This window comes from Lishizhenia tianjinensis, assembly GCF_900116425.1.
In the GTDB taxonomy this organism is placed as follows: Bacteria; Bacteroidota; Bacteroidia; order Flavobacteriales_D; family Crocinitomicaceae; genus Lishizhenia; species Lishizhenia tianjinensis.
The window spans coordinates 599,579-657,249 of the sequence record NZ_FPAS01000002.1 but is presented as its reverse complement, the minus strand read 5'-3'; the positions used below and the strand labels follow the sequence as shown (position 1 = coordinate 657,249).

The 57,671-nt window shown below is 37.7% G+C and carries 46 protein-coding genes (1 of these 46 cut by a window edge); 25 read left to right on the top strand and 21 right to left on the bottom strand.

All coding sequences use genetic code 11. The annotated features are described in order from the left end of the window. Nucleotides 1–75 precede the first annotated feature (75 nt). Genes BM327_RS09475 through BM327_RS09465 form a run of 3 tightly spaced genes read left to right on the top strand, consistent with a single transcriptional unit; the run spans nucleotide 76 to nucleotide 4,234 of the window. Nucleotides 76–507 (top strand): protein-disulfide reductase DsbD N-terminal domain-containing protein, encoded by a 432-nt coding sequence (locus tag BM327_RS09475; RefSeq protein WP_090248785.1) that lies wholly within the window; start codon nucleotides 76–78, stop codon nucleotides 505–507. Nucleotides 508–538: 31 nt separating this feature from the next. Further along, nucleotides 539–2,923 (top strand): protein-disulfide reductase DsbD family protein, encoded by a 2,385-nt coding sequence (locus BM327_RS09470; RefSeq protein WP_170853727.1) that lies wholly within the window; start codon nucleotides 539–541, stop codon nucleotides 2,921–2,923. A gap of 51 nt (nucleotides 2,924–2,974) precedes the next feature. Next, on the top strand, nucleotides 2,975–4,234 hold the full coding sequence (locus BM327_RS09465; protein ID WP_139230322.1) for a hypothetical protein: 1,260 nt from the start codon (nucleotides 2,975–2,977) through the stop codon (nucleotides 4,232–4,234). On the opposite strand, the gene BM327_RS09460 is transcribed toward BM327_RS09465, so the two are convergent. Further along, the gene (locus tag BM327_RS09460; RefSeq protein WP_090248781.1) at nucleotides 4,231–6,339 is read right to left on the bottom strand and encodes a Tex family protein; all 2,109 of its coding nucleotides are present in this window, start codon (nucleotides 6,337–6,339) and stop codon (nucleotides 4,231–4,233) included. The two genes, BM327_RS09465 and BM327_RS09460, sit on opposite strands and share 4 nt — an antisense overlap. 116 nt (nucleotides 6,340–6,455) lie before the next feature. Between BM327_RS09460 and BM327_RS09455 the strand changes: the two genes are divergently transcribed. Then, a complete protein-coding gene (locus tag BM327_RS09455; RefSeq protein WP_090248780.1) occupies nucleotides 6,456–7,529 on the top strand; it encodes a CaiB/BaiF CoA transferase family protein in 1,074 nt (357 codons plus the stop codon). Here BM327_RS09455 and BM327_RS09450 read toward each other — a convergent pair. The 9 genes from BM327_RS09450 to BM327_RS09410 form a co-directional block, all read right to left on the bottom strand. Beyond that, nucleotides 7,526–8,092, bottom strand: coding sequence for a hypothetical protein (locus tag BM327_RS09450; RefSeq protein WP_090248778.1), 567 nt, complete (start codon nucleotides 8,090–8,092; stop codon nucleotides 7,526–7,528). The genes BM327_RS09455 and BM327_RS09450 overlap by 4 nt on opposite strands. 86 nt (nucleotides 8,093–8,178) lie before the next feature. Next, nucleotides 8,179–11,847, bottom strand: coding sequence for a PKD domain-containing protein (locus BM327_RS09445; RefSeq protein WP_090248776.1), 3,669 nt, complete (start codon nucleotides 11,845–11,847; stop codon nucleotides 8,179–8,181). Between the two features lie 341 nt (nucleotides 11,848–12,188). Continuing rightward, nucleotides 12,189–15,278, bottom strand: coding sequence for a T9SS type B sorting domain-containing protein (locus tag BM327_RS09440; RefSeq protein ID WP_090248774.1), 3,090 nt, complete (start codon nucleotides 15,276–15,278; stop codon nucleotides 12,189–12,191). Between the two features lie 15 nt (nucleotides 15,279–15,293). Next, a complete protein-coding gene (locus BM327_RS09435) occupies nucleotides 15,294–15,761 on the bottom strand; it encodes a hypothetical protein (RefSeq protein ID WP_090248772.1) in 468 nt (155 codons plus the stop codon). Between the two features lie 217 nt (nucleotides 15,762–15,978). Further along, entirely contained in the window at nucleotides 15,979–16,884 is a 906-nt protein-coding gene (gene hemF, locus BM327_RS09430; protein ID WP_090248770.1) for an oxygen-dependent coproporphyrinogen oxidase, read from the bottom strand. Next, entirely contained in the window at nucleotides 16,853–18,706 is a 1,854-nt protein-coding gene (locus BM327_RS09425) for an amino acid ABC transporter substrate-binding protein (protein ID WP_090248768.1), read from the bottom strand. Before BM327_RS09425 ends, hemF begins: the two co-directional genes overlap by 32 nt. A gap of 4 nt (nucleotides 18,707–18,710) precedes the next feature. Continuing rightward, nucleotides 18,711–20,243 carry a glutamine-hydrolyzing GMP synthase gene (gene guaA, locus BM327_RS09420; protein ID WP_090248766.1) on the bottom strand — a complete coding sequence of 511 codons (1,533 nt, stop codon included), beginning with the start codon at nucleotides 20,241–20,243 and terminating at the stop codon, nucleotides 18,711–18,713. A 179-nt stretch (nucleotides 20,244–20,422) separates the two neighbouring features. Then, a complete protein-coding gene (locus BM327_RS09415) occupies nucleotides 20,423–21,379 on the bottom strand; it encodes a phosphoribosylaminoimidazolesuccinocarboxamide synthase (protein ID WP_090248764.1) in 957 nt (318 codons plus the stop codon). Then, entirely contained in the window at nucleotides 21,372–22,319 is a 948-nt protein-coding gene (locus tag BM327_RS09410; RefSeq protein WP_090248762.1) for a PhoH family protein, read from the bottom strand. Before BM327_RS09410 ends, BM327_RS09415 begins: the two co-directional genes overlap by 8 nt. Before the next feature lie 100 nt (nucleotides 22,320–22,419). On the opposite strand from BM327_RS09410, the gene BM327_RS09405 reads away from it, so the two are divergent. The 13 genes from BM327_RS09405 to BM327_RS09345 all read left to right on the top strand — a co-directional run bounded on the left by BM327_RS09405 (nucleotide 22,420) and on the right by BM327_RS09345 (nucleotide 34,212). Continuing rightward, the gene (locus tag BM327_RS09405; RefSeq protein ID WP_090248760.1) at nucleotides 22,420–23,280 is read left to right on the top strand and encodes an SAM hydrolase/SAM-dependent halogenase family protein; all 861 of its coding nucleotides are present in this window, start codon (nucleotides 22,420–22,422) and stop codon (nucleotides 23,278–23,280) included. 1 nt (nucleotide 23,281) lies between these two features. Further along, on the top strand, nucleotides 23,282–23,584 hold the full coding sequence (locus BM327_RS09400; RefSeq protein WP_090248756.1) for a putative quinol monooxygenase: 303 nt from the start codon (nucleotides 23,282–23,284) through the stop codon (nucleotides 23,582–23,584). A 127-nt stretch (nucleotides 23,585–23,711) separates the two neighbouring features. Next, complete coding sequence (gldF, locus tag BM327_RS09395) at nucleotides 23,712–24,443, top strand: gliding motility-associated ABC transporter permease subunit GldF (RefSeq protein WP_090248754.1); 732 nt, start codon at nucleotides 23,712–23,714, stop codon at nucleotides 24,441–24,443. 8 nt (nucleotides 24,444–24,451) lie between these two features. Continuing rightward, entirely contained in the window at nucleotides 24,452–26,218 is a 1,767-nt protein-coding gene (gldG, locus tag BM327_RS09390) for a gliding motility-associated ABC transporter substrate-binding protein GldG (RefSeq protein WP_090248751.1), read from the top strand. Beyond that, the gene (locus BM327_RS09385) at nucleotides 26,218–27,246 is read left to right on the top strand and encodes a hypothetical protein (RefSeq protein ID WP_090248749.1); all 1,029 of its coding nucleotides are present in this window, start codon (nucleotides 26,218–26,220) and stop codon (nucleotides 27,244–27,246) included. Before gldG ends, BM327_RS09385 begins: the two co-directional genes overlap by 1 nt. Before the next feature lie 105 nt (nucleotides 27,247–27,351). After that, nucleotides 27,352–28,470, top strand: coding sequence for a DNA polymerase III subunit beta (dnaN, locus tag BM327_RS09380; RefSeq protein WP_090248747.1), 1,119 nt, complete (start codon nucleotides 27,352–27,354; stop codon nucleotides 28,468–28,470). Nucleotides 28,471–28,647: 177 nt separating this feature from the next. Continuing rightward, nucleotides 28,648–29,379 (top strand): energy transducer TonB, encoded by a 732-nt coding sequence (locus BM327_RS09375; RefSeq protein ID WP_090248745.1) that lies wholly within the window; start codon nucleotides 28,648–28,650, stop codon nucleotides 29,377–29,379. Between the two features lie 396 nt (nucleotides 29,380–29,775). Further along, nucleotides 29,776–30,381 carry a hypothetical protein gene (locus BM327_RS09370; RefSeq protein WP_139230321.1) on the top strand — a complete coding sequence of 202 codons (606 nt, stop codon included), beginning with the start codon at nucleotides 29,776–29,778 and terminating at the stop codon, nucleotides 30,379–30,381. Nucleotides 30,382–30,531: 150 nt separating this feature from the next. Next, nucleotides 30,532–31,737 carry a hypothetical protein gene (locus BM327_RS09365; RefSeq protein ID WP_090248741.1) on the top strand — a complete coding sequence of 402 codons (1,206 nt, stop codon included), beginning with the start codon at nucleotides 30,532–30,534 and terminating at the stop codon, nucleotides 31,735–31,737. A gap of 81 nt (nucleotides 31,738–31,818) precedes the next feature. Beyond that, nucleotides 31,819–32,181, top strand: coding sequence for a DUF2200 domain-containing protein (locus BM327_RS09360; RefSeq protein WP_090248739.1), 363 nt, complete (start codon nucleotides 31,819–31,821; stop codon nucleotides 32,179–32,181). A gap of 57 nt (nucleotides 32,182–32,238) precedes the next feature. After that, entirely contained in the window at nucleotides 32,239–33,192 is a 954-nt protein-coding gene (locus BM327_RS09355) for a hypothetical protein (protein WP_139230320.1), read from the top strand. A gap of 9 nt (nucleotides 33,193–33,201) precedes the next feature. Next, nucleotides 33,202–33,624 carry an RDD family protein gene (locus BM327_RS09350; RefSeq protein WP_090248735.1) on the top strand — a complete coding sequence of 141 codons (423 nt, stop codon included), beginning with the start codon at nucleotides 33,202–33,204 and terminating at the stop codon, nucleotides 33,622–33,624. A 9-nt stretch (nucleotides 33,625–33,633) separates the two neighbouring features. Continuing rightward, nucleotides 33,634–34,212, top strand: a complete 579-nt coding sequence (locus BM327_RS09345; protein ID WP_090248733.1) for a hypothetical protein — start codon at nucleotides 33,634–33,636, stop codon at nucleotides 34,210–34,212. Here the strand turns inward: BM327_RS09345 and BM327_RS09340 are convergent. Then, nucleotides 34,209–34,565 carry a winged helix-turn-helix transcriptional regulator gene (locus BM327_RS09340; protein WP_090248731.1) on the bottom strand — a complete coding sequence of 119 codons (357 nt, stop codon included), beginning with the start codon at nucleotides 34,563–34,565 and terminating at the stop codon, nucleotides 34,209–34,211. The two genes, BM327_RS09345 and BM327_RS09340, sit on opposite strands and share 4 nt — an antisense overlap. A gap of 222 nt (nucleotides 34,566–34,787) precedes the next feature. Here BM327_RS09340 and BM327_RS09335 point away from each other — a divergent pair, with 222 nt between their 5' ends. After that, a complete protein-coding gene (locus tag BM327_RS09335; protein WP_090248932.1) occupies nucleotides 34,788–35,708 on the top strand; it encodes a DsbA family protein in 921 nt (306 codons plus the stop codon). 24 nt (nucleotides 35,709–35,732) lie between these two features. Here BM327_RS09335 and BM327_RS09330 read toward each other — a convergent pair whose 3' ends face one another. After that, on the bottom strand, nucleotides 35,733–38,135 hold the full coding sequence (locus BM327_RS09330; RefSeq protein WP_090248729.1) for a DUF5916 domain-containing protein: 2,403 nt from the start codon (nucleotides 38,133–38,135) through the stop codon (nucleotides 35,733–35,735). A gap of 72 nt (nucleotides 38,136–38,207) precedes the next feature. Between BM327_RS09330 and BM327_RS09325 the strand changes: the two genes are divergently transcribed. Continuing rightward, nucleotides 38,208–39,104, top strand: a complete 897-nt coding sequence (locus BM327_RS09325; protein WP_139230319.1) for a hypothetical protein — start codon at nucleotides 38,208–38,210, stop codon at nucleotides 39,102–39,104. On the opposite strand, the gene BM327_RS09320 is transcribed toward BM327_RS09325, so the two are convergent. Then, nucleotides 39,084–40,997: a ComEC/Rec2 family competence protein gene (locus BM327_RS09320; protein ID WP_090248723.1), complete on the bottom strand. Its 1,914-nt coding sequence runs from the start codon at nucleotides 40,995–40,997 to the stop codon at nucleotides 39,084–39,086. The two genes, BM327_RS09325 and BM327_RS09320, sit on opposite strands and share 21 nt — an antisense overlap. Before the next feature lie 182 nt (nucleotides 40,998–41,179). Here BM327_RS09320 and thrS point away from each other — a divergent pair, with 182 nt between their 5' ends. The 5 genes from thrS to BM327_RS09295 all read left to right on the top strand — a co-directional run bounded on the left by thrS (nucleotide 41,180) and on the right by BM327_RS09295 (nucleotide 46,120). Beyond that, entirely contained in the window at nucleotides 41,180–43,123 is a 1,944-nt protein-coding gene (gene thrS / locus BM327_RS09315) for a threonine--tRNA ligase (protein WP_090248930.1), read from the top strand. 35 nt (nucleotides 43,124–43,158) lie between these two features. Beyond that, nucleotides 43,159–43,707: a translation initiation factor IF-3 gene (gene infC / locus BM327_RS09310; protein ID WP_090248721.1), complete on the top strand. Its 549-nt coding sequence runs from the start codon at nucleotides 43,159–43,161 to the stop codon at nucleotides 43,705–43,707. 58 nt (nucleotides 43,708–43,765) lie between these two features. Further along, nucleotides 43,766–43,963, top strand: a complete 198-nt coding sequence (gene rpmI, locus BM327_RS09305) for a 50S ribosomal protein L35 (protein ID WP_090248719.1) — start codon at nucleotides 43,766–43,768, stop codon at nucleotides 43,961–43,963. A 108-nt stretch (nucleotides 43,964–44,071) separates the two neighbouring features. After that, nucleotides 44,072–44,419 carry a 50S ribosomal protein L20 gene (rplT, locus tag BM327_RS09300; protein WP_090248717.1) on the top strand — a complete coding sequence of 116 codons (348 nt, stop codon included), beginning with the start codon at nucleotides 44,072–44,074 and terminating at the stop codon, nucleotides 44,417–44,419. A 78-nt stretch (nucleotides 44,420–44,497) separates the two neighbouring features. Beyond that, nucleotides 44,498–46,120, top strand: a complete 1,623-nt coding sequence (locus BM327_RS09295; RefSeq protein WP_170853726.1) for a T9SS type A sorting domain-containing protein — start codon at nucleotides 44,498–44,500, stop codon at nucleotides 46,118–46,120. Nucleotides 46,121–46,170: 50 nt separating this feature from the next. On the opposite strand, the gene BM327_RS09290 is transcribed toward BM327_RS09295, so the two are convergent. The 7 genes from BM327_RS09290 to rfaD all read right to left on the bottom strand — a co-directional run bounded on the left by BM327_RS09290 (nucleotide 46,171) and on the right by rfaD (nucleotide 54,815). Next, the gene (locus tag BM327_RS09290; protein ID WP_090248713.1) at nucleotides 46,171–47,991 is read right to left on the bottom strand and encodes a cytochrome-c peroxidase; all 1,821 of its coding nucleotides are present in this window, start codon (nucleotides 47,989–47,991) and stop codon (nucleotides 46,171–46,173) included. Between the two features lie 6 nt (nucleotides 47,992–47,997). Then, nucleotides 47,998–48,885 carry a leucine-rich repeat domain-containing protein gene (locus tag BM327_RS09285; protein ID WP_090248711.1) on the bottom strand — a complete coding sequence of 296 codons (888 nt, stop codon included), beginning with the start codon at nucleotides 48,883–48,885 and terminating at the stop codon, nucleotides 47,998–48,000. Between the two features lie 51 nt (nucleotides 48,886–48,936). Next, a complete protein-coding gene (locus BM327_RS09280) occupies nucleotides 48,937–51,132 on the bottom strand; it encodes an alkaline phosphatase PhoX (protein WP_090248710.1) in 2,196 nt (731 codons plus the stop codon). 332 nt (nucleotides 51,133–51,464) lie between these two features. Next, nucleotides 51,465–52,046 (bottom strand): tetratricopeptide repeat protein, encoded by a 582-nt coding sequence (locus BM327_RS09275; protein WP_090248708.1) that lies wholly within the window; start codon nucleotides 52,044–52,046, stop codon nucleotides 51,465–51,467. 1 nt (nucleotide 52,047) lies between these two features. Further along, nucleotides 52,048–52,482, bottom strand: a complete 435-nt coding sequence (locus BM327_RS09270) for a RidA family protein (RefSeq protein WP_090248705.1) — start codon at nucleotides 52,480–52,482, stop codon at nucleotides 52,048–52,050. A gap of 11 nt (nucleotides 52,483–52,493) precedes the next feature. Continuing rightward, the gene (serS, locus tag BM327_RS09265) at nucleotides 52,494–53,765 is read right to left on the bottom strand and encodes a serine--tRNA ligase (RefSeq protein ID WP_090248703.1); all 1,272 of its coding nucleotides are present in this window, start codon (nucleotides 53,763–53,765) and stop codon (nucleotides 52,494–52,496) included. Between the two features lie 84 nt (nucleotides 53,766–53,849). Then, nucleotides 53,850–54,815, bottom strand: a complete 966-nt coding sequence (rfaD, locus tag BM327_RS09260; RefSeq protein WP_090248701.1) for an ADP-glyceromanno-heptose 6-epimerase — start codon at nucleotides 54,813–54,815, stop codon at nucleotides 53,850–53,852. A 233-nt stretch (nucleotides 54,816–55,048) separates the two neighbouring features. On the opposite strand from rfaD, the gene BM327_RS09255 reads away from it, so the two are divergent. Next, nucleotides 55,049–55,429: a DUF5684 domain-containing protein gene (locus BM327_RS09255; protein WP_090248699.1), complete on the top strand. Its 381-nt coding sequence runs from the start codon at nucleotides 55,049–55,051 to the stop codon at nucleotides 55,427–55,429. Between the two features lie 528 nt (nucleotides 55,430–55,957). On the opposite strand, the gene BM327_RS09250 is transcribed toward BM327_RS09255, so the two are convergent. After that, nucleotides 55,958–57,671, bottom strand: partial view of a T9SS type A sorting domain-containing protein gene (locus BM327_RS09250; protein WP_090248697.1) — the 3' portion only. It continues 200 nt past the right edge of the window; the window shows 1,714 of its 1,914 coding nt (coding positions 201–1,914); its start codon lies beyond the right edge, outside the window; the stop codon is at nucleotides 55,958–55,960.

The window sequence follows — 57,671 nt, the reverse complement described above, 5'->3', positions numbered from 1 at the left end:
TACTAAGACTATCACCCCCGGGAAACCGCCTTAAATAACTAACTTTGTTTGCCCAGACTAGAATACTATAAAATTATGATAAAACTACTTTCTATTTGCGCTCTAATCTTGAGCAGTATTACAGCCTTTGGACAGGATAAAGTTACCTGGACGGCGAATTACAATGCAGAGGATTCTACCCTTGTTTTACATGCAGACATCGCAGAAGGTTGGCACTTATACAGCCAGAACTTAAACAATGATATGGGACCTATCCCAACTGAAATTACATTTGAAGAAAATGACCTTGTTCAATTCTCAGAAGTAACTGTAGAGCCGCAACCGAAAGAAAGTTTCGACGAAAACTTTGGTGCCAACATGAGTTATTTTGAAAAAAGTGTTGACTTCACCAACAAGGTAGTTGTTACAGGTGAAACCACAGTAAGTATAACTGTGATGTACATGATTTGTAACGATGAAATGTGTCTTCCTCCTACAGAAAAAACACTCACAGTAACAGTAAAATAAACCCTTAAACTATAATTAACAAACGCTAGAAATGAAGAAATTACTTTCTTTACTTACCCTCCTCTTTATGATAGGTGGTCTTTTCGCTCAAGGAGCCAATGACTATACCAAATGGAGGTTCACTGTAGAACAAAAACCGGGATCTAACGAAGCCATACTCGTTACCAAAGCCATTACAGACGAAGGTTGGCATGGATACTCTTCTGTTCCAGCCTCTGAATTTTCAGGCCCCCTACCTACAGAGTTTAGTTACGATGATGCTTCTAAATTTGAATTAGTAGGAGCGATAGAAGAAATAGGATTTCACACACACTACGACGAAATTCAAGAAGTAGATGTTACTGAGTTCGATCATGAAGGAATTTTTAAACAAAAAATAAAAATCAATTCTTCAGAAGACTTTGTAATTACAGGTAGTATCAGTTACATGGTTTGTGAATCTGGTGGTATGTGTATACCTGGAGACAAGACATTTGCTTTTTCTGTTAAAGGAGTAAAAGCTACTGCGTCAGTAGAGACTACAAAAGCTGACACTCCTAAAGAAGAGCCTAGCATAGAAGAACCGATACAAGAGGCTACAGAAGAAGCTACAGTTTCTATTCAAGACTTGGTATTCTGGGAATATAAAATTTTCGAAACGGTTGAGGATAAAGAATATGAAATCATCTTAACACCTGACTTTGAAGACAGTGTTAGTATAGTTGATCCTTCTAAAGTTAGTATTGCAAAATCAGGAGATAGTCCTTTAGAGTTCTCTGAATTCAAGGCTACGGATAAAGGATATGTGAGTATAATAAAATTCGAAGGAAAAGAAGAGCCTGGAGCATTATTAAATATCAAATTTGATGTGAACCACAAGGGAGCTCAAAGCACGGTGGAACAAGAATTACCTATCGCTTTAGCATCTACTGTTCGTTTAACAAAAGGAAACTGTGAACCAAAAACTTACGAAGGAATTGGGGCAAGTAATGAAGTTAAAAAATCTTACATTGAACTATTCGTTGGAGCTTTCTTAGCAGGATTAATTGCTTTACTTACACCTTGTGTATTCCCCATGATCCCAATGACAGTTACTTTCTTTATGAAGGGAGCTGAAACAACTTCAAAAGCAGCTGGTATTAGAAAAGCCCTTTTATTCGGTTTCTCTATTATTGGAATTTACACGATTATTGGAACAATAGTAGCGGTATTATTTGGAGCTGCCTTTGCAAACTGGCTAGCAACTCACTGGGTTCCTAACATTTTATTCTTCTTAATCTTTATGGTTTTCGCGGCATCTTTCTTAGGTCTTTTCGAAATCAGACTTCCATCTTCTATGGTAAACAAAGCTGATGCTCAAGCAGACAAAGGAGGATTGACAGGAATCTTCTTTATGGCCTTAACATTAGTATTGGTTTCTTTCTCTTGTACAGGACCAATCGTAGGTTCTATCTTGATTTCTGCCGCACAAGGAGGTGTTATTGAGCCTATGTTAGGAATGTTTGCCTTCTCATTTGCCATTGCATTACCTTTTACATTGTTTGCAATCTTCCCAAACTGGTTAAGTAAATTGCCGCAATCAGGTGGATGGTTAAACTCTGTAAAAGTTGTTTTAGGTTTCGTTGAAATTGCTTTAGGATTGAAATTTTTAAGTGTTGCCGATCAAACTTACCACTGGGGTATCTTAGACCGTGAAGTTTACATTGCACTTTGGATAGTAGTGTTTACTTTAATGGGATTCTATTTGATAGGAAAAATCAAATTCTCTCATGATTCTGATATGCCTTACGTTAAGGTTCCAAGATTATTTATGGGTATAGCCGTATTCTCTTTTGTGGTTTACTTAACGCCTGGATTAATTGGTCACCCACTAAAAGCATTATCAGGATATTTACCCCCTATGTCTACCCACGACTTTGATTTAATGGGTGCGATAAATGGAACCGATGAATACCAATGTGAAGGTGATGTGTTGTACAGTGATTTCTTACACTTACCGCACGGAATTGCAGGTTACTTTGATTTAGATCAAGCAAAAGCCTGTGCTGCAGCTCAAGACAAACCCGTATTTATTGACTTTACAGGTCACGGATGTGTGAACTGTAGAGAAATGGAGGCAAAAGTTTGGAGTGATCCAGAAGTCTTGAAATTATTGAAGGAAGAATTTGTTGTAGTTGCCTTATACTGTGATGACAAAACAGTTTTACCAGAAGACAAATGGTACGAGTCTAAAGTAGATGGAAAAATGAAAAAGACGATTGGAGATCAAAACTTAGACTTCCAAATCTGTAATTTTGACAACAATGCGCAACCTCTATATGTAACGTTAGACCAGGATGGAGACTTATTGGCAAGTCCTGTTGCTTACGATACAGACGTAGAAAACTTTAAAACATTCTTGAAATTAGCCATCTCTAATTACAAGATGAACAAATAAATTTTGTTACGAAACTCAAAAATCCCGTTATTGTTGTAACGGGATTTTTTTATGCTCAAACTTTACACTACTATACTGCTTATCTTCCTGAGTTTGTCCACCACTTATGGACAGGTGAATTCTATTGTTGTTCAGCGAGTAAAAGTATGTATAGAGCCTGCCTATGATTTTATTAACAACTGTGTAGAACAACGCTTAACTTACAGAGGGAGAGCCTATGTAAGGCTCTATTATTTGGGACATCTCAAATATTATGATCTGCGTAAAGTTCATAAATTATATTACGCCCGTTTCAATGCAGACTCCACCTTAAGTCAACGCCCTGTGCTTTGGAGAAGAGCCTCAAGTAGGGATTCTATACCCGGTAAATATTACACACAAATTTTAGCAAAGGATTACGACAATTACAAATTGTTTTACAAAACAAAATCAAAAGCTTGTGATCTTTGTGCTGACGAGGAAAAAATACTCTACTTGGACCTAAGGATAAACGAAAAGGTAATTTATGACCCCATCATATACAAAAGTGGTTACTATAAATTTCCCTTACTCAGACCCAATAAAGTTAGAGTTAAGATCTATAAAGGATACATCACCAATCCTGATGAATATTTCGAGGATAGTTTGAAACTTGAACGTGTTGTCTGGAAAGAACCCAAATGGAGAAAAAAGGGCTACTACCATGCACTCCTTCCTGTTACTAGAAATGAATTCGGAAGAAAAATAGGACCTGTTGTATACAGAAGTCTAATCCATTGTCCTTACGAGACACCCCCAACACCTCCTGCTATCTTTGTAGATCCAAATTCCGAAATAGGCAACTACTTCTCAGGGTTTAAAGCTGATTATGGATTTCATTTGAATCAGCAAAAGCAGTTCTACTCCTTAGGATATCACAAACGATTCAAAAGGCAGAGTATAAACCTTTCACTTCAATACACCTCTGAAAACAATTTCTTTCCTAGAATACAATATCAATTTTACTTGCTCAATTTCAGACATTACAAGCATTTATTCTATTATGAACCTAGCCATATCAGAAGTCAAAGACTTATTAGAAAAAGCTACCTTCAAACCTACACGCAATTGTACATAGGCACAGAATACTTTACAGGAAAAGTTAACGAAGAATGGATTAGTTTTCAACGCATCTACCTTGGGGTCAATAAACAACTGGGCTATCTTAACCTTTACGCAAACACAGGGTTCTCTGGTATATTTAATCAGCTTCCTAGAACCTCAACTTATTTGGAAATTGGAATTAAATTAAACATTCCTCCGATTCGAAGCCCCAGACCTATGGCTATTTAAATACGCTTTAAACCTATCCTTTTGCGTTCCACATCCAAACTTACTACTTCTACATTTACGTGCTCATTTAAACGTATGTAATCGCTTGGATCTTCCACAAAAGTATCTGCCAATTGAGATTTATGAATGAGTCCGTTTTCTTTTATACCTATATTGACAAAAGCACCAAAGTTGGTTACGTTGGTTACGATTCCTCTCAGCTTTCTACCCAAAGATAAGTCTGCAATAGATTTAATGGATTGATCAAACTCCAGTACCTTTACTTTATTTCTAGGATCGCGACCTGGTTTTTGAAGTTCGTGAATCACATCTTTAAAAGTATAGGCACCCACAAAATTAAAGTCTTCGTGATTCAATTGAGACAACATTTCTTTATCTCCTAAAACATCTTCCACCTTCACCTTTTTGCGCTTTGCAATCTCTTCTACTAACGGATACTGTTCTGGGTGTAGCGCTGTATTGTCCAGAGGGTTTTCACCTCCACGTATACGCAAGAAACCAGCCGCTTGTTCATAAGCTTTGGCACCAAGTCTTTTCACTTTCAACAAGTCTTTTCTGTTTTCAAAGCGACCCTCTTCATCTCTGTAGGCTACTATATTTTCGGCCAATCCTAAACCTAGTCCAGAAACATGCTGTAATAAATACGGAGAGGCTGTGTTTAAATCTATCCCTACACTATTCACACATGAAACAACCACATCATCTAAAGCCACCTTTAATTTCGTTTGGTTTACATCGTGTTGATACTGTCCAACCCCCAAAGATTTCGGATCTATTTTCACCAATTCAGATAAGGGATCCATTAAACGGCGACCTATGGAAACGGCCCCACGAACTGTGACATCAAACTCTGGAAATTCTTTTCTTGCGATAGGACTTGCGGAGTAAATCGAAGCGCCATCCTCGTTTACAGAAAATACCTGAACATCACGATCAAAGAGTATTCTCTTCACCATGTATTCCGTTTCTCTTCCAGCTGTTCCATCACCTATTGCTATAGCTTCTATTTTGTAAGCTTGCACCAACTGCGCAATTTTACTTTTGGCTTTCGCCTGATCATTTTGGGGAGGGTGAGGATAAATGGTCGTATTGGTGAGCAATTTCCCATTTTCATCTAAACAAACCACCTTACACCCTGTTCTAAAACCTGGATCTATGGCCAATATTCTTTTCTCTCCCAAAGGAGGAGCAAGTAGTAGCTGGCGCAAATTTTTCGTAAAAACTTTAATTGCCCCCTCATCCGCTTCTTCCTTCTTACGGGCTAAAAACTCATTTTCTATACTGGGCGCCAACAAACGTGTGAAAGCATCCTCAGCTGCATCTAAAACCAACTCACTTGATGCATTGTTTCCTTTCACAAAGAAACGACGTAACAAATGCTGTACATCCTCTTTGTCTATTTGTAACTTCACACGCAAAAAGCCTTCATTTTGTCCACGGGTTATCGCCATAAAACGATGGGATGCACAACGCTTTAAACTTTCCTCAAAAGTGAAGTAGTCTTTGTACTTTGCAGCCTCTTCCATTTTGGACTTCACTACTTTACTCACTAAAACACCTTTTGAAGCATACATCTTACGCAAGGTATTTCTCAAGCCTATGTTTTCATTCATCCATTCTGCAATAATCTGCTTGGCTCCAGTAAGTGCCGCGTCTACAGAATCCACTTCACCTTTAACATATTTTTGAGCTATCCCCTCTGGGTTCGCCGCGTTTTGACTCATTACTATTTTCGCCAAAGGCTCCAAGCCATTTTTTCGAGCTTTTTCAGCAAGAGTCACACGTTTTTGCTTGTAGGGTAAATAAATATCCTCCAAACTACCCATATCAAAAGTAGAGGCTACTTTATCTTGTAACTCCTCGTTGAGTTTACCGAGCTCTTTGATACGTTTAAGTATGCTACTTTGTCGGGCAATAATTTCATCATATTTCGCTGATTCATCTCGAATTTCAGTAATCTGAACTTCGTCTAAACCTTGAGTCATCTCCTTTCGGTAACGCGCAATAAACGGCACGGTTGCACCCTCTTCAAACAACAGTAAGGTTTGTTCAATTTGTTTGCTTTTCAACCCTAGTTTATCAACTATAAAATCAACTTTTAACATATACTCTGAATTATGCCGATAAAAATAAGATAAGTGATGAAAGTAGGAGCAAATTGAAGTTAGGACATCCTTTCATCCCTGTAATAATTTTAATTTTACTTCAAGAAATAGATAGCATGAAAAACTTTATTGAACAACTCAGAGTAATTGATCTTTCGAGCGTATTGGCAGGACCTTCTGTGGGAATGTTTTTTGCAGAATTGGGAGCGGATGTTACAAAAATTGAACACCCCATTTATAAAGACGTTACCCGATCATGGAAACTTGCCAGTGAAGATAAAAACAGTAGTTTTTCCGCCTATTTTTCTGCTATCAATTACAAAAAGAAATACACTTCTTTGAATCTGAAATTGTCAGAGGATGTACTCCGCCTAAAAGAACTTATAAAACATGCAGATGTCTTGTTGATGAATTTCAAAAAAGGAGATCAAGAAAAGTTCAACATTAGTGATGATACTTTACTTTCTATTAACCCACAACTCATCATTGGTAAGATTAATGGTTATGGCAATGAAAGTGATAGAGTAGCATATGACTTAATTCTTCAGGCAGAAAGTGGTTTTATGTCTATGAATGGAAAACCCGATAGTGGCCCTATTAAAATGCCTGTTGCCTTGATAGATGTTTTGGCAGGCCACCAATTGAAGGAAGGAATACTGAATGCGCTTTTGAACAGAACACAAACCCAGAAAGGAAGCGTTGTAACGGTGAGTTTGTATGAAACGGCGGTGGCTTCTTTAATGAATCAAGCGTCGAATTATTTAATGAACAACCACATTCCTCAACGCATAGGTTCACTCCACCCAAATATTGCTCCCTATGGTGAGATATTCAGCAGTAAGGATGATAAGCTTTTAACTTTTGCTATAGGTAATGACAAGCAATTCGCCAAACTTTGCAACTTTCTAGAATTAGATGAAATTCCGCTTGATGATCAATTCTCAAGCAACGTTGCCCGCATCTCAAATCGCACTGAACTAGAAAAAATATTGGCCGCCAAAATAATGCAACATGATGCCCAAGAAATTATGAACTATTGCTTAAAGGAAAATATTCCAGCGGGTATAATTCAAAATTTAAAAGAGGTGTTTGAAACTCCTTTGGCCAAGGCTATGATACGTGAAGAAGAAATTGATGGAAAATTGACGCGACGCGTTAGCAGTGTCTCCTTTAAAACCAAAGAAGCTTAAGCTTTATTGGCTTGTCTTACATTTTTGGTAATACGCTTGGTGATGTAATTGTAAATTAACCTTCTATCACTTGGGTTTAATTTTCTTCCAAAGCTATAAGTTTTACCAAGGTATTCAAATTCAATACGTGGTGTACCGGCCACCCATGGAGAGTTTTCAAATATACTTTGAAAGCTATTGTCTTTCAATTCTACCTCACGCATTTTTGTAATATTCTCTAGAAAAAGTCTGTTCGACTTACCATAAGAACCCGTTGCTTTCTTTAAAATCAATTCATGGTCATTAATCTTGATCAACTCCTTTCCGAAGTATTGATATAAGGTTGTTTTTCCAACGCGAACTGCAAAATACATCCAAAATGCCATGAAAATGAAGAGGACTATCTGCTGGTTTTCTTCATAACCTCTAAACAATTCTGAAGTTACATAGGCTCCAATAGCCAACCAGAGTAGAAACCAAAACCCTATAAGGTGCTTTTTCCAACCTATGGGTTCAGGATAAATAACAAAAGAAAGAGTATCCTTTTGATCTACCACACTGGTTCTTTTGCCTATCCATTTCATAAGTTTCTTTTTTGCAAAAATAATAGAGCATAGTCATAAAACAAAAAAAGGCATCCGAAGATGCCCTTACATTGTTGTTATTTTATTTATTTGATTACCGTGACACTACCTGTCCACGTATAAACATTATCATCAATTCTATCTTTTGTTCTAATCTTCCAAGCGTATGCACCGTCTTGTACAACTTTCCCTTGGTAAGTACCATCCCAACCTTTATCCGGGTCATTAGATACAAAAATCAATTCTCCCCAACGATTGTATATTTCTAGGGTGAAATCATAAGGATCTATCCCCATAATTCTCACTCTGAAATTCTGGTTATACTCATCACCATCCGGTGTAAATGCATTTGGTGCGTAAATTACAACATCACTTACCACACTTACAGTTGTATAGGCAGTATCCTGACATCCGAAGTCGTTTTCTACCACTAACATTACTTGGTATTCTCCAATTTCTAAATCTGGGTAGCTTACCTGAGGCTCCCATTGTGTAGAAGATCCATTGATTGCTCCGTTAAAAGTCCACCATAAATTCGTAGCATCTACAGAACCATTGGCAGTAAAGTTAAAGTTAGGATCAAACATAGATGCCTCTGATGGAGATACCGAAATATTTGCAAGTGGATAATCAAAGACCTCTATCATATCCGTAAACACTTCTGTATATACACAACCGTAGATAGAAGTAGTTGTAACAGTTACTGTGTAAACACCAGGATTTTCAAATACATTACTCACAGGTAATAAGTCATCTTGTGTAATGGTGTTTCCATCCCCAAAATCATAAGTAACAGACGCTACATCAGATGAAGCTGTGTTGTTTGAGAACACTACTGGCACAGGGTAACATCCACTGTTAACATCCGGTACAATATCTGCCACTATATCTTCAGGGAATTCTACCGTAAAACATTCTGTAACTGTTGGAGAACCACATGTCTCACTCAACTCTACACAATATTGTGTTGGTGAGGTAATCGGCGTTAAACCAACATTCTGCCCTACTTGATCCTGCGTTCCATTCGCAAACCACGTGTAAACCAACTGTGAACTTCCTCCATTTCCTTGAGCAGATACAGGCAAAGTAAAGCCTTCACAAATAATAGTATCACTCGGCCAACTTGTTAATTGTAATGGAGCTGGTTCTGTTAAGGCAAAGAGTGTATCTTTTGTACAACCGTTTAAGCTTTCTACAATAACATTGTAAGTTCCTGGCGCTAAATTATTGAATTGTCCTGTTGTGTTGATTTGAGCACCACCAGGTCCGTTTATGGTATAAGTTACACCATTTGGATCGGTAATTACAACTTGACCATCATTGGCTGAGTTACAGGTAATATCTGTTGGTGTAATTTGTATATCAAAATCAACAACTGTTACATCAATAAAGGCTGTATCTGTACACGAACTTCCCACAACGTGAGCATAGGTACCCGATGGCATAACAGAAGGATCAAATGGCATTTGAATCACGTTTAATGCTGTATCTAACCATTGCTCATTCACTTGTTCTGCATTTGGACCTAAATACCCAAATAAATCTTCGGGTGCATCATAGGTACAGAACATAATACTTGTATCATTCCCAGGGTTCGATGTAGATTCAATGAAGATGGTCATAGAATCTGAAGTACTACATAAAGGGTGTCCTGTTGGATACATCTCTAAATACATAGTTACTTGCTGACTTACGGTTGCAATAGGATCACTTAACGTAGCATCATTTAAAATGGCAGAAGGAGTCCATGCAAAATCTAAATTCCCTAAACAATCTCCAACAAAAGAGAAAGTCTGTGAAGTAGGCGTTTGACCATTTTGTCCGTACTGAATTACCACAGCTCCTGTTGGATCATAAAGAATAATCTCACATTCATTAGCGAAAGTACCGGTTGCCAAGAATGACAAACTGTAAGGTGCACCATGCGGAATTGTTAATGTATACTCTACCCAGTCTCCTCCATTCTGAGCATTTGTTAACGTATAATTTGAAGTAGTTCCATTTATATTCACATTAATGGAATTTCCTGACCATCCATCACCCCAAGAGTCTTCCAGTCTAAGCACGTAATCACAAGTAGACACACCAGCAATACCACCTTCTAGCTGAACTTGGTTATTGGCAGTTAAACAAATCGTTGTATCCAATCCTGCATCGGCTTGTGGGTTTGCAGTTACAGTTACCACAACGGTTGAATCATTTGTACATCCGAAATCATCGGTTACGTAATAATCGTAAGTATAAGATCCAGGTTGAGTAATTGCCGTCGTCAAAGAGTTTCCATCTGGCGTTATAGAACCTATCATTGGTGATGTAGGATCCCAGTATGAAGAATCTGAGTTATTCCCTATCCCCGGTTCAAAAGTGGTAATGTTTGGGTACAAACTCGGATCGAAATTTACTGAGAAAGTAGTAATCATACCATCATCTATCCCCCAGTTATCAATCACGTTGATGGCCCAAGTTCCATTTAATGGACAACCAATTAATCCTGCCAAAGAGTTCACAGAAGCATAATTACCAGCTGGCAATGCTCCTCCCACAGGTGCTGCAGCCACCCACGTTTGTGTAGCCGTTGGCGTAAAACAATAGGTCCAAGGAGTACCTTGAGTTGCTGGGTCATTACAATCTATATTCGTAGCTGCCACCGGAACACCAAGGTTAGTACCTCCTCCACCTTGTTGGTGCAAGGTTACAGATTGACCATTTGGACACTCAATAGAAATCACTAAATCTCCCATAAATGAGTGTTCAATATCCAAACAAATACTTTGAAGATCTGCAAGACTGTTCATTGTTGCACCAGCAGTAAATCCGGTTTGCACCAGGTTAATTGTTTGTGGCTGACCCAACATATTATCGTACAAACAACCATCCGTTACCGAGTTAGAACCTGGGAAACCAGACCATTGTACAGGGTAGGATTGTGGTGTAGCCACCAAACTTATTTGTTCACCTAAACACAAAGTAGTATCCGCTGGGAATCCCGTAAAAACAGGTTCAGTTGCTACGTATACTTTAAGGTCAATTAAATTTGGATTCGTACATCCATTGTTATCTGTTACATATAATTGTACTCTATATTCTCCAGGGTTATCAAATGCATGACCAACGTTTAAACCATTAGCATTTGTTCCATCCATAAAATCCCATTCATAGTCCACCAAAGAAAAACCCGGTTGCGCGTAAGACCCGTTATCTGCAAAAGTAACGACCTCCCCTACACAGGCAGCTATACTGTCAACGGCATCACCATTCGAAATAATTCCTGCTGCGTAAGGATCCGCACAAGGTGGTGTACAAGTAACTGCTGCCGTATACATTCCGTTTGGACCTACCGCATTTGAAATAAATTGAATAGTAATACATCCAGATGCATTCGTAGCACTGGCTTGAAAAACAGTATTCGAAGAAATGCTATTTCCCGTGTAAGAACCAATAACTGGTGAACTTGTGCTGTTCCCATCGTAAATAATCATAGAATCTACAGCGCCTGTTGCATCTGGAGTTAAATCCAAATCGAAAAGGTTGAACTGTAAATAAATGGTATCGTTCAGTGTTGAAGGACAAAATGTCACCGTAACATTTTCATTATTACCATAACCTGCACCTCCTTGTCCCCCAGAATCTATAATAAATTCATCACAAGTACTCACAGTGGTATTGTTTACCGCCGCACTCATAGTTGTTGTAGACTGTTGTCCGAATACAACTAGGCCGGTAAACAAAAAAAGAATTGAAACTAGTTTTTTCATTTTGTCTATAGTTTTCTATTATATGGTTCTCACTTTGGTTTAATTTAAGTCAACCCTAAGATTAGCAGCTATTTAATAAAATATTTAAAATTTTAACAACTGCCCTTGCTTGGGGTTCAATTTTAAAACGAACTCCTGCTACTGGAGTTGCCAATTAAACATTAATTTTTGAAAATAATTTGTCTGGGACATGCCCAAAGGACATTTATAGTTGACACAAGCGCTACTGTTTAATATTTAACCTGACAAACATCAAAAGATGGTAAATATAACACTATTGCATTGAAACAAAAAAGGGAAGAACTTAATTGTCCTTCCCTTGTCTGAAAAATATTTTCTACCTATCTGATGACAGTCACATTTCCGGTAATTACTGTACGTTCATCATTACCTAGAGACTTGTATTCTATTCTCCAAGTATAGATGCCATCTTCAACCAATTTACCTTTGTAAGTTCCATCCCAATATCCTTTAGCGTCGTTAGAGATGAAAATTTGCTCACCCCATCTGTTGTAGATCACCATTTGGAAATCATACGGATCAAAACCACTTGTAAATACCGGTTGGAACACATTGTTGAATGGGTCACCATTCGGTGTAAATGTATTCGGGATGTAGTAAATCGTTTGTCCAGATAAGATAACTGGGTGAATGATTTTATCTATACATCCGTATTGTGACACTGCAGTTAACTCAACATTAAAGCTTGCACTTGTAATTCCATCAAACTCATAAATCGGATTTTCATCTGTAATAGAATCTGTTCCATCACCAAAGTTCCAGTAGTAACTTGTAGCACCAGTAGACTCATTGTAGAATTCAACCGTACTTTCAATATTATCTATTAAGAAAGTAGAAGCATCAAAGGCTGCGTCTGGTAGAGGATATACCTCTATGTAAGCCGCCTCTAATAAAGAGTTTGTACATCCATTTGTACTTGTAACGATTAATTCAATATCATAAGTACCTGAATTTTCAAAAGTGTAGACAACATCCTGACCTGTATTTGTAATCACCTCACCATTGATAAACCACTCACATGTAGCGATATTACCTGCCGTTGTATTGGAGAAAGTAACCGTTAGAGGCATACAACCATTCACTACATCAGAAGTAAAAGATACATCAGGTAAAGCCTCAACAGTGATTTCTACAGAATCTGTATTCACACAACCATTGGCATCTGTACCTGTTACTGTGTACATGACCACCCCAACTCCAGGCACAAAAGGCGTTGCATCTTGTACGTTGTTATCCCAAGCATAGGTTTGTGCACCTTGCCCTGAAAGTGTAATACTTTCGTTTTCACAAATCAATTGATCGGTACCTGCAAAAACATTTGGTAGTGGGTTAACGATAATTTCAAAGGTATCATTCACCACATAGTAACAAGTAGCATCAAATAAAGTATCAATTACATATAAACCTTCAGCATTACCTAAATTGAAATTCGTTGTTGTTGAAGTAGCAATTGTTGGCGTTCCATTAAAGGTATAATGCACTTCAAACGGACCTGTACCTGTAACATCAAATACTACATCATCCACGGGGTCACCCGCACAATACGTTCCCGTACCCGTACCTCCTAGATATACTGGAGCTATAGGCGAGGTAAAATATAAAGTATCTGAACAAGTATCTTCATCTACGAAGAAGACCATAACTTCCAATGGCGTTCCATCTGAAGGAATACCTGTAATTAAGTACGTGTAAGTAGAGTCTTCAGTAAACGGTCCTGTTTGAACATCTGTATAAACTCCCGATCCATTTGATGCTTGGAAAACTAAGTCACCTGTTGCAGGGTTATCTAAGAATAGAACACCTCCCTCAACATTAAAGGTTCCGTTTCCTTGACAAGTATCTATTGCCGCTGTGAAATTTGTAATCTCACAACCACAGTTTTTAATGTATACACGTGTAGTGTCTGTTGCAGAACATCCAGAAATAGTATTGGTTAAAGTACCAATAAAGTTTTGAGAGGTATCTGCCATACACGCTAATGGGTTAGCTAATGTATTATCGTTCATCTGTCCTGCAGGCTCCCATACATAAGTAAATGTAGGTGGAGCACAAGTCATAGAGATATGATCTAAACTCCAGTTATCAGCTGTAAGAGAAGCCGTGTGTGTAGGCTGCGCCCATTTAAATTGTACGGCGTTTCCTTGAGCATTTGCTGGAAGGTTAACGTTGTAACATTTCCAACTCGGTGATAAATCCCAAATACTCTCATCGTAGACCGCTATAGTTGTCCAAGGACCACCAGAAGTACTGTATTGTAAAACTATATCCTCACCAGGACCCGCATTACCACAAGTAGAGGAACTGTATTGACTTCCCATATACAAACAGAAAGATAGTACAGAACAAGACTGCGTATTCACAGGGTTGGTTACTGCTTCTCTAGTACCGGTTCCATTAAAGAACATGGAGTTTTGATAATAACTCGAACATCCGGCACCGATGGCACCACCTGTTATATGATCCCAAACTGTAGCACTTGTTGTTGGATCAAAGTATTCTGAAAAACCTTGAGGAGCTACATTAGCAGGAACAATATCCAACGTTGTACAATCAAAACAACCCACACTATCTGGATCTGCACTTGCCGTAGCTGTCATTTGAATAACATCCACAAAAATTGTTTGTGAACATGTATCTACACCATCTGTGTAGTATAAAGTATAAGACTCGTCATCTGGAGGTGAAACGGCCAACGTGTTTGTATCTGAAAGGTTCGTGTTACCACTTCCGTCATACCAATCATAAGTGTATGAACAGTTACCTGCATTAATAGAAACATTATCTATCCCCCAGTGATCAAACTGTGTTCCTGAGGTAACATCTTGGTACCATTTAAACACCACATTCGTATTGGCTGGGTTGATAGGGAAATCAAAACAATAATTACCCCAGCTGTACCATGGTTGTGCACTCGTCGGACTCGGAGCAAAATAGAAAACATCCGTAAAGGTTGCTCCACCATCCGTTGAAATCATAAAATGCACACCTTCTCCTGGTGCATCTGGCTGCTCACAATCTTGACAACCACCACAAGGATCATGATCTGCAAAATCTAAATCAAAACATACTTGAGCACCACAACTGATGTCATAACTAATCGTTACTAACTCTCTTGGATCCGTACCGTTTCCAAACCACGCTGAAGGTGTACCATCTAAAGAAGGACCACAAGGGTTTGAGAAAAGAGGAATTTGAGAAGAAGCCCAACCAACATCTAACTGGCTCCCGTTAAAATCTGAATTAAACAAAGGTGTTCCTAAACCTGAACCGACAACTCGTAAAGAATCACCACAAAAAATAGAAACTGTATCTGAAGGCGTTATTGTTAACTGACATGGAATTGTACTTTGAGCCCCCACGAAAGAAACAAACGACACTAAAATTAATAATGATGCAAAAAACTTTTTCATAACTACAATTTCAAATTATTTAACTTCTACATCAAGGAATTCTACATTCGTAAGTTGAGAATCATCCATTCCCGGAACCAACTTTGTAAATCTATTGAAGACGTATAATTCATTCTTAAAATTAGAACTACTTCCTTCTACAGATCCGTTTGCTGGAACCTCTACTGTAAAAGTGTGCTCACCTGTATTAATTTTGCTACAATTTCTGCACTCACCATCCATGTAATAAGACCTTTTAAAGGTCATGCTTAAATCTGAACTTGTTGTATTCGTATACTTAAACAACACCACAATAATCGACCAATGCTTTCTTTGAATTTCTGCTTCTTTATACTCCACAGTAATTCCATCATAGGTTCCAAATACCTGCCAATCGTTTGTTGGATTAAATTCGGTTTGATTTTCAGTCGGCTGTGTTGTTGTAGACTCCATCCCTACAAAGGACAAGGACATAACAGCAGCAATTAGTAATAAAACTTTCATTATTATACAGTTAAATATTTTTTCAAACAGGCTTAAAGTTACGTTAACAAAAAAGATTTCGACGTGCTTTTAGATTAAGAAAACGTCTCTTCTTCTCTGATTAACAAATTACAAAATCCTTGTGTAAATCTTCACACAAAGATGTAATTCTTTGCCTTCTGTTAGTAAAACGTCAGGTTGTTACTACGGTTGCTACTCGTTGAGTATTTTTTTAAGATTATTTAATCCAATCAACATATCTCTTTAAGTATGAGAGTGTTTGTGCTTCCTTAGAATTTTCCTTTACTTGAAAATCATACTCCCAACCTGCCATTTTAGGTAATGACATCAATATTGATTCTATTCTTCCACCTGTTTTTAAGCCAAAAGCTGTACCTCTATCGTGAACCAGGTTAAATTCTACGTAACGACCTCTTCTTAGATTACGCCATAAAGTATGTTCCGGTAGTACTTCCTTATCCTTACCTAATGCGTACTGAGCTTTATATAAATCTGCAAAAGCATCACCAAGATCAATTGCAAAATCAAGCATCATTTGCTTTTCGCCTTCAGAATTGATTTTTATATGGTCATAGAAAATCCCTCCCACACCTCTTGTTTCATCGCGGTGAGGAATGAAAAAATATTCATCTGCCCATCTCTTGTATTCTGGATAAAATTGAGGATTGTATTTGTCGCAAATATCCTTTAAACCTTGATGAAATAAACTTGCCTGTTCTGGTATCACATAGTGGGGTGTCATATCTATACCTCCCCCGAACCAATGTACACCTGAATCTAATTCAAAGTAACGTACATTCATGTGCATTATGGGTACGTGCGGGCTGTGAGGATGCAATACTATGGAAACGCCCGTAGCAAAAAACTCATTGCCATCAAGCTTTAATTGCTTTTTCATCATTTCGCTCACGGGTCCGTGAACGGCAGAAAAGTTAACACCACCTTTCTCGAGTACATTTCCATCTTGTATGATGCGGGTTCTTCCGCCTCCTCCCTCTGCTCTATCCCAGAGGTCTTGATGAAATTTTGATTTTCCGTCTAGCTCTTCTAATCTACTGCAAATTCTATCTTGCAGCAACATGAACTGTTCCTTAATATACTCTTTGGTTAATGACTTTTCCAACTCTCTTGATTTCAAAATTCTCTTGTTTTAAAATAAAACAAGTTCCGTTTTCTGTTCCGTTTCCTACTCCTCTCGATTCAAGGCGAATATCATTCATCAAACCTTCATTTACATTGCGCATTAAAAGGTACTGACTCAAATAAGCGTAAGTCACATCAAAACCTTGCACTGCATACTTTGAAGGATCAGCGTTATAAAGTGTTCTGTAAGACGTCACGAAGGTTTTCATTGCAGGTGTTGAATAATCTAAATGATTTGGCGATGCATAATGCAACTGAAATCTATTCTTGTAGTAATTACTTAAATCATCAAATTTCATCCAATCATTTACACCCACCACAGCAACCCTTGCATCTTCGTGCTTCGATTCGTTTTTCACCCTATTCAAGGTCGTTAAAAAACGCATGGCATGTGCCTTATCTGATGACAAATCAACGAAGACAGTTAATGTATCTTTAACAATCGCTGCAGATAACTCTTTACCTGCATCTGTTAATTGCACCTCTTTCAATACAGCTCTGTACGATTGGGGTGTAGTTAAACGATTAAACTCTTCTCTAAAAACTCTGTAAGCATCATTGTCTTTCGCTAAACCACTTTTCACTAAAACCACATTATCATCTCCATGCTCTAAAGCATAGTAATGCGCCAATGACTTAATTAAAGTAAGATCTGAAGGTAGAGCAAAACTTACGTAAGGATTGCTTTTCAAAACAGAAGTATTGGCATTAAAAGGAACGATCATTCTTGCGTTGTTCGCTTTTGCCCAATTCGCTACAGGAGTAATGGTTTGATTGAACAAAGGTCCTATAATGATATCTGTATTTTTAAAATCATATCCTTTTAATATACTCTCAACTTCAGCCGCACTCGCTTTCGAGTCATAAAATTTAACCTCCGCAGTCAAGCCCAGTTTTGCCAAAGAATCCAAGGCCATTTTCGCCCCCATGTAAAAATCAACAGACAAATCTGTTAACTTATTCAATTCTGTAGCTGGCGTTATCATTCCAGAGAGTACTTCTGGATTTTTGGTAATGTGGAAGGGTAAAATAACCGCAACCTTATATTTTGATTTTTGCTCGAATTTCGGAGCAACATAATTAGAGTCTGAAATAAATGGAATGGCATTTTCAGCAAATACTGGAGCCTTTTCCTTTGTAGGGATCACTAAAATTTGTCCTACTTTAATTTCACCATTTACGATATCATTTTCTTTAACGATATCCAGCATGGTTACTTTGTGTGCCAAAGCAATTCTATAAAGTGTTTCACCTTTTTGAACCGTGTGCGTTTCTACGCTATCTGGCCATTGAACACTTGGCGTATTAGGTACGAGTGGTTGATTATTTACGATAGGTTGTGAAGTATTTTTCTCAACTTCTTTTACCGGTGTAGAGGTTACATCTAAAGTTGGTATTTTCAATTGCTGACCAATTTGTAAGCCCTGATCCGCACCTGGATTTAAAGCTACAATATCAGCTACAGAAACATCGTAAAGGCGAGAAATACCATACAAGGTTTGCCTCGCCTCTACGATGTGAATTTTATGTGTTTGAATATTGGAATTCTCGAGCGGAATATAGACCACCTGCCCCACCTGAAGCCCAGCCTCAGCATTTGGGTTTAAGGCAACTATTTCAGCAATAGCCACTTCGTATTGACGGTGTAAACTGTAAAGTGTATTTCCACTTTCAACAACGTGAACGAGACATTTCTTCCCGTTCACCATTGTAGTTTCTATTTTATCCTTTTTGTTTGCTCCTTCTTGCGCTACAAGCGTAGAAGCCAACAACATCATAACTAAAATTCCAATAAATCTCATTCAATTATTCCCATTCTATGGTTGCAGGTGGCTTAGAGCTAATATCGTAAGTAACTCTATTGATACCTTTAACCTGATTAATGATCTTGTTCGATACTTTCGCCAAGAATTCGTATGGTAAGTGACACCAATCTGCCGTCATACCATCTGTTGATGTTACAGCTCTTAAAGCAACCGCATTTTCATACGTTCTCTCATCTCCCATAACCCCTACAGATTGAATTGGAAGGAAGATAGCACCTGCTTGCCAAACATCATCATATAATCCATCTTCTTTTAACGAAGAAATGAATATGTGATCTACTTCTTGAAGGATTCGCACTTTTTCTGCGGTAACGTCTCCCAAAATTCTAATTCCAAGTCCTGGACCTGGGAAAGGGTGACGACCTAAAATATTTGGTGAAATATCTAAAGATGCTCCTACTCTTCTTACCTCATCCTTAAACAACAATCTTAAAGGTTCTACTACTTGTAATTTCATGTAGTCAGGCAAACCTCCAACGTTGTGGTGAGATTTAATTGTTGCAGATGGTCCTCCTGTTGCAGAAACTGACTCAATTACGTCTGGGTAAATAGTTCCTTGACCTAACCATTTTGCATTTTCTACCAATTTAGACTCTGCATCGAATACATCAACAAAGACTTTACCAATTGCCTTACGTTTCGCTTCTGGATCAGTTAATCCTTTCAACTCTGCATAGAATTGCTCAGAAGCATCCACTCCTTTTACGTTCAACCCCATACCTTGGTAGCTTTCTAAAACTGAATCAAATTCATTTTTTCTAAGCAAACCGTTATTTACGAAAATACAGTGTAAGTTCTTACCGATAGCTTTGTGTAACAATACAGCCGCTACAGATGAATCAACACCTCCAGACAAACCTAAGATTACTCTATCGTCTCCTAACTTCGCTTTTAAATCAGCTACCGTTTCTTCAACGAAAGAATCTGGCGTCCAGTCTTGGGCACATCCACAAATGTTAACAATGTAGTTTTCCAACAAAACTTTACCTTCTAACGAGTGGTAAACTTCTGGGTGGAATTGAATACCGTAAGTAGTCTCCCCTTCAATTTTGTATCCTGCTACACGTACATCTGGTGTACTTGCAATAATTTTATAATTAGAAGGAACTTCTTTGATGGTATCTCCGTGCGACATCCACACTTGAGAGTTATCACTCATTCCTACTGTTAATTCGTTATCCTGATCTACGAAAGAAAGATTTGCTCTTCCGTATTCTCTAATTTTAGAAGGCAATACTTCACCTCCATAATTCAATGCAAGATATTGTGCTCCAAAACATACCCCTAACAATGGAAGTTTTCCTTTTATTCCATCTAAATTAGGTTTTGGCGCATTTTCGTCTCTTGTTGAAAATGGACTTCCTGATAAAATTACACCTTTTACATCCTCACCTATTTCAGGAACTTTGTTCCAAGGATGTATTTCACAGTATACGTTCAGCTCTCTCACACGACGCGCGATCAACTGCGTGTATTGCGAACCAAAATCGAGAATTAAAATCTTTTCTTGCATGGGTGCAAAGATAATAACTCTTTGGAATGTGGAAAACAATTTTTCCTTAGACTGTTAGACTTTTAGAGAGTTAGATTTTTAGAGGGTTAGGCGCTTGTAGTTTGCGAGGCGGAAACAATTATCCCTCACAAAAAAAAGGCGAAACTTTCGTCTCGCCTTCTCTATATCTTAAAAGGTTCTTACACCAAACCTTCTTTTGTTAAGAACTCAACTACGTTCTTTTCTATTCTTTCATTCAAGTTTTCTGTAGAATCTTTTTGGAATTTCTCTCCAACTATCTTCTCGTACAACTCTATGTATCTTTCTGTAACCGTTTCTACAAATTCATCTGGCATTACAGGCATTGTTTGTCCTTCTAACCCTTGGAAACCATTTTCGATTAACCACTGACGAACAAACTCCTTACTCAATTGCTTTTGTGCCTCACCTTTTGCTTGACGCTCTTCGTAACCATCTGCATAGAAGTAACGAGATGAGTCTGGGGTATGAATTTCGTCAATTAAATAAATCTTACCGTCTTTCTTACCGAACTCGTATTTCGTATCTACCAAGATCAATCCTTTTTCAGCAGCCAATTCAGTACCTCTTTGGAACAATGCTCTTGTGTAGTTCTCTAATTGAATGTAATCCTCTTCCGCAATAATTCCTTGCTTGATAATTTCTTCTCTTGAGATATCCTCGTCGTGACCTTCGTCTGCTTTTGTAGCTGGAGTAATGATAGGCTCTGGAAACTTATCGTTTTCCTTCATTCCCTCTGGTAAAGTAACCCCACATAAAACGCGCTCACCTCTTTTGTATTCACGTGCAGAGTGTCCTGCCAAATACCCACGAATTACCATCTCAACTCTAAATGGCTCACACTTATGACCAACAGCAACCATTGGGTCTGGTGTACCAATTAACCAGTTAGGAACGATATCTTCTGTAGCTTTCAAGAACATTGTAGCTACTTGGTTTAAAACTTGACCTTTGTAAGGAATTCCTTTTGGCAAGATGTGATCGAATGCCGAAATTCTATCCGATGCAATCATCACCATGTAGTTATCATCTATATTGTATACCTCTCTTACCTTTCCGTGGTACACTCCCTTTTGTTTAGGAAAATTAAAGTTAGTTGTTGTAACTGCTTTACTCATTTTCTTCAGCTTTATCGAACGCTTCTATTATTTGCTTAACTATTCTATGACGAATTACATCGTTTTGATTCAAACGAATCATCCCAATCCCGTCTATACCTTTCAATACGTCTAATGCGAATATCAACCCCGATTTTTGTTTACGCGGTAAATCAATTTGCGATGCATCTCCGGTGATGACAAAATTAGCGCTTTTACCCATACGAGTTAAAAACATTTTCATTTGACTTACCGTGGTGTTCTGTGCTTCATCCAAAATCACAAAGGCTTTATCCAAAGTTCTACCCCTCATAAATGCTAAGGGAGCAATTTCTATCACCCCTAATTCTATTAGGTCTGCTAACTTTTCTGCCGGTATCATATCCCTTAAGGCATCGTACAAAGGCATCATGTAAGGATCTAACTTTTCCTTCATATCTCCGGGTAAGAAACCAAGATTTTCTCCTGCCTCAACTGCCGGTCGGGTTAAAATAATACGACGCACCTCTTTTGCCTTTAACGCTCTTACCGCCAAAGCAACTGCCGTGTACGTTTTACCCGTTCCTGCAGGACCAACAGCAAAAACCATATCATTTTTGTTGACCGCCTTAACCAACTCTCGCTGATTATAGGTTCTTGCTTTTACTTTAATTCCGGAATTACCATGTACTAGAATCTCAGACCCATCGCCACTTAACAATTTAGCGCCGTCGTCTAGCATAAGGTTATCTATATGATTTTCGGTTAATTCGTTGTAACGGTCTAAATGACTCAGCAAGAGTTTGAATTTCGTTTCAAACCTTTTAACTTCATCCTCATCGCCTTTAACAAGAATTACATTACCGCGAGCTACAATTTTAAGTTTGGAAAAATAAGCCTGAATCACTTTCAGCTTCTCATTGTTCACACCCACAAGCTCTATGGGATTTATCCCTTGAATTTCAAATTTCTTTTCGTGCAAATTCTCTTTGTTTTAAACTTACAATATCTAAAATTAAGATTAATTTTGGCTCAAAATTAGGGAAATTACTTCTTCTTAAAACTTTCTTTAAAAAGGATACATGAATATTGTGACATTAACTACAGATATGGGCTTAAACGACCACTACGTCGCTGCATTAAAAGGCGCGATGTATAAAGTGGAAAGTAAGCTTCAGATTGTAGACATTTCACACAACATCAACCCTTTCAATATAGCGCAAGCTTCCTTCTACATTAAAAACTGTTTAAAAGATTTCCCCGCCAACACGGTGCATTTGATAGGTGTAGATAGCGAGCCCATAGTAAACTTTGGAGATCCTGACGCAGGTGCTTTGCCCAGCTTCATTCGCTACAAAGACCAATACATCGTGGCTACAGACAATGGTATTTTCTCTTTGATTTTAGGGAATGATGCCGCAGAAGGTATGTGGACGATAGACAATGTTCTATCCAACCCCAAGTTGATGAAGTTTCCTACTAAAAATATTTTGGCCCCTACAGCCGTTGCCTTAGCGCAAGGTGTAGCTCCCGAAGAATTAGGAAGTGAAAAAACAAGCATACGAAGAAAGGTTGTTGCCAATCCAGTTATTGAACCCAATGTACTTAAAGGTAGAGTTATCCATGTAGACAACTATGGAAACTTAATCACCAACATTACTAAGGAAGATTTCGACAGAATGGGTAAAAACATTCCTTTCACCATCTTTTTTAGAAAGAAAGAGTACTACATCGATGAAATTTCTGCGGGTTACAACGAAGTTCCTCCGGGAGAAAGATTGGCCATGTTTAATGATACAGACAACTTGGAAATTGCCATCAATAAAGGTACACCTGGTAACGGTGGAGGAGCGAATTCACTTTTTGGATTGAAAGAAGGAGATGTTATTCGTATAGAATTTAGTCCGCGTGGATCTAGAACTACATTAGAATCTTTGTTTTAATATGTTAAGAATAGTAAAACTCACTTTTCAAGAAGATAAACTCGAAGACTTTTTAACTTTCTTCGACACTATAAATACAAGAGTTGCTGGTTTTGAAGGGTGCAATGGCATGAAGTTATTGCAAGACATACACCAACCGCATGTAGTTTTCACCTACAGCGATTGGGACGATGAAGCCGCTTTAAACAATTACCGTTACAGCGAATTATTCAAAGGCGTTTGGTCAACCATTAAGCCTTGGTTTGGCGCAAAGGCAGAAGCCTGGTCGGTAGACACCTACTTTAACGGCTTCCCTCAACCCTAATTAGACCTGTATAAAAGCAAGTAACTTTCGTAAGAACTTGACTTATTAAAGGATAATTATTCAAAAGTTTGCGAATTGATTCGGTTATGGGCATTTTTAAGCCTTAATTTTGACAAAAATAATCATAATGAGAGCCCTATATTTTAAGGAAATACGTAGTTTTTTAAGTTCCATTCTTGGTTACATTTTCGTAGCTATTTTCCTTGTAATCACTTGGTTGTTTCTTTGGGTGATTTCAGACTATTTCAATTTATTAGAAGGAGGATTGGCAGATTTACAACCCTTTTTCAGCATGGCCCCACTTATCTTATTGATCTTAATTCCGGCCGTTACCATGCGTTCTTTTGCCGAGGAAAAAAGATCGGGTACCATAGAATTGTTGTACACCAGACCCTTGTCTGATTTTAAAATCTTGATGGCAAAATACTTGGCTGGCGTTACTTTGGTAATCATATCCTTATTACCCACTTTGGTTTACTATATCTCTATGCACTATTTAGGAGACCCAGTAGGAATTATAGATGATGGCGCCACCATCACTTCTTACTTAGGACTATTCCTATTAAGCGCTTGCTTTGTTGCCATAGGCATATTTTGCTCAGCAATTACAAGTAATCAAATCGTGGCCTTTATTATAGCCCTTTTCTTGTGTTGGTTCTTTTATAACGGACTTTCTATGTTAGGGAGCTACGCCAACTTTGCAGGTTTAGATTCAGTAATCAAAGCTGTAGGAATAGACACTCATTATCAATCGATCAAAAAGGGAGTTATCGTAATGAGCGATTTAACTTACTTCTTCGGAGTAATTTTCTTCTTCCTTTTCGCTACTCACTCAGTACTTAAATTAATGCGTAAATAAACCCGAGCATGAAAAACACAAAAAGATCATCAAGCGTTTATTATTCTATTCTTCTCCTTATCGTTTTAGCAGGAGTTGTTTTGGTAAACATATTAGTTTGGGCTACAGATTTTAGAATAGACTTAACAGAAGACCAACGTTATTCTTTAACAGAATCGACTAAAGAGGTATTGGATTCGGACTCTTTATTAAAGGAAAGAATACTCTTTAAGGTATACTTAGAAGGTGATAAATTGCCTGCAGAATTACGTCGTTTAAGAAATTCTATCAAAGACAAATTGGATGAATTCAAATACTACGCAGGTAAAAAAGTAGAGTATGAATTTATTGACCCAACCGAAGGAACAGAAGCAGACTTTAAAGAGTTGAGCGAACAATTGATGGACAAAGGAAACGGTCTTGTTCCTCTCGTTGTAAATTTCAGAAGCAATGGTACTGCTGATAAACTGGTTGTTTTCCCAGGAGCCAAAGTAGAATACAAAGGTATCACCTCTGGTTATGTTCAATTCTTACAAGGAGGTAATGCAGACCTTAACGCCATGTTGGACCAGAAAATACAAAACAGTATTACCAACATAGAGTACGAATTAATGAAGGCCATAGACAAGGCAGCAAGAACTTCTAAAAAAAGCATAGGGGTATTGCACGGTCATGGTGAATTACCTGCTCCGAAAACAGCTTACTTCAGAAGACAATTAGAAGATGCTTACGAATTTCAAGATGTAACTATAGACGGTCAAATCAATGCACTTGATGAACTAGACGGTTTAATTATCGCTGACCCACAAAGTAAGTTTAGCGATAAAGACAAATTTGTAATTGACCAGTTCTTGATGAAGGGTGGTAAATTAATGGTCTTCTCTACTCCCCTAGAAATCAATAACGATTCATTAAGAAGAAATCAAACCGTTTATACCCGTAGAAAGAGAACAGGTTTAGAAGAATTAATGTATGACTACGGTATCAAAATTAACGAAGACCTAGTGGTGGATGCCAACTATGGATACTTCTTCTTAAGTAAACGTCAAGAAACACGACCACTACCTTGGTACTTCTACATACGTTCTCAAGGTACAGAACACCCCATTAGTAGTCAGGTTGACCCCGTATTTTTAATGTATGCCTCTAGCTTACAATTTGTAAAACAAGACGGCATTCAACCACACATTTTATTAACCTCTTCCAACAACTCAAAAGTTCACGGCCAAGGATCTATGCTGGTTTCTTTAGGAATGACACGTTTGGGTGAGTTACCGGACTTTGCAGATGTAAACAACGACATGAACAAAAAAATGTTGGGGGCCATTGTTGAGGGTAAATTCAATTCAGCCTTTAAGAACAGAATCATTTCAACGTATACTGACAACCCAGACGCACGTTTCTTGGCAGAAAGTGAAGCTCCAGGAAAAGTAATGGTAGTAAGTAGTGGTACTTTCTTTGCCAACCAGTATTACGACTCCGTTTACGTGCCTGAAACCAACTCTTACAAATATTATGAAAAGCGTTCAGGGCCTTACCAAATAGAAGATTTAATAGACAATCCTTTCCCGAAAGGAAACTTTGAATTCATGCAAAATGCAGTGGATTACATGATGGGTGAAGAAGCCTTACTTTCTGTAAGAAGTAGATCCATAGATCTTCACCCAACCGACAAGAAAAAAGTGGTAGAACAAGCCGGTTTCTACAAAGCAATTAACCTAGTTATTCCACTAGGAAGCATACTATTACTTGGAATGATTACCTTATTTATTAGAAAAAGAAAATACGCCAAATAATGAAAAAGAAACAAATTATTGTACTCCTTACCTCTGTTGCCCTATTGGCTGTTTTGGGTTACTACACGCAAACTGCCCTTAAAAACGAAGGAAAGTCGGACCCAACAGAATTGATCAATTTCGAGGTTGAAAACGTGGAAGAAGTAGACAAAATTGTGATTTACGACCCCTTGTTCAACGTAGACTTTACCCTTGTTAAAAAAGACGAGGAATGGAAAGACGGCAATGGAAACTGTGTACAAGACAACCCCGTAGAAAACATCTTAGAAGCCTTTAGAAAAATCAGTTTTAAAGGATATGTTAATGATAAACTAAAGCCAACGGTAAACAAACTTATGGCTGCTAAAGCGAAGCAGGTTGACATTTACAAAAACGGCAAATTAGTTAAAACTTGGTTCGTTGGGCATGGTACGCCAGATCACCACGGAACTTACATGTTGCTGCAAACACCAGACATTAAAAGTGACCAGCCTGTAATTATGGATATGGAAGGATTGAATGGTATAATTGAACCTAGATTTTTCGTAGATCCTAAACAATGGGCCTGTTCAGATTTATTCGCCTTTGAACAAAACAATATACAAGGCGTAGAGTTGGTGAATGCTCAAACTCCAGAGGAAAGCTACAACATTCAATTAGAAAATGGTGATTACGTAGCCAGAACAGGAGAAGAAGTATTGAACGTAAACAAACAAAACTTGTTGAGCTTTTTAAATGCTTTTGACAATATACATTTCAACCAACAAAACTACACCATGAACAATGCGCAGATCGACAGTATGAAACGGACAACTCCGCATTACTCATTGAAAATTACGCCGAAAAAAGGAGAAGTTGAAACCTACAATTTCTACGATTATATAGATGATGTACCAAGTCGCCCAGACACAAACATCTTCAGCATGGAGTACTTGTGGACCTTTACAAAAGAAGACAACTTAGTACGTGTTCAAATTGGAGGAAGATTTGGAATAGGCTTAGGTCCTATCCTTATTGGTAAAGACATTTTTGTAGAAACAGAAAACTAAATATTTGTTGTTGACAACTACGTGAACAACTAATAAAGAGAGAAAGAAGATCATCTCAAATGTTCGGTTATATTTGTTAATTGAACTAATTAATGACAATTAGAAATGAATTTTGTAATATCGAGTACTAGCTTATTAAAGCAATTACAAAGCATCAGTGGTGTTTTAAGCACAAGCAACACCCTTCCTATTTTAGACAACTTTTTGTTCGAAATAAACGATGGAACTTTAACCATCTCTGCATCAGATTTAGAAACAACGATGCAAACTGCTATGAATATTGAGGCCAACGAAGACGGAAAAATCTGTATTCCTGCCAAAATATTATTGGACGTGTTGAAAAACCTTCCAGAGCAGCCTTTGACTTTTACAGTAGACAACAACACTTTCGCCATAGAGATTACTTACAACAACGGTAAATCTAAAATGGTGGGATACAACGGAGATGATTTCCCAAAATCACCTTCTTTAGAAAACGGAGATAGCATTACACTTTCAGGTGAGATCATTTCTGAGGCTATCAACAAGACTTTATTTGCTACAGGAAACGACGATTTACGTCCGGTAATGAGTGGTGTTTTTGTTCAGTTTGCTGGAAGCGATATCATCTTTGTTGCAACAGATGCACACAAATTAGTTCGTTACAAAAGATCAGATGCTGAAAGTACAGGTAGCTCATCTTTCATCTTACCGAAGAAGCCTTTAAACTTATTAAAGTCGAACTTAAAAGGTGAAGAGCAAGTACGCATCATGTACAACGAAAGCAACGCAATTTTCGAATTCAACGATACAGTACTTACTTGTAGATTAATCGACGGTAAATACCCGAACTACGAAGCGGTAATTCCTAAAGAGAACCCTAACGTATTGAGTGTAGATCGTATGGATTTATTAAGTTCTATCAAGCGTGTATCTATCTTCGCCAACAAAACAACACACCAAGTACGTTTAAAAATGGCTGGAGCAGATTTACAAATCTCTGCAGAAGATTTAGATTTCTCTAACGAAGCCAACGAACGCTTGACGTGTAATTACAATGGCGACGATATGGAGATCGGTTTCAACTCTCGTTTCTTAATGGAAATGTTAAACAACATCTCAAGCAAAGAAGTGAAAATTGAGATGAGTGAACCGAACAGAGCAGGTATTCTTTTACCAGCAGAAAACGAAAACGAGGCAGAAGACATCTTGATGTTGGTTATGCCAGTTATGTTGAATAAATAAGTCGTACAGACTTCTACATATTGCAAGCGGGAACTTTCGAGTTTCCGCTTTTTTTATGCTTGTCAAACGGCCAGACTGTCCCTACAAGTCCTCAAGAAGCTTGGGAAGCTTTTCGTACCATCCTTGTTTGGATTTTTTTATAGTTTTAGATCATCTTTTGCACTTAATCAAAAAAACATGAAAACCATAATTCAACTTTTAACTCTCTCCCTTCTCCTTTTTTCACCGTTAACCTCACAGGCTAAAAAAGGAGTAATTATAACGGTTCAAGTTAAAAACCAATTGACAAGAGAAAGAGTAGCTAACGCATTAATCACCGTAAAAGAAATCGGAGAAGAAGGCTTTCATACAAATCCATTTGGAAGGACACAGCTTCCTAAAATACATTCAGACTCTATTACCCTTACTGTTCAACATCCAGACTATCAAACCCAAACAATTACGAAGAGATATTTACCCAAAAAAGGAACATACCTACTTGAGATCGGCCTTGATTTCACAAAAGAGCGCATGAATGAATATTACGCTGAACTCAAACGTATGGATTCCATTTCCTCTGTTTCTAATAAAACAGATCTATTTAACAACTGTATTGCAGACTCCAATTCACGCAATACTAAAGCACTTTTTCCCGGAGGAGAAAGTTCTCTTGTTCTTTTCCTAAGTTACAACACTAAATACCCCAAAGAAGATTTACAAAACCACGTACAAGGCAATGTTATTGTTCGTTTCACAATTAATACAGACGGTAGTCTCAGTGATGCAGAAATTACAAAATCAGTTTCACCGTTAATAGATCAAGAGGCATTACGTTTAATTCGTATCATGCCCGATTGGACACCTGCTTATTGTAACGGAGAACCCGTTACAACAAAATGTAGTATTCCCATCCACTTTCATGTATATTAATTTAAAATTTCCAATACATGCTTACCAGAATCATACAAGGACTTGTAGCCTCCATCTTCCTATTTTAGTTGATCATAAACATCGAAGATTACCAGCGTAACTCAGGAAATTTCTATCATATAAGATACGAAGTCATCGCTTTTTTCTTTTTACTTCAAATCACTCATTTATTCATAAACAGCAAAACCACTCAATAGCTCCTAACTTCTAGATACTTGGTGGTATTTACTTATTTAATTGTAAATTACATCCATGACATCCTCCTACTTGAGCCTTTTAAAAAAAACCGCAACTATTATTATCTCGTTATGATAATATTCAAAACTTTAGTTTTTGATTTACTCATAATCACCAACCTCCTTCCTCTCAAAACAAATTAAATAAGACCGCGAGAACGTGAATAACTACTACAAAAAAGACCTCTTATCCATACTGAAGTTTGTCGGTTTACTTCCTCTTATTTTCATCATGGGGATTGAGACTAACTCGACATTTTTTTACTTCGTACTCTCTTTTGCATCACTTCCATTTATCCTCGAATATGTATTCCTCCATCGAATTAAAACAGGTAAAATTGACCATATCCTACCTTTGGATGTACAGGAAAAGCCTTCACTCAAAAACATAGGTTTGTTTATCTATCTGATTGTTGGTCTTGCCACATTCTATTGCTTTCAAGAATACTGGAGGACGGATCTTTTACTTTACTTCTTAGGACTTTTCTCTCTACTAGGAAGCATAAGAATTATACTTAAACTTCCCACACATACACTTTCCTGCTATAAAGGTAAATTTGGAACACTACTCCTAGTAAACAACGAACAATATTTTAATCCAGAAAAAATATGGATTACCCAAGACCATTTCATTATTAATGGAACGGAGCACTCCAAACGAAACTTAAATCTGAGTGACGAAGACCAAAAGGAAATAAAAAGATTTTTGGATGCACAATTTGTCCATCTAGACAACATAGAAATAGAAATTCATCCTGACCCGTAAAAACAAAACTAAACACAATTCTTTTTACACCTCTTTTAACTAAGCTTTCTAAGCATCAATTGCAATGACAATTATCAACAAGCACAAATGAGATAAAATTGCATCCTTAGTACAAAAGGTCGTACCTTACTGTAACTAAAACTACACGTTATGAAACGACTACTACTTGTAACAGGGCTGTTATTTGCATGTTTTGCAAATGCCCAAGAAAACTCAACTAAACCAAGTTTTGCAGTAGCTAAACCACACGTTCAGGAGCTAGATATACCGCAAGAAATTGCTGCAAAATTTATACAACTAGAACTGATCAAACTAGACAAATACAATGTCTACGATGAATTTGACATGGCAGAAGTCATACAAGATTCCAGCGAATTCAAAACCAATTGTTTTGGTATAAATTGTTTAACCCGCATGGGGCGCAAGCTCAATGTTGATTACATCATTTCTGGAAGTTTCGATGGATTGGGGAACAAAATTGCCATCTCCTTGAAATGGATAGATGTAAAACGAGGAGAACTACACATGGCCATGGTAAGAGAGTTCGACAACCAAGAAATGGAAATACAGCGTATGGTGGAGGTAATGCTAAAGGAAATGCATCAATTACCCGTCTCCAAGGAACTCATTACCCGATTAGAATTTAAAAACGAATTAATCACCTCTAACAATGTGGGTAGAATTAATAATTCGGGACCTCGTTTAGGTTATGCCTTTTTAGTGGGTGACATGTATCAATATGCCCGTCGTCCGGTGAACCAAGGAGGATTAGACATCTTTCCTGGCGTAAGTATGATAGGTTACCAGTTCGAAAAACAATACGTTGGTACAGAAAACTTCTCGGCCTTATTAGAAGGTATCTTTAATTTCTCCGGTTTAGAACAAGGTATATTCATCCCCTCTTTTACCCTGCTTAATGGATTCAGATTTGGTAAAGCGGGTTGGGAATTTGCCTTTGGTCCGAGTTTTAACCTCAGAAAAATAAATCAAGGATTTTTCGATAGCCAAAATAGCTTCGGTAAAGGTGCCGACTATTATTATTCCGATAATGATTGGTATAATTACGCACAACAAAACTATTCTACAGATACCAATTACATTGATCAATGGGGGTACTTCTATCCTCCTACACCTGCAGAAGCTAGCGGCGAGGACTACTACTTCACCGATCAATATGATTCTAGAGGTAGGGTGCAACTTGGAACTACTTGGGTATTTGGTTTTGGTAGAACCTTTACTGCAGGGGCGCTAAACATCCCTGTAAACCTTTTCTATTCTTCCAGTAGAAATGGAGGTATGATAGGTGCATCTGTAGGATTTAACGTCCAAAAAAGTAAAAAGAACATCAATCGATAATAAGTAGAGACTGTTTAAAGGCAGTCTCTTTTTTTTGCGCTTAACTTTTTCCTTTTATTTTTGAAGCAACAAAGATTTGAGATGAAAGCAACACCAGAGCACAACGCTAAAATTGCGAAGATGACCTTTGCTTCGGTTTATCCACACTACGTAAATAAAGTAGAGCGCAAAGGCAGAACCAAAGAAGAATTACACGAGGTGATTACGTGGCTAACAGGTTTTGATGATACAGAAATTCAACGTGTTATAGACGAGAACTTAACTTTCGTAGAGTTTTTCGAACAAGCCAAACTTCATGAAAATGCTCACCTCATCACAGGTGTAATTTGTGGCTACAGAATTGAAGAACTAGAAAATGAACTGACGCAAAAAGTGCGCTACCTAGACAAGCTTGTGGATGAAATTGCAAAGGGCAGAAAAATGGAGAAAATTTTGAGAAAATAATGCCCTTCTTTAAATCAACTTCCCCAAACACAACTTCTTATTCATTAAATGAAAATCATGAAAACTAACTTACTCCTACTTTTTCTGTTTTGTTTGAACATAACTGCATTTGCTCAAGAGGAAACACCTTCATCCATCCCCTTTATTGCCTACTGGACAGAAGGTGAAGTTTACAGTTACGAATTGATAAAAACCAAAATTAAAGAAACAAAAAGTTCACGCACCGTTGAAGATTCTTTGGTATACACGGTGACTTTTGAAATTCTTGAAGAAACAGATACTAGTTACACCATAAGTTATACTCAAGACCCAATCTATATTAACGGGTTAAAAAAAGAAATGCTTCAAGACTTTAAGCATTTACTTACACAAAACATTATTTATGAGACAGACGAAACGGGTCTTGTAAAACAAATGCGTAATGCGGGTGATGTACTCAAAACGATGAAAGAAAATATGGAAACTATTTTTTCTCTTCTTTCTACTGAATATCCCCAAACATCGGTTCATAAACTAAATGACCTCAAGACTGTAATAGATGAAATATTCACAGAAGAAAATATTATGTCTTTAGCCTTTAAAGAGCTAACATATTTCCACTTTCCATTTGGATATGAATTTGATACTAATGGAAAAGTAAGTTATGAAGATCTTTTACCAAATCCTTTCGGCGGCAGCCCATTAAGAGGAGATGCCGAAATATCAATTTCAGAAGTTGATGCAGAGAATATGAGCTGTGTACTCTCTCATAACATGACCGTCAACCCAGAAGATGTAAATAGATTTATCAAAGAATTCATTGAGAAACTTAATACCAATTTCAGCGAATCAGAAAAATTAGAACTTAATGATATAGATTTTCAGATAACTGACAATAATGCTTTCACGATAGATTACGACCTAGGTCTGCCCTTGTCTATCCAAACTTCAAGAAGAACAACAGTCAAAGAAAAAACATCTACCACAACCATGACCGAAGGAATAAAATTACAGCTTATTGACGCCGAATAAATCACACCAATGGAAGAATTACTAGATATAGAAATAAGCTCAAAATTAAAATTAGATGGAATTAGTTCATTTTGGGACAGGGTTAGAGATTTAGTTGCTGACTACCTACTTATCCTTATCATACACCTTCTGATCTATTTTAAATTCTTCTACATACCCGGAGAAAATAACTTCATTTTTATTAGTCTTTATTGGACGGTACATTTTAGCTATTACATTCTCTTTGAAAGCATTCTCGGACTTACGCCGGGTAAATTTTTAAACAAATGTCGAGTAGTAAACAACGAATTTAAGAAAGCTTCTTTTGGTCAAGTTCTTATCCGTACGGTTATTAGAAACATTCCTTTTCAATTCATTACCATTTTCACACCCTATCAAAAACCATTGCACGATTTACTTTCCAAAACTTGGGTAGTACGGGTAAAGAAATAGTAATTCATCATGTCTACAATTGTACTCAAATATGTTCTAACGCTTTCTATATTATTGGGAACCCAGATCTCTTTGGCGCAAAATGTATATGAAAGAAAAATAGACAGTTTACAATTTACCACCAACGTAGCAAGTTCTTGTAGGTCTACCAATGTATTGGAAGAATGTGAACTATGCAGCTCCTGTGGAGATGTATTCTTTTGGGAAATTATTCAGGGTAAAGACAGTGTGATACCTTTACTGCTGGATAAAATTATGGATTCTACGCTAAGCTATGCTCCAAACAATTATGCAGCAATGCAATTTAGGGTCGGCGATATTGCTTTACTCGCCTTTCAAGAAATCATACATCATATACCTACACTGACCTTAGCGGGGATAGAATTTAGCTCTACGGAAGCTTACTCGGTTTTCTGGAAACACCTAAACCACAGTTATGAAAATAGAGTTCATTTTGTCACTGCTCTTAAACAATGGCACATGGCAAACAAAGAAAACTTTATTTGGGTCAGCTCTAATGCATTTGAAATTTGCGATTGTTCAGGACCTCACCCTAATGGTGGGCATTACGCATTAAAAAAAGACTAGTCAATTATCGCTTGTCTATACGCTGCTCCCCATTTGGCGATTTCATCTATAATTGGTTTTAAAGACTTCCCCTTTTCTGAAATACTGTATTCAACTGTAATCGGTTTGGTATCCATCACTTCTCGGGTAATGAGTTGATTCATTTCCAAATCTTGCAATTCTTTCGATAACATTTTAGTACCTATTCCCTCCACTTCACGCATTAGCTCCATAAACCCAAGACGGTTTCCTTCGATCAAAGTTCCGAGAATATGAAATTTCCATTTTCCAGAAAGCACATCCATAGCATCTTTAATGGCTTGTATTCTGTGCTGACAAATGGGCGTGGCATTTACGATAGGATCCTTTTTCATACTTATCTTTTCTACTTCTCAAAAATAAAAGGGATTCTGGTGCTTTCCTAAAGGGAAGTAGTTTCCTTGAGGAAAGTGACCCTACAAAAGTAAAAAGCAGCTCGTATTTTTGAAGTGTTCGAACAAAAAACAGAAATGATGATGTACAAATTACTCTTCATCCCATTTACGCTTATGGTAAGCTTACTTACCCTGAGTTGTAAAACACAAAGTTTAGAAAATATGAAAACAACAGAAAAGAACGCCCTTTTATGCGACCCAGACTCTGGCGCATGTGAAATGCCCCTGCACGAAGGAGCTATCGACAGTTTAATTGACCAAAGTTTAAGCAGTGAAAAGGTTAAACTTATCTACTTTACCGATCCTATTTGTTCCTCTTGTTGGGGTATAGAACCGCAATTGAGAAAACTAAAATTAAGCTATGGAGACCAATTAGATATTGAATACAGAATGGGTGGTTTATTACCTGATTGGTCGTACAACAGTGGAGGTATAAGTAAACCTTCTGACGTTGCTCATCATTGGGACGAGGTAAGTGTCTATTACGACATGCCCATAGATGGAGATCTTTGGTTAGAAGATCCTTTACACTCATCTTACCCGCCTTCTATTGCTTTTAAAGCGGCTGAAATCCAAGATAAAAAGAAAGCACAGTTGTACATGAGAACCATTAGAGAAATGGTTTTCCTTCACAAAATTAACATTGCTAAAGAAGAAAATTTAGTAGAGGCTGCCAAACAAGTAGGTTTAAATACTGAGCAATTTAAAAGTGATTTACACAACGCTGCAAAAGAAGCTTTCAAACAAGATTTAGCCCTAGCACGCACCTACGGAGTAAGAGGATTCCCGAGCATTTACCTAATAGATGCCACAGGAAACAAAAACCTCATTTATGGAACACAAGCTTTTGAGAAATACGAAAGTTTATTGGAAGAAAAATTTCCAGCATTACACATACATGCGTACCAAAAAGATTGGGAAAACCTCTTCAATACATTCGAAAGTTTAACAGCTAGAGAATATGCAGAGCTTTCTGACCAAGACAGAAAACGTGCAGAGGAAGAACTCATCACATTAACCAAACAAGGAAAACTTGTTGAACACCGTACTAAAAACGGAAGTATTTGGCGTAAAAACAACTAAAACTAAAGAGGGTGGGATGAATGTTTAAAGCACGTCCTGCCCTTCTTTGAAATACAAGGCATCTATAAAGACCAACAACCTAAACGAGAAAGAATTGGTTTGCGCGTACTCGAACAAATTACCCACACTGTTGAAATAACTAGGAGCTAAATCTGCTTGTTGCGTTAAAATGTTGTTCTTATAAACCAACCTCAATTCACTTCCAGGTAAAAACACCCATCTATAATTCAAGTCTATAGAAAAAGCATTGAAGTTGATGTCGTGCATCTCTTGTCCCTCACTATCCCTTCCTGTATAGGCAGATGCTACTCTATTCCCATCCTTCCCCAAAGCGTCAAAACGATGATAGTCTACATTTTGCCAATTGTGACGCACGCGTATATCTATACCCATTCTGTTGGTGAAAATGAATTCAGAAGTAAAGGTATTGGTAATGATGTTTCGGTTTCTTTCTCCTAAAATGATTTCATCACTTTCATAATCAATGGGACGTACATACCCAAAGTCATTGACCAAATAGTCAATATTAGCATCTAAGACTAAAAACCATTTATCAGAAACACGCACCCTTGGACTCACTCCCAAAGAAGCACTTCTCTGATCCCAACCCACGTAATCTTCAAAATACCCAGAAACATCCAAGGCAAAGGGTTTGGAATAATCACTACTGTAAAAGAAGCTAGCATCGTACTTTGCATTTTTCTGTACAGGGTTACCTGGAGAACGCGCCTCAAAATGATCCAAACTTCCCAAAGGATAAACATTTACATCACAGCCCACCGTAAGGAAGTTCTTATAGGTTTTCCTGTGAAAGGCACTAAAGCGTAAGGTTTCGAACAACGCTGGCGCATACAATTCTGTATATGCCATATTTATCCCGCTCCATCTACGCAAGAAATTTCTTTTCGGTTTGAAATCAAAGTACTTGTAGAACAAACCATATTCTCTAAAGTTATTCCTCGCTAAATACCCCAAATCATTCGGGTTAAAATCATCACTAATTTCATTGTAATTAAACCCAAAGTTGTGCTCTCCTTGCACTCTACTTAGGTCTATAAATGCCGTATGACCAATAGTACTCGACGATTGTTCTTGAAGATTACTCAATCGAAGTCCTGTAAAAACAGCGTAATCGCCATCTTTCGAAAAAATATTACTTTGAGCAACGGTAACATTAGCGTTTCTAGCCTCACCTGCACGCTGTACATTGGAGTTTAAAAAATTAACGTAAGAGTTATTCTTCAAAGGTTTAGACAGTGAAACGATGTTATAATTCGTGTAAGGATTCGTCTCAACTTGGCGTTCCAAACCAGTCACTGTATCCCTTACTGTAGCAAAACTTCTACCTTCAATGGCGTTAAATACACCTACCCCCAGATTGTTTTTAGTTCTTCCAGAAATTTTGGAAGCATTCAATAAGTTCGCTTTTTGAGGGTTGGCAGTTAAAATTTCATTTCCTTTTAAAGCTGAGGAAACACCTTGTGCCTTATATGGAGTTCCTCCAACCCTACGCGAATAGAATACATCACCAATTCCAAAAAGATCTGTACCCTCTGTAAAAAAAGCTCTGTTCTCATCAAACTGAACTTCAAAGGGAGAAAGGTTTAAAACCAAATTATCACTTCGGGCCTGACCAAAATCAGGAATCAAGGTCATATCTAAAGTAAAGGCTTCTGTAATTCCATACTTCAGGTCCAATCCTCCATTTAAACGGTAATTACCCTCACCTTGCTCTGAATTCTTTTCATAATAGCCCGTTAAGTAAGGCGTAAAGGACAAACGCAAAGGTGGTTGAATTCCTTTTATTCCCTCTACCTTACCCGCTTGCTGTATCTCTCCATACTTTCTTGGGTCTACTGGCGACCAATAAGACTCTTCTCTTTTTCTACGTACAGAACGTTTGAAATTCACCTTCCAATGCTGTATTTCTTTGTTCGGAAAACGTATGGCGGAATAAGGAATTTTTATTTCAACACTATAGCCATAATCCTGTTTTTGCACCTTACTTTTCCATACTGCGTTCCACGACAAGTCTAGGTTATTATCCACCATCAGTCCGTCTATTTCAACTCCAGCAGCAGTAACAAAAAAGTAGAAAGCGCGCTGTTTATTACCATAGGTATCTATAGAAACCGCCATCCAGTCGGCATTACCAACATCATCTCGTTGCGAAAGAGAATAACTAATACTATCCGGTTCAGGATCGTGAAATTCACCGCCAATGTAAATGGCATCCTCTGCGTATACCATGTAGCATTTGGACAAAAATGAGGATGTATCTCCAAAACGAGGGTAGTTTACAATAAAATCTGAGGCACATTGTGCTGAGCCCCAAAAATCTTCATTTAAATAACCATCTAATTCTAAGGCAGATGACAATTTATTTACCTGATAAGTTCTTTGAGATAATCCAAAATCTGCTATCATTGTAAAAAATAGCACAATAGTTGTAAGAATGTAACCGCACTTCATAATTAAGAACCGCAAATATCATAAGCAATGCGCTCGAAAACAAACCATTTATACTTTTTTCATGTTTTACCGCTATACCTTGTGCTTTTAATTTTACCGGCGTGTGCCTCAACTAAGAACGTTGGTAAAAGTCTTCAGAGTCAAGAAAAAACCCGAGAACTAGCCATTGAACGCTATATAAAATCGACCTTAGGAGAAGATAGTAACCGTTACGAAAGCATCGCTTATGGAAAACTCATCGTAACTAAACCAGAAAGTTTCTTCCCTTTAGATTCTATGTACAGACTTAAAACAGAATTATTAAAAAACAAAGGGAAGAATTATCATCAACTCGAAGAATTAGATCAAGCCATTGCAGTTAAACGACTAGAACTTGAAGCAGAAAAAAGTAACATCATCTACGAACAAGAACATGTTTACGCAGTAAAAAAAGATTCGACAGTTGAAATTCATGAAGTAATGGTTAACCTCGAAAACCAAATTAATGTCAACTTCCTCACCCCTTTAGATTCTAACTTAATCAACAAAGAACTGTTTTATACCTATAAAATCTATTTTTTCAACATGCCCTTTGTTATCACCAGCTACTATTATCCCTCACAAGAAGAAATTGAATTTTATCGTCTCTACAAAACGCACTATGAAAGTTTGTTTAGTACAGAAGAACGCAACGCTTTTTTAGACCACACCTTGAGTCTTATGCGCAAAGCAAAAAGAATTAGGTCTTTAAGTGTAAAAAAATTAGTTGAGAAAGATTTAAGTGATCAATTGGATAGAAAATTCAACATTATCAATTTTGAAATAGAAGAAACGGCAGACGGCCAAACAGTTGCTTATTACTGTGTTATAGAATTTTCAGATGACCAACAACCTCAATTCCATGAATATCGCTACGATGTTTATTTAAGGCAAACGGATTTCTAAACAACTATCTTGTTTATCCTTAAGTGCCAGATGGTGTTCTAGCGAATGGTAATTTAAGTAAAGTGAATCTTGACGGACTTCCACTTGTAATTCTCCTATACTAATTCGCTCATCTTCCAAGGGATGAAAACTAATTTCTCCCCCATTTTTTTGTTGGTAGTTTTTCAAAACAAACGCCAGTTCCTTTCGCAAAGAAGGGTTCGAGCTTTCGTAAACCACATGATGGTTTCCCTGCAAGGAAAAAAGTAAAGCCGGCCCCTTTGCTTCTAGAACAAATAAATGAACCTCCCTTAAACTCGCCTCTCTTTCCTTCACTATCCAACCTGCAGTAAGAAAAAAAACTACCCCCGCAATTAATATCAATTTTAGCCGCCTTAACTGTACTTGAAATTGGATAAAAAGTAAAAGTGCGTACAACACAAACATACTCCCCAACCCGATTTGAATGCCTTGAGTCAGCGCATAGGGCCAACTTGCAATTTCCTCCATTGCACTTGATAAAGAATTAAAACTAATTTTCAACAAAAACGCCGTTAAATCCGAGACAAAAGGAAGTACAGAAGTCACCAAAAAAAGTAGTCCGGAAAACATAGCTGCAAAGGCCATGAGTAAAAGCACCAAATTGGTAATTAAAAAGTAATTGGGTAATTGATGAAAATAATATAAGCTCAAGGGTAAGGTACCCAATTGCGCCGCAAAACAAAGTGCCGTTCCCTCCCATATTTTATGGAGCCACCCCTGTTTGAAATGCAAAAGATTTTTTATCCCTTCGAAAAATAGAGCAATTGAAAACATGGCTGAAAAAGACAATTGAAAACCTATATCCTTTAAATAAGCGGGAGAAAGAAGCAACATTAAAAAGGCCGTGCTTATCAAGACCTCCATGCTAAACATTCCTTTCCCTCTTAATTTACCCAGTACCAAAAAGGTAAACATCGTTGTGGCTCGAATGACTGAGGGAGAAGCACCGGTTAAAAAAGCGTAGCCCCACAAGACGACAAGAGCTACGATGAAATACAGATTCTTCTTCCTTAAAAAGGGAATCTTTTGAAAGAAAAATTGCAAGCAAAAAAGTAGTATCCCAACATGCAAACCCGAAACGGCCAATACATGCATTGCTCCAGCTGCAGTAAAATCATCTTTTACATCGGTGTTTAGATCAGACTTATCACCCAAAACCAAAGCCTTGGCAATTCCAGCCTCTTTGGATGCCAAAACACCTTCGAACTTCACGGCTAACTTTTCCCTCCAAGTAGAAAATACCTGCTGCCATCTATGGTTCTTTCCCACCTTCAAACTTTGGTCTGATCGTAAAAACACCCTGGTTCTCACCCCTTTGTTTTCCCAAAAAGAAAGAGCGTCGAAAGCGCCTGGATTCGTACTATTAGAAATGGGCGACAAATTAGCCCGAAAACAAAGCACCTCTCCTATTTGAAGCAAGGGCTGCGTTGAATCTTGGAAGTAAACAACCAACAATTTTTCTTTGGTTTGAAACTTACTTTCAGCTAAAAAAACAGTATTCACCTCAAAAAGCAAGGGAGAATAATTCCCCTCACTGACTTTGCCCTGAATAAATTCTGCTTCCACCACGACGGCCTCATCTGTATTTTGTAAAGAAAGAAGTAAGTAGTTTTGACCTTCCACATACACCTCGTAGCGTAACATACAGAAAGTGAGAAACAAGAAATAGAGTACAACGGACTTGAGTTTCACCTTAAGGAAAGCACGACGTTTCAAGATGAAATTCAAAACCATCAAAAGAACTGAAAAACAAGATAATAAGCAAAAGTAAGTATCAACTTCAAAACTAATTCCTGCAGCTAAAACATAGGATAAAACAAGGCATAGCAATAGATGAAATGCAAGACTCGGAACTTTGAGTTTAGGTGACATAAGGCTGATTTAAATTAGGTTGTGCAAGAAGTTACAACTTTCTCCTTTACTTCACAAATAATCTTAGAAAATCACATTGATAAATCTCATGCCAAGAAACTTTGTATAATCTGGCTTTTAGCTTCTGTACTAGCAATATTCTTTTTATTTTTGTAGTCTTAAATTTTTAGCAAAACTAGATGATGATAAAAGTAACTCTACCCGACGGTTCGGTAAGAGAATACGACAAAGGAAGCACTGCATTAGATGTTGCCAAAAGTATTTCTGAAGGATTAGCAAGAAATGTTCTTGCCGCAAAAGTAAATGGAGAGGTGCAAGATGCATTTCGTCCGATTAATGAAGATGTAGATCTTCAACTTTTAACCTGGAATGATACGGAAGGTAAATCAACCATGTGGCACTCTTCTGCACACATCATGGCTGAAGCATTAGAGTTTTTCTACCCAGGAATCAAATTAGCGATTGGTCCCCCAATTGAAAATGGATTTTACTACGACGTAGATTTCGGTGAATATACCATCACTGAAAAAGACTTAGAAAAGGTAGAAAAGAAGGTGAAAGATTTGGCGAAAGAAAAGTTAGAGTTCGTTCGTCAAGAGATTTCTAAAGAAGATGCAATTAAGTACTTTACAGAAAAAGAAGATCCGTACAAATTAGAATTAATTGAAGGATTGGACGATGGAAACATCACTTTCTATACACAAGGAAACTTTACAGATTTATGTAGAGGACCACACATCCCTAACTCTGGATTCATCAAAGCAGTGAAGTTGACTTCTATTGCTGGAGCTTACTGGAGAGGAGATGAAAACAACAAGCAGTTGACGCGTATTTACGGTATCACTTTCCCGAAAGCGAAAGAGTTAACCGAATACTTAGAGCGTTTGGAAGAAGCGAAAAAACGTGATCACAGAAAATTAGGTAAGGAATTAGACTTATTTACTTTCTCTCAACGTGTAGGTCAAGGATTACCTTTATGGTTACCGAAGGGAGCTGCATTGCGTGAGCGTTTGGAAAACTTCTTAAAGAAAGCACAGCGTAAAGGTGGTTACGATCAAGTAATTACTCCACACATTGGAAGTAAGGAATTGTACGTTTGTTCTGGTCACTACGCGAAATACGGAAAGGATTCTTTCCAACCGATTAACACGCCAGACGAGGATGAAGAATTCTTGTTGAAACCAATGAACTGTCCGCACCACTGTGAGATTTTTAAGTCAAGACCAAGGTCGTACAGAGATTTACCTGTAAGGTTTGCAGAATTCGGTACAGTTTATCGTTACGAGCAATCAGGAGAGTTACATGGGTTGACACGTGTAAGAGGATTTACGCAAGATGACGCCCACATTTTCTGTACACAAGATCAAGTAAAAGACGAGTTTAAGAAGGTTATCGATTTAGTATTGTACATCTTCAAGACCTTGAAATTTGAGAATTTTAAAGCCCAAATTTCTTTACGTGATCCTGAAAAACCAGAGAAGTACATTGGTGAAGATGCCAACTGGGTAAAAGCAGAAAGTGCGATTATGGAAGCTGCGGAAGAAAAAGGATTACCAACTGTAGTAGAATACGGAGAGGCAGCCTTTTACGGACCGAAGTTAGACTTCATGGTACAAGATGCGTTAGGAAGAGAATGGCAGTTAGGAACTATTCAGGTAGACTACAACTTACCAGAGCGTTTCGAATTGGAATACACAGGTAGCGATAACCAAAAACACAGACCTGTAATGATACACAGAGCACCATTTGGATCTATGGAAAGATTCGTTGCTGTATTGTTAGAGCACTGTGCTGGAGATTTCCCATTGTGGTTAACAACAGAACAATTCGCTATACTTCCTATCAGTGAAAAATATAATGACTATGCAGAAAAAGTTTCTGGTTTACTAAATAATTACGATATTCGCGGTTTCGTAGACGCTCGAAATGAGAAGATTGGTAAAAAAATTAGAGAAGCTGAGCTATCTAAAATACCTTTTATGTTAATCGTTGGAGAGCAAGAAGCGGAGAACAATACCCTAGCGGTACGTCAACGTGGAACAGGTGATTTAGGATCGGTTACATTAGACGCATTTGTAGAAATAGTAAATAAATTAATAGACGAAGAATTGACTACTGACAAATAATTGTTATTTTAAGTAGTGAATCATAAAAAGAGTAAATGAGAAAAGGACCTAGAAAAAAGTTTCAACCCAGAAGACAAGAAGATCCGCACAGAATTAATGATAGAATTCGCGTGCCTAAAGTAAGATTAGTAGGAGAAGGTGTAGAACCTCAAGTTATTGCAACACGTGATGCTATTAAACTTGCAGAAGAAGAAGGTCTTGATTTGGTTGAGATTTCTCCTAAGGCTGATCCGCCAGTAGCTAAAATTTTGGATTACAAGAAATTCTTGTACAACCAAAAGAAGAAACAAAAAGAGCTTAAAGCGAAGCAGTCTAAAGTTGTTATCAAAGAAATCCGTTTTGGTCCCAATACAGATGATCACGATTTCAACTTCAAGTTGGCTCATGCTAAGAAATTCTTAGAAGAAGGAAGTAAAGTAAAAGCTTTCGTATTCTTTAGAGGTAGAACTATCGTATTTAAAGACAGAGGTGAAATTTTATTATTGAAATTCGCTCAGGAATTAGCTGATTACGGTGTGTTAGAGCAAATGCCAAAATTAGAAGGTAAGCGTATGACAATTATGCTTAACCCGAAGAAAAAGTAGTACAGGGAAGTTTCCCATACGAAGATAAAGAGAGAGGTAACTTTAAAGAAAAGAGAAGATGCCAAAAATGAAAACAAAATCTAGTGCTAAGAAGAGATTCAAAGTAACTGGAACAGGTAAAATCAAAAGAAAACACGCTTTTAAAAGTCACATCTTAACAAAGAAGACGAAAAAGCAAAAACGTAATTTGACGCACGCAGGATTAGTTGACAAAGCTGACGAAGCAAACATCAAAGTACAATTAAGAATGAAATAATCTCTCCTCGGAGAAATTATACATTCGGTTAAATTTATTAAACCCGGTATTGTGTAACTAAGACTTCATGAAAAAAGGGAGCACATTGTACCAAAAAAATTAAAAGATATGCCAAGAAGTGTAAATCATGTAGCGTCAAGAGCGAAGCGTAAGAATGTTCTTAAGTTAGCTAAAGGATACTACGGAAGAAGAAAAAATGTTTGGACAGTAGCGAAAAACGCTGTTGAAAAAGGTTTAGCATACGCCTACGAAGGACGTAAGCAAAAGAAAAGAAATTTCCGTTCATTGTGGATTCAGCGTATTAACGCTGGTGCACGTCAGCACGGAATGAGCTATTCTCAATTCATGGGAGCGGTTAATAATTCTGGAATCGAGTTAAACCGTAAGGTATTGGCTGATTTAGCGATGAACCACCCAGAAGCTTTCAAAGCAATCGTTGATTCTTTGAAAAAGTAAAATAAATTCAACTCTCTCTATAAAAAAGCTCCATCCTTGATGGGGCTTTTTTTTTATTTTTACAAAAAAATAATAAACATGAAATTAACCACCCTACTTCTCGGTTTACTTATCAGTGCATTTTCCTATGGTCAAAATTGTCTAATTGGTATAACACCTACAGACACAACCGTATGTATTAATTCATCTGTTCAACTTAACGCCTATGCAAGTCCTGTACTCTTCATAGATACCTTTGCCAACAATCAATTATCTCCTGACTGGACAATTAGTTCAGGTAATTGCTACGTTAGTACAGCCTGCGGTAATAATCCTGACTATAGTAACTACCTCACTCTTGCTACGACCAATACAGGAACGCCCTCTATTACCTCAAAACTTTTTTACAATGCTTGTCCGAATTCTGGAATTAGCTTTCAACTTTACTCGGGTGATCAAGATGCTACAAATTCTTGTGATGGTGCTGACCTAAAAAACGAAGGGATAGCCGTTGAATACACTATAGATGGAGGACAAACATGGGAACTTTTGCGTTATATCATGCCCCATGGCGTTGATACGAACGTATTGGTTACCCAGAACATAGCCAACTCCTTTTTGTCACCAGACGATGGACAACCAGAACTTCCATGGACAACATATAGCTACAGTTTCCCAACAAGTACAATAGGACAAAACATGCAAGTTAGATTAAAACAACATTATTCATCAGGCGTGTGTTGCGACAAATTCAACGTTCAAGAATTAATCATTTACGGTGATGTTGGTTCTTGTGACTTCGCCACTTCACACGATCTTATTTGGAGCACCGGAGCTACTAATGTTACAAGTATTTCCCCTACTATTCCGAACGACACAGTTTTCACCGCTTCTCTTTATGATGCCAATGGAGTTCTACTTTGCAGCTCTTCACCTGTAATTGTAAATACCCATCCTGCTAATCTCTCAATTACGTCTGATCCTTTGACGCATTACACGGCTGTTGATTGTATTAATGACACTGTTTTCTATTCATTTTCTAACATCACAGGAGGTGTTGAACCATACAGTATAGAGGTAAACAACCAAACGCTACAGGACACAACCTTCTTCGTTGAATTTGCCAATCAATATAACGACACTTTATTCTACAGCTATGTTGTAACCGATGCTTGTGGAAATACTTATTCAGACTTGTTGTTAATCGATTTTCAAAGTGATGTTAACGCCAACACTGTAATCAATTCTATAGACCCACAAATGGGGAATTATGGAACTGTTTTTTACGATTCCATACCTGGAGTGAGCTACCAATGGCTCTACTGTGACAACAACTACTTTCCGGTACCAGGTGCAACAGACATGAATGAATTCACCTTCCCTTACACTGGACAATTCGCTCTAGAACTATCTTCAAATGGATGTATTGACACCACGATATGCATGGATTTATCCCATGCAAACATCTCTGTTGAAAAGGATATCAATATTCGTTTATCCCCCAATCCTTTTGAAAGTGAAATCACTATTAGCACTTCATCTCAACTTAATTATGATTTAACTCTTTTCGATACAAAAGGAGCAAAAATTGAGACTTACCACAACTTACAAGAAAGTGATTTCAAATTAAACCTTGACCACTTGGAAACCGGTATTTATTTCATTCAAATATATAGTGACAATCAGAACTTTTCAGAACTTTTTAGAATTGTGAAACAATAGGATACGTAAAAGGCCGTCTAAAATAGACGGCCTTTTTTATGAGTAATTTGTTATTGTAAATAAGTCGTATCTGTCAAGGCCTGCATAAACAAAACAATGTGCTTTTGTTCTTCATCCGTTAAATTCAATTGATCAAAAGGCAAGGTTTGATTTTCCAGTTCAAAACCGTATTTCTTCCCTCCGCCTTCGTTGTAAAAATCAACCACCTCTTCTAAGGTATTAAAAACACCGTTGTGCATGTAAGGAGCAGTCAATGCTACATTGCGCACCGTTGTTGTCTTAAATGCACGTTTATGATGTTGTATTTTATAGATTTCATACTTTCCTAGATCACCATCTAACACAGCACCTTCTTCAACATTTGCTACAGGTAGTCCTAAAACTTCACTTTCCATTTTCTCATAAAAAGGTGGTGCAACACCATTGAACAAGGGAGCGAAATGACACGTAGCACATTTTGCTTTTCCCATAAACAGATTAAAACCATTAATTTCACCTGTAGCTAAAGCTTCATCGTCTCCGCGCATGTATTGATCAAAGGGACTATTCATGGCACTTAAACTTCTTGTAAAAGCCGCTAAGGCCAACTTAATTTCCCTGTCCGTTATGCTTTTCTCACCATACACTTCTTGAAATGCTTTTTGATAAGATTTGTCTTTGAGTAAAGATTTAATGATGTCAGTAAACACGCCACCCATTTCTTGCTTATTAGTAATCACGGCATGAGCTTGATCTTCTAAGAAAGCCACTCTTCCATCGTAGAACTGCGTGCTCTGATACCCTGCGTTTACCAAGGTTGGTGTGTTGCGTAAAAGTCCTTCGTTTTTCCCTAAAACGGTATTTACTTTTAAACCATCGGTAAAGGCCAATTGAGGATTATGACAACTTGCACAATTTCTAGATCCGTCTACAGACAGCTTTTTCTCTTCAAACAATCTTTTCCCCAAAGCAACATTTTCTGGTGTCAATTCCAAGGCATCTTGCGGCGCAAAAAAGGACAAGTCAAAAGCATTTTCTTCAAACATATGTTTGGCGTCTTTTCGAATCGCAAAATCTAAATGATTGGGATATCCTATTTTTTCTCTTTTCGTGTACTCTTGTATAGCAGCTGTCAAGGGATTCAAATACACGCGAATAAAATCTGCCCTGTTAAAGTCATCAAAACTACCTGAATAGTTCTGTAAATAAACGATACTTTGCTTGGTTAAAATGGATAAATCATTCACGTGTTCCAGATACCCCAAAACTTCATCCATGGCCTCCAAAGTAAACTCTGCTTCCTTTACACTATTCAAAGAAACGGGACTATCAAATCCTGTTATCCCTTTTGTAATTAAACGATACATATTCAACTTTAACGCGTAGATTAAATTTGCATCATCCAAAAGAACGGCACTTTCTAATTGTGTCAACTTTTCTATTCCTTCCAAAAGTCCATCCACCTCATCCATTAAAGCTTCTCTGTTTAATTCCTCCTGGCTGTATACAAACTCTTCTACAACCTGAAATCCTGAAGGGTATAAAGGCATATTGGGCATACTGGGTGTTGCCTCCAACAAATTAGGTCCATTCACCTTTAATGCCGTTTCACGGAAAAAGTACTCAACAATAAACTCTATGTGTTTGTAATGTAATCTGCTTTCCACAAAAACTTCTTGCAACCTATTCTGATCCGCATTTTCGGCCAAACTTTTAAGTTGCAACAAACTATTTTTTAATGCACTTAACTCTTCTCCATAATACTTCTTTACCCTTTGGTGAGCAGAACTATTCACTTCGTAATACTCTAAACTTCTTGACGAACTCATCATCATCAAGCTCCCTAACATCACTCCTACGCTAAGCAGCGTAAACATCACTTTCGCTTTCATTTCTATCTATACAATTACCGTTAGATTTGGCAATCTCTTTTTTAATTTTTCTATCTCTTTTTGAGGAATATTGTTTCCTACCAATAAAAGTGTTCTTAGCTGCTTTAGTTTAAAAAGCGCCTTAGGTATTTCTGTTAGCTGGTTATGCGCTAGGTTTAAACTTTGCAAAGCCTCCAAATTTTTAAAGCTCTTTGGGAGTTCTTTTAATTCATTAAAGGAAACATCTAAAATGCTTAGCTTACTCAACTCACCCATACTTTTAGGCAGAGCTTGAAGTTGATTATGATCCAAATGTATTTCTTGCATGCTTTGCCAACCCTCTACGGCAACTGGTAAATAACTTATGCGGTTGTAGGAGAGTTTTAAAATCTCTAAACGGGACAAATTATTTACTTCAGGCGGTAGTGAATACAAGGCGTTGTGCTCTACTCCTAAATACTTTAATTGGGCCAATTCACCTATATGCGTATTGATGTATGACAATTGATTCCACGATAAGTCTAGAAACTCCAAAGCATTCAAAGCTCCTATTTCTGCTGGCAAATCCACCAATTGGTTTTCATCTAATTGTAAAAACTTTAGACTTTCCCAATTCTCTATATAACTAGGCACCGTAGTCAATTTATTTTCAGAAAGTATGCAGGATTCTAAGTGTGTTAATTTTCCAAGAGTAGAGGGCAAATGATACAGTGCATTTCCCTTCACATCCAAAAACCGCAATGCTTTCAATTCTCCGAGTACTGGATTTAGAAATTCCAATTCATTTAAACGGTAAGAAAAGCTTTCTACTTTATCTCTATCTTCAAGGGCAACACTTAAATCTGAATACGTAACAGAAACAGCCTTTCTTTGCGTAGTATCTTGCATTTGTGCAAAAAGGCAATTGCCCCCCATGAGGAGGACAATTGCCACAGTATAAACTCTATTTTTCAAAGTGATCTCTGATTAACGTTTTACTATTTTCTGCGTAAATCTTTGGTTACCTACCGTTACTACAGCTGTGTAAACTCCAGATGGTAAATTCCCCATTTCTACATTGATGTTGTTTGTTCCAGCATTCAAACCTTGAGATAAAATTCTTACGTTAGATCCCACCATGTTGTACACATGAACTACAGCAGCACCTTGTGCATTTGCATTGATTTGAATAGTAACATTTCCGCTTGTTGGATTAGGGAAAATCACAGGCTCTTCCACTGGCGCTTGATTTTCAACACTCGCTGGAGAAATGTACATTGCATCCGGACCTAAGTATTCTTTTCTCGCAATTACGATACAAGATTCTTTGTCAAATACAACTGGCGTTCCCGTTGCATCTATCATCTGTGTAGTGTTTCCACTAGATGGGTGCTGCATAGAAACGAACATGAATTTAAAGTCAGGAGAGAAAGTCATACCTGTTGGCTCACATCCCGCTGGCGTTACCGCAAACATTTTAACCGCTGGGTTGGTTTGTGTGTGACATGTTGGAACCATCCAAATGTGGTTACGACCACCATCTTGAATTACGTATAAGTTTCCTTCGTCGTCGAAAGTTAAGTTATCTACTCCACCTCTCCACTGCTCTTCTACTAATCCGTCAGCAGTTTCGATTACATAAATCCAATCTGAATTCCCTACAAACACCATAGCATCTGCAACTGTAGATCCATTGTCTGTAAATCTGTAAACTCGAGAAGAAGATTTAGATGTGAAGTAAATCTGACCTGAAACTGGGTTGATTTCAACGTCTTCAATTTTGTCAAAGTTCGTTCCTCCTACCGCTGAAGCGTAAGATAAAACATTGTTACAATCTGTTGGAGTAAAGTTAGGAATCCCAACCCATGTTCCTGTAGTTGCATTGTCTAATGGTCCGTCTAATTTTAAAACATATAAAGTACCTGCTGATAGATCTTCTTCAACATCAGCAACAAACTTAAATACGTAACCTGGGTTTTGGTCATTACCGAAGTAAACTGTTTTTCTGTCTTCTGAAACCACACAGTTTTCGTGTGACATTCTTCCCAACTTAAATAATTTCTCAGGCGCTCCGTCACCATCATGGTCAACTACTGAAGCTGTAGCTGGATCGATTTCTACCAACCATCCTATGTCTTGGTATCCATCTCCATTTGCATCACTTGTTGGTAATGTTTCTTCTGCTGTGATAATTGTTCCCCATGGTGTTACAGCACCAGAACAGTTACGTCCTGTACCTTGTACGGGAGCAAAATCAACCGGTTGGTTGTTGGTGATGTTCCAAATGTGTAAAGTTGAATCGAATTGAATATCCATCATAGAAACCCCTGCTGCTGGGAAAGATCCCATTTCGTGGTTTAAAGACAAGTAACCTTGGTGACTAGATCCGTTGATAGGAACATACCCTGTAAAGTCAAAGTTGTCACCTGTGTTCCCTTGCGTAGCATCTGTGTAAGGCTCTCCGTGTTGAATTAACATTTGGAAAGTGTGCGTTGATGGGATTCTTAACGAATCTGGTTGTACACTCGGCATAACCGACGTGAACTTCGAGATGTGTAAAGCATCCAACTCGTCGCTACAATCTACAGGTGCAACCAAAGGAATAATTTCTCTATAAGCCAATTCTAAATCGAAAGAAATATCAGAACTAGAAGGATCAGCTTGGTGAATCTCAACAGCAATAACATTGTTTCCTACAACCAAGCTCGTTGCATCTATTACCGTTTCGAAGTAAGTACTTTCATCACTCCCACCTACAGTTCCATTGGCGTAAGTTGTGTAATCTACTGCTCCAGAAGGCATGTTTACACGGTGAACTTCCGTTCCATTGATGTAAACGATAGCCCCGTCATCTCTTTTTAAGAACAATACCAACTCCTCATCTACTGTTGGTAAAGCTGATACTGAAAAGTCAGCTCTAAAGTAAGTGGTTTGGAACTTATTTTGTGCATCAGGACCATAGCTTAAAGTCGTAGTTTCATCACCATCTCCATATCCTAATTGTGCCTGACCTGATGCCCAAGCGCCATCATTAAAAGAAGGAGCAGTCCAAGTTGAACCCAAATCAGATCCATCATCTGAATAACTCCAAGTGCTTTCTGCTGGAAACACTACAGAGCTTTGTTGTGCTGCTACAGTACCAACCATAGCTACAAAACAGAATTGTGTAATTTTTTTAAACATCTCTATACATTAATTTATTCACTACAAAATTGCAGAGATGTCAGTTTAAACTAATTAATTAGGATTTAAAGCTTTATTAAGGATACACTATGAGGGATTAAGAAAACATGAAGAAAGATAAGGTTAGATTTCTGGATAGCTAGACGATTCAAGGATTCAAGGATTCAAGGATTCAAATTATATAAATAGTTCAAAAAATTATTTTAATACCCTACAAAATTTCAAATCATTTCAAATCCCTCAAATCTTCAAATTGTTGAATTGTTGAATCAAAAAAATCCCCACCACGTCTTCACGCAATGGGGATTTTTCAATTATCTTAAAGGATAAGTCTATCTCATTTTCGGAGACTTTCTTCTACCCTTCATCATCATGGCTTGGCGCATCTGGTTTTTAGAGGCTACCTGTCCCATTTGATTTTTCATCATTTTAATTTGATCAGCCAACATGTTGTTCTCGTCTAATTTCTTAGCGGCAGACAACAAAGTTTGTGCTTCTTTCTTACGTCCAGTTTGCATACAGATACCTGCTAAGTGCATTTTACACATGGCTTGATCTTGCTTGGTACGTAAACCTAAGGTTTGTGCCTTCAATAACATTTGCTCACTCTTAGCAAATCCTAACTCTTGTGCACCTAACATGGCTTGTAGGTAAATTACGTAAGCGTGCTGACTCTTCGGCAACATCTGTGGCGCCTTGATTCTTTGCAATGCTTTGTACGCTTTTTCTTTGCTTCCTAAACGCATTTGGTAAAGGGCTATGATAATGTTTTCGTTTCTAAAGAAAGTCAACACAACCAAAGCAGAAACAAGCGTCATAACTATTCCCCATCCCCAGTAACCTGTTGCGTATAATGCTACAGTTGAACCTACAACCCCAAGGGCTACAATTACTCTTATAACAAATCCTATCATCTTAATCTTCTATCGTTGCAATACATTTTAATTCAATAGCAATCGGTGTAGGTAAGCTACTGATTTCACACGTTGTTCTACACGGCTGGTTATCTTTAAAGTATTCCGCGTATATTTTGTTATACGTGTGGAAATCTCTTTTCATGTTCGTTAAGAAAACCGTAACATCTACTAAGTTTTCCCAAGAACTTCCCGACTCCTCTAAAATTACTTTTACGTTGTCGAATACGCTTCTACATTGCGCTTCGAAATCAAACTCTAAGTAATTTCCATTCTTATCCAATTTCAAACCTGGTACTGCAGAATCTGTAGCATCAGAACCCGCTGTTCTTGGTCCAACTCCAGAAAGGAATAATAAGTTTCCAACTTTTCTGGCGTGTGGGTACAAACCTACAGGCTTCGGTGCTTTCGCAGTGCTAATTTTACTTTCACTCATCTTTTTTGTTCTTAGTCAATTTTGTCAAATCCTGTAAACGGTCTTAACGCTTCAGGTATCATAATTCCATCTTCAGTTTGGTGATTCTCTAACAAGGCCGCAACGATACGAGGCAATGCCAATGCAGAACCATTAAGTGTGTGACACAATTGCGTCTTCTTATCTTCACCTTTAAATCTCAATTTCAAACGGTTGGCTTGGAAAGTTTCAAAACAAGAAACAGAACTCACCTCTAACCATCTTCCTTGTGCTGCTGAGTATACTTCGAAATCGTAAGTAATTGCAGAAGTAAATCCTAAATCTCCTCCACATAAACGCAACACTCTGTAGTGTAAGCCTAACTTCTCTAACAGTCCTTTGATGTGATCTACCATCTCTACCAAAGCTTTCTCAGAGTTATTTGGATGCTCTATACGAACAATCTCTACTTTGTCGAATTGGTGCAATCTGTTCAAACCTCTAACATCTTTACCATAAGATCCTGCCTCTCTTCTAAAACAAGGTGTATAACCCGTCATTTTAATAGAGAAATCTTCGTTAGGTAAAATTACATCTCTGTAGATGTTTGTTAAAGGAACCTCTGCGGTTGGAATCAAGTATAAATCATCTACACCAACGTGGTACATTTGTCCTTCTTTATCTGGTAACTGACCTGTACCGTAACCAGAAGCTTCGTTTACTACGTGAGGTGGAATAAACTCTTCATAACCTGCTTTGTCTGCCTCCATCAAGAAGAAGTTGATCAAAGCACGTTGCAATTTCGCTCCTTTTCCTTTGTAGATAGGGAAACCAGCCCCCGTTACTTTTACACCTGTTTCAAAATCAATTAAACCAAACTTATCTGCCAATTCCCAGTGAGGTAAAGCATCAAAGTTAAATTGAACTGGTGTTCCAATTTCTTCAACTGTAACGTTATCTTCTTCTGATTTACCAGCAGGAACAATGCTTTGCGGAACGTTAGGAACTTGGTATAACAATTCTTGCAACTCATTTTCCAAAGCGTCTACCTCAGCTTTCAAGTTTTTCTCGTTTTCCTTCAATGTTGCAGTTTTTGCCTTTGCAGCATCTGCCTCATCGCGCTTTCCTTCTTTGAAAAGCATACCAATTTCTTTAGAAATCTTGTTCATTTCTGCAGCAATGGAGTCTAATTCAGATTTTTTCGCTCTCCACGACTCGTCCGTAGCAACAATATTGTTAACCACTTCCGTCGCATCTATCATACGCGTCTTCAACCCTTCAATAACAGCATCCTTATCTGCTCTAATTCTTGTAATCTCTAACATTGGTGTTTATTTTGAATTGCGAAGATATGCATTCTCTCTTGCATTTCTTCAAAATGGATAGTCCTATCCTTTACTTCTTTCTAATTAAAAATATTTGTTTTCCATCAAGTAATTCTTCACATAGTCTTCTACCCCTTGCTCTAAAGTGTGGAATCCTTTGTTGTAACCTTGAGTAATCAATTTGGTCATGTCTGCCTCTGTAAAATACTGGTACTTATCTCTGATATCCTCTGGAGTATCAATAAACCCAATATTCTCCTCTCTATTCATGGCTTCAAAAGTCGCCCTTACCAAGTCTAAGAAAGTACGCGCTTTTCCTGAACCCAAGTTGTAAATACCACTTTCTACCTTTTCATTTTTCAAGAACATGCAGATGTTCACCAAGTCTTTTACGTAAACAAAATCTCTTTTCTGTTCTCCGTCTTTGTACTCAGGATTGTGCGATCTAAACAATTTCATCGCTCCTGTTTTATTGATTTGGTGGTAAGCATGAAATACTACAGATGCCATACGACCTTTGTGGTATTCATTTGGTCCGTAAACGTTAAAGAATTTCAACCCTGCCCAAAACGGTGGATGTGTATGTTGTCTTAAAACCCACTCGTCAAAAGTTTGTTTAGAGTCTCCGTAAGGGTTCAATGGTTTTAATTGAGGAATCGTTTTGTGGTCATCCTTATACCCCAATTCTCCCATACCATAGGTTGCAGCAGAACTCGCGTAAACCAAAGGTATCTTGTAGTGCGAACACCACTTCCAAATTTCCTTCGAATATTCTACGTTCAATTCATCAAAAATGGCTTTATCAAATTCAGAAGTATCCGTTCTTGCACCAATGTGGTACACGAAATCTACCTCTTTTCCATTCTCTTTAAACCACGTTAAAAAATCATTTCTAGAAATTTTAACACCTATTGTTTTTCCCGCCAAATTGTGCGCCTTTTCCGTTTTAGAAAAATCGTCCACAACCATTATATGTTCATGTCCCGCCTGGTTCAATTTAGAAACCAAAGCACTACCTATAAAACCTGCGGCACCTGTTACAACTATCATCTTTAATCGTTTTGCACAAAAATAAGTATAGATTTTAGCTAAAGAAATTATTTTGAGAGATAGTTAGATTTTTAGACGTTTAGTCGTTTGGATCCTAAGACATTTAGACTTTTCCTGAGCTTTTCTGCGTCCTCTTTTACAAATTCTCTACAGGCTCAACACTAAAAATTTAAAGCGCCGCTACCCTTTTCTTAAGTTTTATATTATTTTCATGCACCTAAAAACTTAATACTATGTATCAAACTCAAGAACCAAGCGGAGGTTTCCTCGTATTTCAATTGCTACTTCTCGTAGTAACCGTTGTTTCACTTTGGAAAGTTTTCCAAAAAGCAGGACAACCTGGATGGGCTAGCATCATTCCTATCTACAACATTATTGTACTATTAAAAATTGTAGACAAACCCTTATGGTGGATCATTTTATTATTGATTCCTTTCGTAAACATTGTAATGGCCTTTGTTATTTACATTGAGCTAGCAAAGAAGTTTGGACAAGGAGCAGGTTTCGGTATAGGACTCGTGCTTTTGGGAATTATTTTCTTCCCTATTCTTGCTTTCGGTAACTACACTTACGAAGGTGTGGTAGCGCAAGACAACGACTTGTTAGACAACTAAGCAAATACAAGCATTGATAAAGGCCTTCCATTTTCGGAGGGTCTTTTTTTTTGTGGCAGTTTTTATTCCCAACTTGTTGGGGAATAAATCGCGCTTTCCCCTCCAAGTCCTCACCTTTCAAAGTAAAGCACTAAAGCGCGTTGTAGCTTCCGCTGGTCGCCCCACCCCACCGAAGTGCTTTTTAACTTTTCAAGCCTCCGGGCTTTCCGCTTCAATCGCTAACTGAGTACCTAGACAGTTAGACTTTTAGACGGTTAGATATTTAGAAAGTTAGAGGATTCATCTTTCGATAGTTCGACTAAGCTCACCACAGCGCTCTCCCTCGAGAACTCGGATTCAAAGATTCAAAGATTCAAAGATTCAAAGATTCAAATTATACAAATCGTTTATTCCGCAATTAATAATTCATTGAATTTTTAAATTATTGAATTGTTGAATATTCAATTTGTTGAATCTTTAAATTGTTAAATCAAAAAATCCCCACCACGTTAAACGCGATGGGGATTTTGTGCCTAAATCTGATACGCCTTAGCGAATCGCTATTCTTCTAGAATATGTATCTCCATTACGCGTTGTAAGGTTCAATACATAGATTCCAGAAGTTACATCTTGCAACTGAAGTGCAATTTTTTGGTTTCCTTTTTTGACTTGCAATACTTTATCCATCAAACGTTTTCCATCTACTCCTATCACCTCTAGGTATAAAATCTCATCCTGATTAGAGGTAAACCCTATGAAAAACTGTCCGTTAGAAGGGTTTGGATATACACCACTTAATAAGAAAGTAGAAGATGTATTCACTCCTAAATTATCAACCTCACCCTCCTCATATGGAAGAATGTAAGATGGTGCAGGAATCTCTTGAACTTCTTTACCCGTTGCAGCAGATAAAGCCTCTTGTAAATATCCTTCATTCGCATAAGTGAATAAACTTTTGCCCAAACTATCCTTCATAGAAGGCATTTTTGTATCCGTGTAGAAGTAATCTGCTTGTAGTTTGTAATTGGTAATATCCAAAATTACATATCCATGGTTATCTAAATCTACATAGCGCAATTGTGGGTTTTCCACATAGAGTGCTTGTCTGTCTGGTTCTTGACTCGTTCCAGGATTACTCTCGTTTCTATTCGGAGATGCCAAACTTGGCGCACCCAATTCAACTCCAAAAGTACCTTGTCCGGTTAAGGGTTGGTAGCTTGCTGTATCGAAAGGATGTTTAGCTAAATCAAAGGCCCAACTTCTGTGTGTATCTCCGGTTAGAACCACGTTGTTTTTATCTGCGTAAGACATTAATTTGTCTACCACCAATCCACGTTCATAAGGATAACCAGTCCAAGCATCCATATCCGGATCGTTCTCTCCTGTTTCAGAAATCATAATCTGATTCCCTATCACTCGCCAGGTTGCATTTGAATTGTCCATGTTATCGAACAACCAGTTACGTTGTACATCGCCTAACAACAAACGCGTGCTGTCATTGAACAAAGTATCTTGCGCATTTGCCGCTTGTACATGTCTACCTTCTACTCGCGTATCCACCATGAACAAATCCATCAAATCACCGAAAGCAAAAGAACGGTAAATTTTAGGGTCGCCATTAAAAGGTTGGTGACGTATAGGCATCCACTCTAAATACGCACGTATTGCGCTTTCCTTACGCGTTTGAAAATCACCCTCTGTTTCTTCTTGGTGATTGGCTGCTCCATCTTCATAAGTATTGTTGGTTATTTCATGATCGTCCCATATACAAATGAAAGGATGTTGTTGGTGTGCTGCTCTTAAGTCAGGATCTAACTTGTAGAAGTTGTGTCTAATTCTGTAATCATCCAAAGTAACGATTTCATGCAAAGGTCTGTGTTCACGTCCAACCTCTACCGTATAACCATACCCATAGATGGCGTACTCGTAGAAATAATCACCCAAATGCAAAACTGCATCTAGATCATTGCGCTCAGCAATACGCTTGTAAGAATTAAAATAGCCCATTTGATAATTGCTACACGAACCAAAAGCCAAACGTACGTGTTCCGTATTATTTCCCGGCAGGGTGCGCGTTCTTCCCCTCACACTGTTGGTGTTTAATGCCGAGAAATAATAGTAGTATGTTGTGTTCGGAGTCAACCCCGTAACATCCACTTTCACCGTATAATCTTTGGTGTAATCCGTTGCTGTATTTCCTTCAGCTACGATGTTTTGAAAGCCAGTATCTAGGGCTACTACCCATTTTACAGGAATCAAAGTA

What these genes read in the sequence shown, in the direction of transcription:
- gldG (WP_090248751.1), top strand. Translation starts at nt 24,452, where the DNA reads ATGAAAAACACAAAAAGATCATCAAGCGTTTATTATTCTATTCTTCTC.
- BM327_RS09320 (WP_090248723.1), bottom strand. Translation starts at nt 40,997, where the DNA reads ATGTCACCTAAACTCAAAGTTCCGAGTCTTGCATTTCATCTATTGCTA.
- BM327_RS09270 (WP_090248705.1), bottom strand. Translation starts at nt 52,482, where the DNA reads ATGAGTGAAAGTAAAATTAGCACTGCGAAAGCACCGAAGCCTGTAGGT.
- BM327_RS09365 (WP_090248741.1), top strand. Translation starts at nt 30,532, where the DNA reads ATGAAACGACTACTACTTGTAACAGGGCTGTTATTTGCATGTTTTGCA.
- BM327_RS09340 (WP_090248731.1), bottom strand. Translation starts at nt 34,565, where the DNA reads ATGAAAAAGGATCCTATCGTAAATGCCACGCCCATTTGTCAGCACAGA.
- BM327_RS09325 (WP_139230319.1), top strand. Translation starts at nt 38,208, where the DNA reads ATGCGCTCGAAAACAAACCATTTATACTTTTTTCATGTTTTACCGCTA.
- BM327_RS09360 (WP_090248739.1), top strand. Translation starts at nt 31,819, where the DNA reads ATGAAAGCAACACCAGAGCACAACGCTAAAATTGCGAAGATGACCTTT.
- BM327_RS09400 (WP_090248756.1), top strand. Translation starts at nt 23,282, where the DNA reads ATGTTAAGAATAGTAAAACTCACTTTTCAAGAAGATAAACTCGAAGAC.
- infC (WP_090248721.1), top strand. Translation starts at nt 43,159, where the DNA reads ATGAGAAAAGGACCTAGAAAAAAGTTTCAACCCAGAAGACAAGAAGAT.
- BM327_RS09465 (WP_139230322.1), top strand. Translation starts at nt 2,975, where the DNA reads ATGCTCAAACTTTACACTACTATACTGCTTATCTTCCTGAGTTTGTCC.
- BM327_RS09415 (WP_090248764.1), bottom strand. Translation starts at nt 21,379, where the DNA reads ATGAGTAAAGCAGTTACAACAACTAACTTTAATTTTCCTAAACAAAAG.
- BM327_RS09355 (WP_139230320.1), top strand. Translation starts at nt 32,239, where the DNA reads ATGAAAACTAACTTACTCCTACTTTTTCTGTTTTGTTTGAACATAACT.
- BM327_RS09335 (WP_090248932.1), top strand. Translation starts at nt 34,788, where the DNA reads ATGAAAACAACAGAAAAGAACGCCCTTTTATGCGACCCAGACTCTGGC.
- BM327_RS09290 (WP_090248713.1), bottom strand. Translation starts at nt 47,991, where the DNA reads ATGAAAGCGAAAGTGATGTTTACGCTGCTTAGCGTAGGAGTGATGTTA.
- BM327_RS09385 (WP_090248749.1), top strand. Translation starts at nt 26,218, where the DNA reads ATGAAAAAGAAACAAATTATTGTACTCCTTACCTCTGTTGCCCTATTG.
- BM327_RS09425 (WP_090248768.1), bottom strand. Translation starts at nt 18,706, where the DNA reads ATGAGATTTATTGGAATTTTAGTTATGATGTTGTTGGCTTCTACGCTT.
- BM327_RS09275 (WP_090248708.1), bottom strand. Translation starts at nt 52,046, where the DNA reads ATGATAGGATTTGTTATAAGAGTAATTGTAGCCCTTGGGGTTGTAGGT.
- rplT (WP_090248717.1), top strand. Translation starts at nt 44,072, where the DNA reads ATGCCAAGAAGTGTAAATCATGTAGCGTCAAGAGCGAAGCGTAAGAAT.
- rpmI (WP_090248719.1), top strand. Translation starts at nt 43,766, where the DNA reads ATGCCAAAAATGAAAACAAAATCTAGTGCTAAGAAGAGATTCAAAGTA.
- dnaN (WP_090248747.1), top strand. Translation starts at nt 27,352, where the DNA reads ATGAATTTTGTAATATCGAGTACTAGCTTATTAAAGCAATTACAAAGC.
- BM327_RS09440 (WP_090248774.1), bottom strand. Translation starts at nt 15,278, where the DNA reads ATGAAAAAGTTTTTTGCATCATTATTAATTTTAGTGTCGTTTGTTTCT.
- BM327_RS09285 (WP_090248711.1), bottom strand. Translation starts at nt 48,885, where the DNA reads ATGGGGGGCAATTGCCTTTTTGCACAAATGCAAGATACTACGCAAAGA.
- BM327_RS09345 (WP_090248733.1), top strand. Translation starts at nt 33,634, where the DNA reads ATGTCTACAATTGTACTCAAATATGTTCTAACGCTTTCTATATTATTG.
- BM327_RS09470 (WP_170853727.1), top strand. Translation starts at nt 539, where the DNA reads ATGAAGAAATTACTTTCTTTACTTACCCTCCTCTTTATGATAGGTGGT.
- BM327_RS09280 (WP_090248710.1), bottom strand. Translation starts at nt 51,132, where the DNA reads ATGTTTAAAAAAATTACACAATTCTGTTTTGTAGCTATGGTTGGTACT.
- BM327_RS09460 (WP_090248781.1), bottom strand. Translation starts at nt 6,339, where the DNA reads ATGTTAAAAGTTGATTTTATAGTTGATAAACTAGGGTTGAAAAGCAAA.
- BM327_RS09435 (WP_090248772.1), bottom strand. Translation starts at nt 15,761, where the DNA reads ATGAAAGTTTTATTACTAATTGCTGCTGTTATGTCCTTGTCCTTTGTA.
- BM327_RS09450 (WP_090248778.1), bottom strand. Translation starts at nt 8,092, where the DNA reads ATGAAATGGATAGGCAAAAGAACCAGTGTGGTAGATCAAAAGGATACT.
- BM327_RS09405 (WP_090248760.1), top strand. Translation starts at nt 22,420, where the DNA reads ATGAATATTGTGACATTAACTACAGATATGGGCTTAAACGACCACTAC.
- BM327_RS09375 (WP_090248745.1), top strand. Translation starts at nt 28,648, where the DNA reads ATGAAAACCATAATTCAACTTTTAACTCTCTCCCTTCTCCTTTTTTCA.
- BM327_RS09255 (WP_090248699.1), top strand. Translation starts at nt 55,049, where the DNA reads ATGTATCAAACTCAAGAACCAAGCGGAGGTTTCCTCGTATTTCAATTG.
- serS (WP_090248703.1), bottom strand. Translation starts at nt 53,765, where the DNA reads ATGTTAGAGATTACAAGAATTAGAGCAGATAAGGATGCTGTTATTGAA.
- gldF (WP_090248754.1), top strand. Translation starts at nt 23,712, where the DNA reads ATGAGAGCCCTATATTTTAAGGAAATACGTAGTTTTTTAAGTTCCATT.
- BM327_RS09445 (WP_090248776.1), bottom strand. Translation starts at nt 11,847, where the DNA reads ATGAAAAAACTAGTTTCAATTCTTTTTTTGTTTACCGGCCTAGTTGTA.
- guaA (WP_090248766.1), bottom strand. Translation starts at nt 20,243, where the DNA reads ATGCAAGAAAAGATTTTAATTCTCGATTTTGGTTCGCAATACACGCAG.
- BM327_RS09350 (WP_090248735.1), top strand. Translation starts at nt 33,202, where the DNA reads ATGGAAGAATTACTAGATATAGAAATAAGCTCAAAATTAAAATTAGAT.
- BM327_RS09295 (WP_170853726.1), top strand. Translation starts at nt 44,498, where the DNA reads ATGAAATTAACCACCCTACTTCTCGGTTTACTTATCAGTGCATTTTCC.
- rfaD (WP_090248701.1), bottom strand. Translation starts at nt 54,815, where the DNA reads ATGATAGTTGTAACAGGTGCCGCAGGTTTTATAGGTAGTGCTTTGGTT.
- BM327_RS09475 (WP_090248785.1), top strand. Translation starts at nt 76, where the DNA reads ATGATAAAACTACTTTCTATTTGCGCTCTAATCTTGAGCAGTATTACA.
- thrS (WP_090248930.1), top strand. Translation starts at nt 41,180, where the DNA reads ATGATAAAAGTAACTCTACCCGACGGTTCGGTAAGAGAATACGACAAA.
- BM327_RS09455 (WP_090248780.1), top strand. Translation starts at nt 6,456, where the DNA reads ATGAAAAACTTTATTGAACAACTCAGAGTAATTGATCTTTCGAGCGTA.
- BM327_RS09330 (WP_090248729.1), bottom strand. Translation starts at nt 38,135, where the DNA reads ATGATAGCAGATTTTGGATTATCTCAAAGAACTTATCAGGTAAATAAA.